The organism is Caulobacter sp. GW821-FHT10C03, assembly GCF_059415485.1.
This window is the reverse complement of sequence record NZ_JBWKNI010000026.1, coordinates 1-57,671: the sequence shown is the minus strand read 5'-3', so window position 1 is coordinate 57,671 and position 57,671 is coordinate 1. Positions and strand designations below refer to the sequence as shown.

General features: G+C 69.0%; 39 protein-coding genes and 1 pseudogene (1 of these 40 running past the window's edge). 27 read left to right on the top strand and 13 right to left on the bottom strand.

The annotated features are described in order from the left end of the window. The 3 genes in view from AC07NG_RS23310 to AC07NG_RS23300 are tightly spaced (at most 31 nt apart) and all read left to right on the top strand, a layout consistent with a single transcriptional unit that may run on beyond the window. Positions 1–961, top strand: the 3' portion of a protein-coding gene (locus tag AC07NG_RS23310; RefSeq protein ID WP_494596660.1) for a flavin monoamine oxidase family protein. The gene continues 620 nt to the left of window position 1, outside the view; 961 of the gene's 1,581 nt are visible here — the last part of the coding sequence; its start codon lies off the left edge, out of view; its stop codon occupies positions 959–961. 31 nt (positions 962–992) lie between these two features. Then, positions 993–1,394 carry a c-type cytochrome gene (locus tag AC07NG_RS23305; protein ID WP_494596659.1) on the top strand — a complete coding sequence of 134 codons (402 nt, stop codon included), beginning with the start codon at positions 993–995 and terminating at the stop codon, positions 1,392–1,394. A gap of 26 nt (positions 1,395–1,420) precedes the next feature. Beyond that, on the top strand, positions 1,421–1,915 hold the full coding sequence (locus tag AC07NG_RS23300; protein ID WP_494596658.1) for a RidA family protein: 495 nt from the start codon (positions 1,421–1,423) through the stop codon (positions 1,913–1,915). A gap of 925 nt (positions 1,916–2,840) precedes the next feature. Here AC07NG_RS23300 and AC07NG_RS23295 read toward each other — a convergent pair. The 3 genes from AC07NG_RS23295 to AC07NG_RS23285 all read right to left on the bottom strand — a co-directional run bounded on the left by AC07NG_RS23295 (position 2,841) and on the right by AC07NG_RS23285 (position 5,641). Further along, positions 2,841–4,292, bottom strand: coding sequence for a serine hydrolase domain-containing protein (locus AC07NG_RS23295; RefSeq protein ID WP_494596656.1), 1,452 nt, complete (start codon positions 4,290–4,292; stop codon positions 2,841–2,843). A 161-nt stretch (positions 4,293–4,453) separates the two neighbouring features. Beyond that, positions 4,454–4,999, bottom strand: a complete 546-nt coding sequence (locus AC07NG_RS23290; RefSeq protein ID WP_494596655.1) for a DUF1697 domain-containing protein — start codon at positions 4,997–4,999, stop codon at positions 4,454–4,456. A 174-nt stretch (positions 5,000–5,173) separates the two neighbouring features. Beyond that, complete coding sequence (locus AC07NG_RS23285; protein ID WP_494596653.1) at positions 5,174–5,641, bottom strand: MarR family winged helix-turn-helix transcriptional regulator; 468 nt, start codon at positions 5,639–5,641, stop codon at positions 5,174–5,176. A 142-nt stretch (positions 5,642–5,783) separates the two neighbouring features. Here AC07NG_RS23285 and AC07NG_RS23280 point away from each other — a divergent pair, with 142 nt between their 5' ends. From AC07NG_RS23280 to AC07NG_RS23260, 5 genes are all read left to right on the top strand, one after another. Continuing rightward, positions 5,784–6,203 carry an organic hydroperoxide resistance protein gene (locus AC07NG_RS23280; protein ID WP_494596652.1) on the top strand — a complete coding sequence of 140 codons (420 nt, stop codon included), beginning with the start codon at positions 5,784–5,786 and terminating at the stop codon, positions 6,201–6,203. A 140-nt stretch (positions 6,204–6,343) separates the two neighbouring features. Further along, on the top strand, positions 6,344–7,375 hold the full coding sequence (locus tag AC07NG_RS23275) for an alpha/beta fold hydrolase (protein WP_494596650.1): 1,032 nt from the start codon (positions 6,344–6,346) through the stop codon (positions 7,373–7,375). A gap of 26 nt (positions 7,376–7,401) precedes the next feature. Beyond that, complete coding sequence (locus tag AC07NG_RS23270; RefSeq protein WP_494596648.1) at positions 7,402–8,478, top strand: hypothetical protein; 1,077 nt, start codon at positions 7,402–7,404, stop codon at positions 8,476–8,478. Between the two features lie 32 nt (positions 8,479–8,510). Beyond that, positions 8,511–9,287, top strand: a complete 777-nt coding sequence (locus AC07NG_RS23265) for an alpha/beta fold hydrolase (protein ID WP_494596647.1) — start codon at positions 8,511–8,513, stop codon at positions 9,285–9,287. Positions 9,288–9,315: 28 nt separating this feature from the next. Beyond that, positions 9,316–10,140, top strand: coding sequence for an oxidoreductase (locus tag AC07NG_RS23260; protein WP_494596645.1), 825 nt, complete (start codon positions 9,316–9,318; stop codon positions 10,138–10,140). 239 nt (positions 10,141–10,379) lie between these two features. Here AC07NG_RS23260 and AC07NG_RS23255 read toward each other — a convergent pair whose 3' ends face one another. From AC07NG_RS23255 to AC07NG_RS23245, 3 genes are all read right to left on the bottom strand, one after another. Beyond that, a complete protein-coding gene (locus AC07NG_RS23255; RefSeq protein ID WP_494596644.1) occupies positions 10,380–12,212 on the bottom strand; it encodes a DUF885 domain-containing protein in 1,833 nt (610 codons plus the stop codon). A 186-nt stretch (positions 12,213–12,398) separates the two neighbouring features. Continuing rightward, entirely contained in the window at positions 12,399–13,370 is a 972-nt protein-coding gene (locus AC07NG_RS23250; RefSeq protein ID WP_494596643.1) for an HAAS signaling domain-containing protein, read from the bottom strand. Between the two features lie 12 nt (positions 13,371–13,382). Continuing rightward, positions 13,383–13,712 carry a PadR family transcriptional regulator gene (locus AC07NG_RS23245; RefSeq protein WP_110118688.1) on the bottom strand — a complete coding sequence of 110 codons (330 nt, stop codon included), beginning with the start codon at positions 13,710–13,712 and terminating at the stop codon, positions 13,383–13,385. Between the two features lie 215 nt (positions 13,713–13,927). On the opposite strand from AC07NG_RS23245, the gene AC07NG_RS23240 reads away from it, so the two are divergent. From AC07NG_RS23240 to AC07NG_RS23230, 3 genes are all read left to right on the top strand, one after another. Then, positions 13,928–15,445, top strand: coding sequence for a hypothetical protein (locus AC07NG_RS23240; RefSeq protein WP_494596641.1), 1,518 nt, complete (start codon positions 13,928–13,930; stop codon positions 15,443–15,445). 47 nt (positions 15,446–15,492) lie between these two features. Continuing rightward, positions 15,493–15,906: a DUF1810 domain-containing protein gene (locus tag AC07NG_RS23235; protein ID WP_494596639.1), complete on the top strand. Its 414-nt coding sequence runs from the start codon at positions 15,493–15,495 to the stop codon at positions 15,904–15,906. 72 nt (positions 15,907–15,978) lie between these two features. Further along, on the top strand, positions 15,979–16,881 hold the full coding sequence (locus AC07NG_RS23230) for a hypothetical protein (protein WP_494596638.1): 903 nt from the start codon (positions 15,979–15,981) through the stop codon (positions 16,879–16,881). Positions 16,882–17,058: 177 nt separating this feature from the next. On the opposite strand, the gene AC07NG_RS23225 is transcribed toward AC07NG_RS23230, so the two are convergent. Continuing rightward, a complete protein-coding gene (locus AC07NG_RS23225) occupies positions 17,059–19,986 on the bottom strand; it encodes a DUF2135 domain-containing protein (protein ID WP_494596636.1) in 2,928 nt (975 codons plus the stop codon). Between the two features lie 154 nt (positions 19,987–20,140). On the opposite strand from AC07NG_RS23225, the gene AC07NG_RS23220 reads away from it, so the two are divergent. Together AC07NG_RS23220 and uvrB are read left to right on the top strand one after the other, a co-directional pair. Continuing rightward, a complete protein-coding gene (locus tag AC07NG_RS23220) occupies positions 20,141–21,664 on the top strand; it encodes a hypothetical protein (RefSeq protein ID WP_494596635.1) in 1,524 nt (507 codons plus the stop codon). A gap of 93 nt (positions 21,665–21,757) precedes the next feature. After that, the gene (uvrB, locus tag AC07NG_RS23215) at positions 21,758–24,037 is read left to right on the top strand and encodes an excinuclease ABC subunit UvrB (RefSeq protein WP_494596633.1); all 2,280 of its coding nucleotides are present in this window, start codon (positions 21,758–21,760) and stop codon (positions 24,035–24,037) included. Between the two features lie 152 nt (positions 24,038–24,189). Here the strand turns inward: uvrB and AC07NG_RS23210 are convergent, their stop codons facing one another. After that, entirely contained in the window at positions 24,190–27,141 is a 2,952-nt protein-coding gene (locus tag AC07NG_RS23210) for a cold shock domain-containing protein (protein WP_494596631.1), read from the bottom strand. 835 nt (positions 27,142–27,976) lie between these two features. Here AC07NG_RS23210 and AC07NG_RS23205 point away from each other — a divergent pair. The 3 genes from AC07NG_RS23205 (at position 27,977) to AC07NG_RS23195 (ending at position 30,100) form a co-directional block, all read left to right on the top strand. Beyond that, complete coding sequence (locus AC07NG_RS23205; protein ID WP_494596629.1) at positions 27,977–28,258, top strand: hypothetical protein; 282 nt, start codon at positions 27,977–27,979, stop codon at positions 28,256–28,258. Between the two features lie 117 nt (positions 28,259–28,375). Then, the gene (locus AC07NG_RS23200) at positions 28,376–29,080 is read left to right on the top strand and encodes an RDD family protein (RefSeq protein ID WP_494596627.1); all 705 of its coding nucleotides are present in this window, start codon (positions 28,376–28,378) and stop codon (positions 29,078–29,080) included. Between the two features lie 123 nt (positions 29,081–29,203). Beyond that, positions 29,204–30,100 carry a pirin family protein gene (locus tag AC07NG_RS23195; protein ID WP_494596626.1) on the top strand — a complete coding sequence of 299 codons (897 nt, stop codon included), beginning with the start codon at positions 29,204–29,206 and terminating at the stop codon, positions 30,098–30,100. A 170-nt stretch (positions 30,101–30,270) separates the two neighbouring features. Here AC07NG_RS23195 and AC07NG_RS23190 read toward each other — a convergent pair whose 3' ends face one another. Then, entirely contained in the window at positions 30,271–31,494 is a 1,224-nt protein-coding gene (locus AC07NG_RS23190; RefSeq protein ID WP_494596624.1) for a serine hydrolase domain-containing protein, read from the bottom strand. Positions 31,495–31,623: 129 nt separating this feature from the next. Here AC07NG_RS23190 and AC07NG_RS23185 point away from each other — a divergent pair, with 129 nt between their 5' ends. The 3 genes from AC07NG_RS23185 (at position 31,624) to AC07NG_RS23175 (ending at position 36,274) form a co-directional block, all read left to right on the top strand. Then, positions 31,624–33,543 carry a hybrid sensor histidine kinase/response regulator gene (locus tag AC07NG_RS23185; RefSeq protein ID WP_494596623.1) on the top strand — a complete coding sequence of 640 codons (1,920 nt, stop codon included), beginning with the start codon at positions 31,624–31,626 and terminating at the stop codon, positions 33,541–33,543. 86 nt (positions 33,544–33,629) lie between these two features. Beyond that, positions 33,630–34,874, top strand: coding sequence for a TetR/AcrR family transcriptional regulator (locus tag AC07NG_RS23180; protein ID WP_494596622.1), 1,245 nt, complete (start codon positions 33,630–33,632; stop codon positions 34,872–34,874). Positions 34,875–34,969: 95 nt separating this feature from the next. After that, positions 34,970–36,274: a metal-dependent hydrolase family protein gene (locus tag AC07NG_RS23175; RefSeq protein ID WP_494596620.1), complete on the top strand. Its 1,305-nt coding sequence runs from the start codon at positions 34,970–34,972 to the stop codon at positions 36,272–36,274. A gap of 184 nt (positions 36,275–36,458) precedes the next feature. Here the strand turns inward: AC07NG_RS23175 and AC07NG_RS23170 are convergent, their stop codons facing one another. Then, entirely contained in the window at positions 36,459–37,487 is a 1,029-nt protein-coding gene (locus AC07NG_RS23170) for an adenosine deaminase (RefSeq protein ID WP_494596619.1), read from the bottom strand. Positions 37,488–37,938: 451 nt separating this feature from the next. On the opposite strand from AC07NG_RS23170, the gene AC07NG_RS23165 reads away from it, so the two are divergent. The 3 genes from AC07NG_RS23165 (at position 37,939) to AC07NG_RS23155 (ending at position 42,846) form a co-directional block, all read left to right on the top strand. Next, entirely contained in the window at positions 37,939–40,017 is a 2,079-nt protein-coding gene (locus AC07NG_RS23165; RefSeq protein ID WP_494596617.1) for a 3-hydroxyacyl-CoA dehydrogenase NAD-binding domain-containing protein, read from the top strand. Between the two features lie 149 nt (positions 40,018–40,166). Further along, positions 40,167–41,723: a class I adenylate-forming enzyme family protein gene (locus AC07NG_RS23160; RefSeq protein WP_494596615.1), complete on the top strand. Its 1,557-nt coding sequence runs from the start codon at positions 40,167–40,169 to the stop codon at positions 41,721–41,723. Between the two features lie 145 nt (positions 41,724–41,868). After that, positions 41,869–42,846, top strand: coding sequence for a DegT/DnrJ/EryC1/StrS family aminotransferase (locus tag AC07NG_RS23155; RefSeq protein ID WP_494596614.1), 978 nt, complete (start codon positions 41,869–41,871; stop codon positions 42,844–42,846). Positions 42,847–43,102: 256 nt separating this feature from the next. Here the strand turns inward: AC07NG_RS23155 and AC07NG_RS23150 are convergent. Then, a pseudogene (locus tag AC07NG_RS23150) lies at positions 43,103–46,441 on the bottom strand (TonB-dependent receptor). Positions 46,442–46,648: 207 nt separating this feature from the next. Between AC07NG_RS23150 and AC07NG_RS23145 the strand changes: the two are divergent. From AC07NG_RS23145 to AC07NG_RS23135, 3 genes are read left to right on the top strand one after another with little or no spacing between them, the layout of a single operon-like run. Further along, positions 46,649–48,208 (top strand): efflux transporter outer membrane subunit, encoded by a 1,560-nt coding sequence (locus tag AC07NG_RS23145; RefSeq protein WP_494596612.1) that lies wholly within the window; start codon positions 46,649–46,651, stop codon positions 48,206–48,208. 11 nt (positions 48,209–48,219) lie between these two features. Then, complete coding sequence (locus AC07NG_RS23140; RefSeq protein WP_494596610.1) at positions 48,220–49,287, top strand: efflux RND transporter periplasmic adaptor subunit; 1,068 nt, start codon at positions 48,220–48,222, stop codon at positions 49,285–49,287. Continuing rightward, a complete protein-coding gene (locus AC07NG_RS23135; protein WP_494596609.1) occupies positions 49,287–52,406 on the top strand; it encodes an efflux RND transporter permease subunit in 3,120 nt (1,039 codons plus the stop codon). The genes AC07NG_RS23140 and AC07NG_RS23135 overlap by 1 nt, the downstream gene beginning before the upstream one ends. A 132-nt stretch (positions 52,407–52,538) precedes the next feature. Here the strand turns inward: AC07NG_RS23135 and AC07NG_RS23130 are convergent, their stop codons facing one another. Then, the gene (locus AC07NG_RS23130; RefSeq protein WP_494596608.1) at positions 52,539–53,468 is read right to left on the bottom strand and encodes a winged helix-turn-helix transcriptional regulator; all 930 of its coding nucleotides are present in this window, start codon (positions 53,466–53,468) and stop codon (positions 52,539–52,541) included. A gap of 119 nt (positions 53,469–53,587) precedes the next feature. Here AC07NG_RS23130 and AC07NG_RS23125 point away from each other — a divergent pair, with 119 nt between their 5' ends. Together AC07NG_RS23125 and AC07NG_RS23120 are read left to right on the top strand one after the other, a co-directional pair. Further along, positions 53,588–54,808, top strand: a complete 1,221-nt coding sequence (locus AC07NG_RS23125) for an acetyl-CoA acetyltransferase (RefSeq protein WP_494596606.1) — start codon at positions 53,588–53,590, stop codon at positions 54,806–54,808. Position 54,809: 1 nt separating this feature from the next. Beyond that, positions 54,810–55,604, top strand: a complete 795-nt coding sequence (locus AC07NG_RS23120; RefSeq protein WP_494596604.1) for a DUF1295 domain-containing protein — start codon at positions 54,810–54,812, stop codon at positions 55,602–55,604. 142 nt (positions 55,605–55,746) lie between these two features. Here the strand turns inward: AC07NG_RS23120 and AC07NG_RS23115 are convergent, their stop codons facing one another. Beyond that, positions 55,747–57,204 (bottom strand): carotenoid oxygenase family protein, encoded by a 1,458-nt coding sequence (locus AC07NG_RS23115; RefSeq protein WP_494596602.1) that lies wholly within the window; start codon positions 57,202–57,204, stop codon positions 55,747–55,749. Positions 57,205–57,671 lie beyond the last annotated feature (467 nt).

The window sequence follows — 57,671 nt, the reverse complement described above, 5'->3', positions numbered from 1 at the left end:
CTACATGGTCAACGAGGGCCGCCTGTCGCCCACCGACTTCGCCTATACCGGTACCGACGGCCGCGGCTTCGACGTCCATCCCGGCGCCGGCGTCTCGCCGGGTCCGGGCAAGCCCTCCACCCCGCGCAGCATGGCCGACGTCCTGCATTCGGGCGCCTGGCGCACCCTGACCTCGGTCGCCGGCTACGAGCAGCAGCGCACCATGCTCCAGCCGATCGGCGGCATGGACCAGGTCGCCAAGGCCTTCGAGCGCAAGGTCGGGGGCCTGATCCGCTATTCCAGCGTCGTCGAGACCATCCGCCAGGACGCCAAGGGCGTGAAGATCGGCTACCGCGACGCCTTCGGCGAGAAGGCCGAGATCAGCGCCGACTACTGCATCTGCACCATCCCGCTCAGCGTGCTGCGCGGCGTCGACCTGCAGGCCTCCAAGCCGTTCAAGGCGGCGATGGAGGGCGTGGCCTACGCCCCGGTCAACAAGATCGGCCTGCAGATGAAGCGCCGCTTCTGGGAAGAGGACCACTTCATCTACGGCGGCCACATCTACAACGACATGCCCGGCATCGGCACGATCAGCCTGCCCTCGACCGGCTGGCAGTCGCAGAAGGGCGTGCTGCTGGGCTACTACGCGTTCGGCGGCGAGGCGGCCAAGATCAGCGCCAAGAGCCCCGCCGACCGCGCCGCCTTCGCCGTGGCCGCCGGCCAGAAGGTGTTCCCCGAATACGCCGACAGTTACGAGAACGCCTTCTCGTTCTGCTGGCACCTGGCCGAGTTCAATCTCGGCGGCTGGGCCGAGTGGAGCGACGAGGGCCGCAAGAGCGCCTATCCGGTGCTGTGCGAACCCGACGGCCGCCTCTACCTGGCCGGCGAACACCTCAGCTATCTTGGCGGCTGGCAGGCCGGGGCCATCGAGTCGGCCTGGCAGCAGATCGGCAAGCTGCACGCCCGCGTCCGCGCCGCCTGACCACCGCTTTTCTGATCCTCGGGGAGACTTGATGCTTCGCAACGCCATCATCGCCGCCCTGGCCGCCGCTCCGCTGGCCCTGGGCGCGTCCGCCGCCCTCGCCGCGCCGCCGACCGGCCAGACCCTCTACGCCGACAACTGCTCGGCCTGCCACCAGGTCACCGGCAAGGGGGTCAAGGGCGCCTTCCCGGCCCTGGCCGGCGCGCCGATCGTCCAGGGCGACGGCAAGCTCATGGCCGCCGTCGTCATCAACGGCCGGGCCGGCATGCCCTCGTTCAAGGACGACCTGTCCGACGCCGAGCTGACCGGCATCCTCAACTACGTGCGCGGCGCCTGGGGCAACAAGGGCAAGCCCGTCAGCTTCGCCGACATCTCCAGCGTCCGCGCCCAGTCGAACGCCAAGGCCAAGGCCCGCGGCCTTCAGGCCCACTGATCCCAGAAACCGATAAGGAGACGCCCATGAAACGCCTCGCCCTCGCCCTGCTCGGCGCCGCCGCCTTCGCCGCGCCCTTGGCCGCGCAAGCCCAGGGGATCGTCCGCGGCGGCGACCCCAAGTCGGCCATCGCCAGCGTCGTCACCGTGCCGGCCGGCTATGACACCATCTATGTCAGCGGCATGACCCCGCCGGTCGTCGACGCCAACGCCACGGGCGTCGCCAAGTTCGGCGACACCAAGACCCAGACCATCGGCGTCATCAAGCGCCTGGAAGACGCGCTGAAGAGCCAGGGCGCGACCCTGTCGGACGTCGTCATGATGCGCGTCCTGCTGGTCGGCGACCCGGCCAAGGACGGCAAGATGGACTTCGCCGGCATGATGGAAGGCTACAAGACCTTCTTCGGCACCGCCGAACAGCCCAACAAGCCCTCCCGCATCACCAGCCAGGTCTCCTCGCTGGTCGCCGACGGCATGCTGGTCGAGATCGAAGTCCAGGCGGCCCGCCCGCCGAAGAAGTAAGTAAAATCCCTCTCTGAGAGAGAGAGGGAGGGGCCCGCCGCGCAGCGGTGGGAGGGTGAGAGGTTTCACCGCCAGCCGGCGAACCCCGATCCCTTCCACCGCCGGCCTCAGGTGCGCACGCCCCCGCCTCCCGTCATTCCCGCCCCTGTGGCGAGGACATCCACCCCTACCGACAACCCGCCAGGAAGCGGACGGTTCTTGTGTCGGCTGAGGGTGGAAAACAGACCTTACGACGGCTAGCGTCACCGCATGAGTGACTGGTTCAGCAAGGGTTGCGAGATTTGCCGACAAGGCATTCTCTCCGGAGATAGCTCTACTCCCGCACGGATTGGGACGAGCGTGCCCATGCACGCACATCTACGCCGATGCCAAATGTGCGGCTCATGGTGGGAAGAGAACGAGCGCGAAGCCCACGTCATTGGTGAGCGGGAGGCGCGCACGACCTTTCAAGAGCTGTTCTAACCGGCCGCAATGGGTGGTGAGCAGAAGCTGACTCTGCGAGATTGCCGAAATGAGCATTCTTAGGACGAAGCTGTTTGAGGTTCCCCGCCCGACGCTGTTGCTACAGCTCGCTCGTGGCATCACCGAGCTGACAATCCGGAGCCGTTACTACTATGACCAGCCAGACGGGAAATCGCGGCTTGTCGAAGGCAATGAGGCAATCCACAGGCTCAACGGCCACCTTCGTGACTTGCTCGATCCAAATGAAGAGCTAACCGAAAGTCGGAAGGATGGGATCGTAGAGCAACTGTGCGTCCTGTCGCCCCCAGCCTTGGATCGCATTTTCAGCCAACAAACTTGAGAAAATTCACTTCGACTCCGCTTCGCAGCTAAGCGCGCTTAATGGCTGCTAAGGGTCGAAAGAGGGCATTGGACTTGCTCGCGGTCTGCTGCGTGCAAGGGCCGCAGGTACCGGGTCGCAACGCTACCGCCGAACGTAGGTCTGGCCGTCGTAGACCAGCTTACCGGGCGCCTCGAAGCGCACGATCTGGCCGGTGAGCGGGATCAGCTCGACCCGGACGCTTTCCGGATCGGCGGCCGCCTCGGCCGGCGAGGCCATCGCGCCGGCCTTCACAACCATGCGGCCGTCTTGCTCGACGACGTCGATGCGCCCCATGGCCGGGTTCTCATAGGCGCCGACATAGGTCGGGGTCGGCGCTCGCAGCGGCCACGGCCGCGCGGCGCGCTCGGCCCGGCTGGCCGCCAGACCCTTCAACCGCTTGTCGCGGCGTGCGACCAGCGCCGCCAGTTCGGCCTCGTAGTGGGCCTCAAGGTCCGGGCGGAGCGCGAAGCGGTCATAGACGTAGTCGGCCACGAGATCGACCAGTTCGCCGGCCACGGCGTCCTCGTTGGCAATCACCGCCACGCCCAGCCCGCGCGCGGGCATGAACGAGACGTGGGCTCGCGATCCGGCGAAATTGCCGAAGTGATGGATCAGCGCCGCATCGCCATAGCGGCCGATCTGCCAGCCCAAGCCGTAGCCGTCGCGGACATAAGGGCCGAACGTGGTCTGCTGGGTGACCAGCGACTGGTGGGTGGCGGCGACGAGGCCGGCTGGGAACACCCGGCGCCCGTCCACGACGCCGTCGTTCAACTGGATTTCCAACCAGCGCGCCATGTCGTGGGCCGTCGAGACCAGGCCGCCGGCCGACTGCATGGTGGCGTTGCTTTTCTGCAGCGGGCTTGGGGCCATGCGCCCATCGGGCCCTGGCGTGTGGCCGACCGCGACCCGCATCTTGCGCCGCGCCTCGTCGATCCGGGCCGTGGTGTGGGTCATCCCGGCCGGGGCCAGGACCTCCTCGTCCACCATCGCGCGCCAGTCCCGGCCGAAGCGGTCCTCGATCAGCGTGGTGGCCAAGTTGTAGCCGGTGTTGGTGTAGCGGAACGTTCCGTATGGCTGGCTCCGGCGCGTGTCCGCCAGCAGAGCGCTCATAAGCCTGGTCGTGTGCACACCTGAATAGGCTGCCCGGAAAGCGATCGGCTCGTTCTCCAGGCCCGAGCGATGGCTCAGCAAATCGTTGAGGCTGGTCGAGGATGCGATGTCGGCCGGTAGCGAGCTCCTTCCGATCCAGGTTTTGAGCGGCGCGTCGAGAGCGAGCTCCCTGCGCTCGGCCATGGCGGCGATCGACAGCGCGGTGAAGGCCTTGGTCGCCGAGGCGATGTAGAAGCCCGTGTCGGCGTCGACGGCCTTGCCCGTGCTTAGGTCCGCCACGCCGTAGCCCGCCGTCATGACAACGTCGGGTCCCTTGACCACCGTTACGGAGAGGCCGGGCACTACCTCGACCCGATCCATCGCCTTGCGAACGAAGGCGTCGATATCCTTGGCCTCCGGACTCGTGGCCAGCAGGGCGATGGTGAAGAGCGCGACGATGGACATGATGGAAGCCTCCCGCAGGTTAGAGGCTTCGGCAGCGGTGTTTGGAGGCGCGCACGTACGAAAATTTACGATGCGGTTTCCCAAACGACCAGAGATAGCCCCGCCGAAGCCGGCGCGGTTGAAGAGGGGCGGGGCGATGGCGACAGGAAAGGCAGTGAGAACTAGATCGGCTCGAGCATGTCGGCGAGCGCCAGCACCGCCGTCCACGTCCGCCCCGTGATCCGCGTGCCGAGGGTCTTCTCGACCAGGCTGGTGGTTAGTTTCGAGCCGCCGACGCCGTCGGGATAGATCGCATAGATCTGGCGGCTTTCGGCCCGCGCCTGCTCGGTCCCGCGGATCGCCGCGCGCAGGGCGCCCATGGCCTTCTTGTCGGGGGTGTCCTTGCAGAACAGAGTCATCAGCCAGCCCGGATCGGCCGCCGCGAAGTCCGGGAACGGGTTGGCCGCGACCAGGGCCCGCCAGGCCTCGGCGGTGCGGACATAGACATCGGTGCGCAGGCCCAGGCGCGCCATCAGCTCGGTTTCGATCTGGGTCTGAAGTTCCGCGCCGGTGCGCTCGCCGCTCTCGAACACCAGGTCGCCGACCTTGGGGCCCATGCGGACTTCGGTGTGGCCGAGATCGGTCAGCAGGCCGGTCAGCTCTTCGGCGGTGATCAGACGACCACCGGCGGCGTTGACGCCGCGCAGCAGGGCGATGTGGAGGGACATGGTCGGGCCTTTCGAACGAGGCGGCTGTTTAAGCCCTGGGCGGGCCGCCGTCGCGGGGGATTTGAGGCCGGCGCTTCGCGCGCCGGGTCCGGCGGACCTTTCGCCATGAAATGACGGATGCAACGCAAGGTCCGTCGCCCTTGGCGAAGACCTTGGCTGTGGATGGGCGCCCCCTCACCCGTCGTTGGCGTGCTTGATCAGGTTGTCGCGCACCCGCGTCACCGTCTTCTGCACCTGCGCGAACTCCTCCGGCGCCAGGCCCGTGGCCTTGACCAGGGTCTTCTGGCCGCCCTTCTCGCGCAAAGCCCGCCCCGCCTCCGTCAGGCTGACGATCACCTGGCGCTCGTCGGCGGGATCGCGGCGGCGGGTCAGATAGCCCAGGCTCTCCAGCTTCTTGAGGATCGGGGTCAGGGTGTTGGACTCCAGGAACAGCTTGTCGCCCAGGCTCTTGACGCTCTGACCGTCCTCCTCCCACAGCGCCACGATGATGATCCACTGGGTGTAGGTCACGCCCAGTTCGTCGAGGATCGGCTTGTAGGCCCGGCCATAGGCCAGATTGGCCGAATAGACCGCGAAGCACAGGAAATCGGCGAGGCGCGGGGTCTTCTTCTCGGCGGCGGGAGGCGTATCGGGCGTCGTCATGGCGGCCTTTGCGAAGCGGGATCGGATCGGACGCCGCGAATATAAATCGGATCCGATTAAATCGGAAGGTTGACACGTGCTCGAACTCCGATTTATGAGATCGGTACCGATTACATCGGATCCGATTGAAAAGGAAAACGCCATGACCACCCCGATCGACGCCGTCCTCTACACCGGCGCCACCCACGTCACCGGCGGCCGCGACGGCGCGGCCCGCAGCACCGACGGCAAGCTCGACGTGCGCCTGTCGCGCCCCGGCGGCGCCGGCCCCGGCACCAATCCCGAGCAGCTGTTCGCCGCCGGCTGGTCGGCCTGCTTCATCGGCGCGCTGGGCCTGGCCGCCCACGCCCAGGGCGTCGCCCTGCCGGCCGACGTGGCGATCGACGCCGAGGTCGACCTGGCCAAGGCCGGCGAGGGCTTCGTGCTGCGCGCCCGCCTCAATGTCAGCCTACCGGGCCTGGCGCCCGAGACGGCCCGCGCCCTGGTCGAGGCCGCTCACCAGACCTGCCCCTACTCCAAGGCCGTGCGCGGCAACATCGACGTCGAGCTGAACCTGATCTGATCCGGCCGGCGGGCCGATCCCCCTCCCCCCGCCCTGTCGGCCCGCCTCGCCGCTTCCAGCCGGTCCAAATCACGATCGCCGCCGCCAATCCCCGTCCGCCCGTCCGCGCCACTCTCGCCGCCCAACCGGAGAGCCAACCCATGACCGCGTCGTCCGCCTCGCCCGCCATCGATCTTCGCCGTCGTCGCCTGTTCCAGGCCGCCGCCGCCCTGGGCGGGGCCGCCGCCCTCACCGCCCTGGCCGCCTCGTCGGCCCGCGCCGCGCCCGCCCAGCCGGGCTGGACCCTGCGCCAGGTCGAGGCCGGCGACCTCGTGGTCGGCTACGCCGAGCAGGGCCCCGCCGACGGCGCCCCGGTGATCCTGCTGCACGGCTGGCCCTACGACATCCACGCCTTCGCCGAAGTGGCCCCGATCCTGGCGGCGGCCGGCAAGCGGGTGATCGTCCCGCATCTGCGCGGCTACGGAACCACCCGCTTCCTCTCGGAGGCGACGCCCCGCAACGGCCAGCAGGCCGCCCTGGCGGCCGACGTCATCGCCCTGATGGACGCGCTGAACATCCCCAAGGCCGTGATCGCCGGCTTCGACTGGGGCGCGCGCACCGCCGACATCGTCGCGGCCCTGTGGCCCGAGCGCTGCCAGGCCCTGGTCAGCGTCAGCGGCTACCTGATCGGCAGCCAGCAGGCCAACGCTGCTCCGCTGCCGCCGCAGGCCGAACTGTCCTGGTGGTACCAGTTCTATTTCGCCACCGAGCGCGGCGCGAAGGGCTACGCCCAGAACACCGACGCCTTCGCCAAGCTGATCTGGAAGACCGCCTCGCCGAAGTGGGCCTTCGACGACACGACCTTCGCCCGCTCGGCCGCCTCGCTGGCCAATCCCGACCACGTGGCCATCACGATCCACAACTACCGCTGGCGGTTGGGCCTGGCCCAGGGCGAGGCGCGCTTCGACGCGATGGAGGCCAAGCTGGCCCAAGCCCCCGTCATCACCGTCCCGACCATCACGATGGAGGGCGACGCCAACGCCGCGCCCCACCCCGCCCCCGCCGCCTACGCCGGCAAGTTCAAGGGCCGCTACGAGCACCGCCTGGTCGGCGGCGGCGTCGGCCACAACCTGCCGCAGGAAGCGCCCCAGGCCTTCGCCAAGGCCGTCCTCGACGTCGCCCGCTGGGCCTGACGCTTACCGGAGAAGGAGCCATCGCCATGGCCGATCCGAACCCGCTGTCGCGCCGCGCCTGGCTGAAGGCCGCGGGCCTTAGCGCCCTGTCGCTGGGCGGCGTGCTGGCCCTGCCGCCGGCCCGCCAGGCCCTGGCCCGGGCGCTGGAGCCCTCGCCGGCGCTGAACGCCCTGCGCCTGTCGGGACCCTGGCTCAACAGCCCGCCGCTCGACGCCGCCGCCCTGCGCGGCAAGGTCGTCGTGGTCTGCTTCTGGACCTATTCCTGCATCAACAGCCTGCGCGCCCTGCCTTACCTGCGCGCCTGGCGGGCGCGCTATGGCGAGCGCCTGACGATCGTCGGCGTCCACACCCCCGAGTTCGTGTTCGAGGGCGAGACCGCCAATGTGCACCAGGCCCTGACCGATCTGGGCGTCGACTTCCCGGTCGTGCTCGACAGCGAGCGGCGGATCTGGAGCGCCTTTGGCAACAACGCCTGGCCGTCGTTCCACTTCATCGGCGCCGACGGCCGCCCGCGCGGCCATGTCGACGGCGAGGGCGGCTACGACGCCTGCGACCGCCGGATCCAGGAGCTGCTGGCTCAGATCCCCGGCCCGGCCGTTCCCACCGGTCCGACATCGGCCATCGGACGCGGTCCCGAGGCGGCCGCCGACTGGAACGACCTCGGCTCGGGCGAGAGCTATGTCGGCTATGGCCAGGCGCAGGCCTGCGTCTCGCCGGGCGGCCTGCGCCCCGACCGCGGCCACCTCTACCGCGCGCCCGATCGCCTGCCGCTGAACGGCTGGGGCCTGACCGGCGAGTGGGTCGCGGGCCGCGAGTTCGCCACCTCCGCCGCGCCGAGCGCCGGCCTCGTCCACCGCTTCCACGCCCGCGACCTGCACATGGTGCTGGCCCCATCGGATCGGCCCGTGCGGTTCCGCGTCACGCTCGACGGCGCCGCGCCCGGCCAGGATCACGGCTGGGACGTCGCCGCCGACGGCTCGGGCGTGGTCGACCGCCCCCGCATGCACCAGCTGGTCCGCCAGGCCGGTCCCATCACCGACCGGACCTTCGCGATCGAGTTCCTCGACCCCGGCGCCCGCGCCTACGTCTTCACCTTCGGCTGACCGCCCTTCCCCACGCCTCCAGGAGACCTCCCATGTCCAAGACCGCCCTCGCCTTCGCCCTGGCTTTCAGCCTCACCGGCGTCGCCGGCGCCCAGGCCGCCCCGCCCGCCGCCAAGCCGACCATCGTGCTGGTGCACGGCGCCTTCGCCGACTCCAGCAGCTGGGACGGCGTCGTCGCCGACCTGACCCGCGACGGCTACCACGTGGTCGCCGCCGCCAACCCGCTGCGCGGCGCGGCCTCCGACGCCGCCGCCGTGCGCACGGTGATCAATTCCATCCCCGGTCCGGTGGTGCTGGTCGGCCATTCCTATGGCGGCACGGTGATCTCGGCGGCCGCCGACGGCGCGGCCAACGTCAAGGGCCTCGTCTATGTCGCCGCCTTCGCGCCCGAGGTCGGCGAAAGCACCTTCGACCTGGCCGGCAAGTTCCCGGGCGGCACCCTGGGCGAGGCGCTCGACAAGCCGGTCGACCTGCCCGGCGGCGCCCACGACCTCTATATCCGGCAGGACAAGTTCCCGGCTCAGTTCGCCGCCGACGTGCCCCTGGCCAAGGCCCGGCTGATGGCGATCGCCCAGCGCCCCCTGACCGACGCCGCCGGCGCCGAGAAGGCCGTGGCGACCGCCTGGAAGACCATCCCGTCCTGGTGGGTCTATGGCGAGGCCGATCGCAACATCCCGCCGGCCGCCATGGCCTGGATGGCGAAGCGCGCCCACGCCCGCCAGGTCGTCACCGTGCCCGGCGCCTCGCACGTCGTCATGATCTCGCACCCCCACGCCGTCTCGGCCCTGATTGAGACCGCGGCCCGCTGAGCCGGGCCTGAAAGGAAGGAGAACCGCCATGTCCCGCAGATGGCTGATAACCGGCGCCTCGCGCGGCCTTGGCCGGGCGCTGGCCCAGGCCGCGCTCGAGGCCGGCCAGCGCGTCGTCGCCACCGCCCGCGATCCGGCCGCCCTGGCCGATCTCGAAGAGCGTTACGGCGACGCCGTGCGCCTGGCCGCCCTCGACGTCACCGATCCCGAAGCGGCCGAGCGCGCGGTCGCCCTGGCGGCGCGCGACTTCGGCGGCCTGGACGTCGTCGTCAACAACGCCGGCTACGGCGACATCGGCTCGGTGGAGGACACGTCGCTCGACGACTTCCGCAAGCAGATCGACGCCAACCTGTTCGGCGTCATCAACGTCACCAAGGCCGCCATACCGCTGCTGCGCGAGCAGGGCTTTGGCCACTTCATCCAGCTGTCGTCAGTAGGCGGACGTCTCGGCGCGCCCGGCCGGGCGGCCTATTCGGCGGCCAAGTGGGCGGTCGAGGGCTTCTCCGAGGTGCTGGCCCAGGAGATGGCCCTGGTCGGGGTCAAGGTCACGATCGTCGAGCCGGGCGGCTTCCGCACCGACTTCGCCGGGTCCTCGACCACCCTGGCCGCCGGCCGGGCCGAATACGACGCCGTCGTCGGCGCCGCCGCGCGGATGCAGGCCCAGTACCACGGCCGTCAGCCGGGCGATCCGGCCAAGGCCGCCCAGGCCATTCTGCAGCTCGCCGCCCTCGACGAGCCGCCCCTGCGCCTGCCCCTCGGCTCCGACGCCCTAAGCGCCATCCGCGCCGCCAGCGCCCGCCGCGCGGCCGAACTGGAGCGCTGGGCGGACTTGAGCGCGTCTACGGATTTCTAGGTCGGCATTCGTCCGCTTGGCCCAATTTTAAAGCCGAGCATCCCCGCGAAGGCGGGGACCCAAGCCGAGTCAGCAGGTCGTCCACGGCCGCGCCACATCCGGAACGTCAGCTTGGGTCCCCGCCTTCGCGGGGATTTTACGGGTGGGGGGTGCGAACCAGGCCCCCAACACCCCAACGAAAAAGGGGAGCGCCCTCGCAGGCGCTCCCCCTCCTCGAACCTTCCGAAGAAGCCCGAGCCTTACTTCCCGGCCTTGGTCGCGGCGATGTAGTCGTCGACCACGCGATCCAGCACGGTCAGCGGGGTCATGCCCGACAGCAGGCCCGCGTCGTGGAACTTCTTGATGTCGAACTTCTTGCCCAGCTCCTTCTTGGCGCGCTCGCGGGCCCGCAGCCAGGTGATCTTGCCCAGCATGTACGAGCAGGCCTGGCCCGGCCACACGACGTAGCGTTCGATCTCGGTGATCGTGCCGCTTTCCTCGTCGCCCATGGTCTCGGACATGTACTTCACGGCCTGTTCGCGGCTCCACTTCTTGTAGTGCATGCCGCTGTCGACCACGAGGCGGACGGCGCGGAACAGGGCGTCGTGCAGCATGCCGATGTGGCCGCGCGGGTCGCCCTTGTAGATGCCCATCTCGACGGCCAGCTGCTCGGAATAGAGCGCCCAGCCCTCGGCGTAGCCCGAGAAGCCGATCACCTTGCGGATCATCGGCAGGCCTTGCGCCTCGTTCGACAGCGACAGCTGCAGGTGGTGGCCCGGGACGCCTTCGTGCACCGTCAGGGTGGTCAGGGTGTACTTGGCCTGCTCCTTGGTGTCGCGCAGGTTGATCCAGTAGATCCCCGGGCGCTTCCCATCCAGCGAGGGCGAGTTGTAGTAGCCGCCCGGCGCGCCAGCCTCGATGGCCTTGGGCACGCGGCGGATCTCGAGTTCAGCCTTGGGCAGGGCGCCGAAATAGGCCGGCAGCTGCTTCTCGATCCACTTGGCCTTGACGTTCAGGTCGGCGATCAGCTGTTCCTTGGCCGCGTCGGTGTTCTCGTAGATGTCCTTGCCCAGCTCAGCCATCCGCTCGCCGACCGTGCCCTTGGACATGCCGATCGACTTGAACAGCTTGTCGGCTTCCACCGAGATCGACTTCACCAGGTCCAGGCCCAACTGGTGGATGTCGTCGGGGCTCATGGTCGCGGTCGTGTAGTTCTTCAGCGACACGGCGTAGTAGTCGCCGCCGTCCTTCAGGCGCCACACGCCGGCGTCGTGGGTGGCCTTCGGGCGCACGCTCTCCAGCAGGGCGATCTGGCGCTTCAGGGCCGGCAGCACCGAGTTCTCGTAGACCTTCGAAGCCTCGCCGGCCCAGTCGCCGTCGATCTTCTTTTCCTTGGTGCGGCGGGCCACCGACTTGACCAGCGGCGCGTCGGCCGTCGGGGTGTCGGCGAAGGCCTTCATCTGCACCAGGGCCTTGTCGATGACGAAGTCCGGCGGGATCACGCCGTCGGCGTAGTCCTTCTTGGCGATCAGGGTCTCCTGATCCATCAGTCGGGCGAAGCCTTCCATGCGCTGCAGGTAGGCGTCGGCGTCGGCCTTGGTCTCGATGCTGTGCTGGGTGTCGAGGAAGTCGGGCATCGACTGGTAGGCGCCGGTCAGCTGGCTGAGGATGTAGGGCGCGCCCGAACCGCCGCCGGCGTAGCTGAACTTGCGATTGCCCTCGTCCTGCACCGCCAGGGTGAACTCGACGGTGTCGTAGTTGACGGCGTCCATGCCGCTCAGGGCCTTGCGGTCGATCGAGCGCAGCTGGGCCAGTTGCGCCGTCGTCTGGGCCGAGCCCGCGGCGATCGCCTCGAACGAGCGGTCGCTCAGCAGGCCCTTGGTCCAGGCCAGGTCGCCGCTGTCGAGGCCAAGGCCCGTCGCCAGTTCCGGCGCCTGGCGCAGCAGCTTGGCCATGGCGTCGTCGAAGAAGGCGTTCAGCTTGGCGGCTTCACCGGCGGTGGACGCCGGCTGGGCGAAGCCCAGCGAGGGCGCGGCGGCGGCGGCGAGGCCGGCGGCCACGGTCGACAGCAGAAGTTCGCGGCGGTTTTGCAAGAGAGAGTCCCCTTCCCTGGAGCCCCTCCCCCAAGGGCGGGCTCGATCCTTACGTCCGGGCGCGATCATGCCGCGCCCGAAACAGCTGGGGCGAAGGCGTAAATGTCCGCGTCAGGCGGGGCAACCGGGGACGGATTAATTCCGTGTCATCAAGACCCTGGAAGATCCGTCCCCGCGCCGTCCGGCTTAGCGAGCGCCCTTGTACAGGCGCCACAGGGCCGCGCCGATCTGGCAGGCGAAGATGATCCCGGCCACGAACATCCCGATGTGGAAGCCGGTGTCGACCATGTGCTGCAGCTGGCCCACGTCCTTGGCCGTCGCGGTCACCGGCGTCAGGGTGAACAGCGGCAGAGACTTCCACAGCAGGGTGGTCAGGACCATGCCGCCGATGGCCGTCAGCAGGTCGAACACCGCCCGCGCCCGCACCAGGCCCGGCCTGACCAGGGCGATCAGCGAGGCGACCAGGCTCAAGCCCGCCCAGACCAGGATCGGCCAGTAGAGGGTGGCCCACACCGGCGACGGCGTCAGGGCGATCGCGCCTTTCAGGGTCACGGCCCCGGTCAGGTCCACCCGCCACAGCCCCGTCCACCACAGGATGAACAGCGCCGTGGCGACCACCTCGAACAGGGCCTCGAAGCGCGCCTCGAACATCCCCTTCTTGCGGGTCAGCTGCGGCAGGTCGCGCACGTTCCAGTCGGTCAGGCCGGTCAGCGGCACCCAGCCGCGTTCGATGCCGGCCGCGACCAGGGTCACCAGCCCGGCCAGCATCAGGGCCGAGCGCGGGAAGTCGTGGGTCAGGGCGTCCAGCGTCACGTCCAGCGCCTCGCCCCGGCCCAGCAGGGCGACCACCACCGCCGGCACGACGGTGACGATCGCCGCCAGGGCCACCGCCAGCTTCAGGGCGAAGACGTAGAACGGATAGAGCGTCGGGCCGATCAGGCTCTGCTGCGGGCCATAGCGGCCGGCCACGGCCAGCGGATGGCCGAAGTCCTTGAGCACCGCCTCGCGCTCCTTGTCGGTCAGGGGAGCGCCCTTGGCCTCCTCCTTTTCCTCGATGCGGTTGAGCAGCACGTCGCGCAGTTCGGCGACGATGTCCTCGCGTTGCGCCTTGGGCAGCAGGGCGCCCACGGCGCCGAGATAGCGGTCGAGCAGGTCCATGACCTAGTCCCCTCAGATCAGGTTTTGCAGGGTGTCGTTGATGGCGCGCCACTCGGCGGCCAGGCGGGTCAGTACGGCTTCGCCCTCGGGCGACAGGCGGTAGAAGCGCTTCTTGCGCTTCTCCTCCTCGCGCCATTCGGAGGTCAGCAGGCCCTGGCCCTCGAGCCGGCGCAGCATCGGGTAGAGCGCGCCTTCGTCGATCTCCAGGCCCACTTCCGAAAGGGCCTGGCGCAGGCTGTAGCCGTAGCGCTCGACCTTCAGCTGGGCCAGCACGGCCAGGATCAGCGTCCCGCGACGCAGCTCCTGGCGCAGGGATTCGAAGATGTCGGTATCGGTCGGCATAGGCCTTCCTGTCTTGGTGTGCGCCGCATGGTGTGCAACACATAGTGTGCGATACACACTGTGTGTCACACAGTAACTTTGTGCGCAACCGCCGCTCGCTGAATCTTTCGTAATGTGTGAGGAGAGGAGCGATCACGGCCCCGACCGCCGGCGCCCGGCGTTGCGGCGCGAAGGGCGTCGTGATCTTAAGGTCCCGCTTGAGTTGGGGGCTTTCGATGAGACGCGTTTCGATCCTGGGGGCGGCCTTGGCCGCGGGACTGTCTGTGGGATCCGCCGCCCGGGCCGACGAAGCGGCCCTGCGGGCGCGCAGCGAGCCGCTCCTCGCCGGACTGCAAGGCGCCCGGCTCCGCGCCTGCGAGGGCGACCTCGCCCAACGCCTGCAAACCGTGACCGACGATCCCGACTTCGATCGCCTCGCGGCCGACCGTCGCGAGACCCTGCTGTTCGCCGAGCTCGGCTGCCAGCAAAAGGCCAAGGATCCCCCCGCCATCGTCGCGACGGCGCGACGGCTGCTCGGGGTGGCGGTGCGCCCGGAGGTCCGCGCTCAGGCGGCCCTGGCCCTGGTGATCGACGCCAGCCGCCGCGGCGCGCCCGCCGACATGGCGGCCAATGTGCAGATCGTGCTCGAGACCGGCCCGGAGCTGCTCACCGGGGCGCCGGTGCAACTGTTCGACTGGTCTCTGACCGGGCTGACCGACGATCCGGCCGCCGCCGGCGCCTTCGTCTCGGTCCTGCGCCGCGCGCCCTGGACCACCGAGGACGCCCACCAGGCCGTCGACAACCGCTGGGCCCTGCGCGAGGCGACCTTCGCCGCCGACGCGGGCGACATGACCCGCGCCGCCGCCGTCCTGTCCCGGGCGACCGAACTGTCGACCCTGATGGCCGTCTACCAGGACCGCCGCTTCGAGCCCCTGTGGCCGGACATGGCCGCCGCCGGCCGCTTCGACTGGCGCGCCCTGGAGACCACCCGCCTGGCCGGGATCGACGAACGCATCCGCCGCGAACCGCGCCGTCTGGAGCTGGTCGTCCAGCGCATCCAGGCCCTGCACAATCTCCAGCGCTATGACGAGGCCCGCGCTGTCGGGGCCGACTACGTCGCCCGCATGCAGCGCAAGGACGCCTTCGACGATCAGGCCGAACAGAAGGCCTGGGTGCTCTACGCCTACGCCAACATCCTCAGCGACCTGGGCGAGCGCTCGCCCGCCGACCAGGCCCTGGCCGAAGGCGCCCAGGGGCAGGACAAGATCAGCCAGAACGTCAACCGCGCCGCCCTGCAGCTGACCCTCGGACATCCGGCCCAGGCCCTGGAGGCGATCGAGCAGGTTCCTCCGGACTACGGCACGGCCTACGGCCGCATGGTCGTCGCCAGCAACAAGCTGTGCGCCCTGGCCCTGCTCGACCGGCGGCCGGAAGCCGAGGCCGAACTGCCCAGGCTGCGATCGAACTGGCGCGACGCTCCCGGTGCGACGGTCGAAGGCCTGGCCTGCCTCGAACGCGACGACGAGGCGGCCGCCGTTCTCGTCCGCTGGCTGCAGGACCCGGCCTTGCGGGGCGACGCGCTCGCCTGGTTCCGCCACGGCCAGAAGTCGCCCGCCGCCAAGGCCGCCGAGCCGACCCGGCCGGCCTACCTGCGCCGTCAGAGCGCCCTGAAGACCCGCCCCGAGGTCAAGACGGCCCTCGACAAGGTCGGCCGCGCGCTCTCCGTCGACCTGGCCGGCGAATACGGCGGCTGACCGGCTCCGCGCGAGACAAACGCCCCTCCCCGGCCCAAACTCTCGCCATGGCCCACGACCTCCAGCGCTTCGTCGACGCCCAGGCGAGCACCTACGCCGCCGCCCTGGCCGAGCTGCGCGCCGGCGCCAAGCGCACCCACTGGATGTGGTTCGTCTTCCCGCAGGTCGAGGGCCTGGGCCGCAGTTCGACGGCCCGGTTCTATGCGATCGCGGGGCTCGACGAGGCCCGCGCCTATCTCGCCCATCCGGTGCTGGGCGCGCGGCTGGCCGAGGTCGTCGACGCCATCCTCGCCCTGCCCGGAAACGACGCCCACGCCGTGTTCGGCTCGCCCGACGACCTCAAGCTGCGTTCCAGCCTGACCCTGTTCGCCGCCGTCGCGCCTGGCGAAACCCGCTTCCGCGCCGCCCTCGACAAGTACTTCGGCGGCCAGGACGATTTGGCCACCCTGGCGCGCCTGTGACATTCGCCACACCCGCATAGGGCGAATCCGTGCATTTGTGACTCCTGATTGTTCAACCAGGGGGCCTTGGCCATGCACAGACTCACACCCGCGCGTCTCGTCGTCGCCGGATTCGCCGTGGCGACGCTCGCCCTCGCGCCACAGGCCCTGGCCTTCGGCACGATCCGCAGCCTCGGCCAGAACGCCGAGCACGAGCGCATCACCCGCACGGGCCTGGGCGGCGCCGGCTTCGGCTCCGCCACCCTCGACCTGCTGGCCGGCAAGAACGGCACCTTCGGCGCCGTTGGCGCCCCCGACCGTCCCGGCCGCGGCCTGATCAGCGTCTCCCAGGCCCACTGCGACGACGGCGACTGGTTCGACAGGCCCGGCTACGCCCAGAACCTGTCCCAGGCCAACGCCGCCCTGCGCGCCTGTCGCAGCCTGATGTACAGCAACCTCGACCAGGCCCTGATCCGCGCGGGCGACCTGGTTCGTCCCGACCTCTCCTACGGCGACACCACCACCGGCTCGGACTGCCCGTTCGACGGCGAGAAGGGCTCGCCGAAGTGCCGGACCCTGGAATATCTCGGCCTGGCCCTGCACGCCTCGCAGGACTTCTACTCGCACAGCAACTGGGTCGACGCCCCGCGTCCCAAGCCCACCGTCGAGAACCCGCCGGGCCTCAACAACAACGGGCCCGCCGACTGGCTCGGCCCCAGCCTGCCCGCCCAGGTTCCGGCCGGCCTGATCACCGGCTGCTACGGCTTTCCCGAGTGGGCCAGCTGCCGCGGCCGGGTCAAGCACGACTACCTGAACAAGGACACCGCCGGCACGAGCCGTGGCGGCTACGACAAGGCCATGCGCGTCGCCGCCCAGGACACCCGCGCCAAGTGGGACCAGTTCTCCGGCAAGGTCCGCGCCCGCTACGGCGACACCCGGGGCAACAAGATCCTCTGCGTCATCCGCTCGGACCGCCCGCGCGAGAGCTGCGGCTGAGGCTTCGGCAAGCTTCCTGAGTAATTTTTCACCGAGCATCCCCGCGAAGGCGGGGATCCAAGCCGAGCCGGCGGGTCTTTCGACGACTGCGCCTCATCCTGAAAGTCAGCTTGGATCCCCGCCTTCGCGGGGAACTCGGATCTAAGGGCGGGCGTCGGGCGACCTCCCTCTCGCCCCCTACTTCTTCTTCCTTCCCGCAACCGGCCCCACCTGGAAGCTGCCCAGCCGCGCCTCGCCGTTCTGGCCGGACTTCAGCTCGATCTCGAACCGCTCCTCGGCCTGGTCGGGCCGGCCCCAGTGGCGGAACAGTCGCACCCGCACCACGGTCGGTCCGTTGGGGTCCAGCCTGTCGGGCGCGAAGACATTGGCCCGCACCACGTACTGGCCCGCCGGCGCCCGGCGCAGCAGGTATTCCTCGGGGCCATAGCCGGCGGTCATGTCGTTCGACAGCCGCCCGCCGATGCCGGTCGCCGGATTGTCGTAGATCGCCCGTTCACCGGTCGGCTCGTCCACCCACAGGTCCATGTCGCTGTGGTCGGTGTTCCACTCCAGCACCACGCGGATGTCGACGTCGAGCAGGGCCGTCAGGCGCGGATCCAGCACCTCCTGCTTCATGCCCTGGGCCGCCATGCGGGCGACCAGGACGTTGGCCTCCATCAGCGCCGCCATCTCGATCCCGTCATAGGCGCCGTTCCACGGCTTGACGATCACCGCGTTCAGCAGGTCCAGCGCCCGCCGCCAGTCGGCCTCGCGCGCCGCGCCCTTTCGGGCCTCGCCCCGCGCGATCAGGGCCAGGGCTAGGTCGCGCCGCGGCTGCGGCCGGTCGGGCTCCAGGAACAGGATCCGCTCCTGCAGCCAGATCGCCCGGTCGAGATCGCCGTAGCGCGCCAGCCGGTCGGCCAGTATGGCCAGGGTCTTCACGCCCGACGACGGCAGGTCCACGGCGTTGACCGCCACGGCGATCGCCTGCTCGCGGCGGCCGGCGCGGAACGCCTGCTCGGCGACGTCGAAATAGAAGGCCGGCGCGTCGCCGTCGGTCTTCTCCAGCGCCGCGAAGCGCTCGGCCCAGGCCTCCGGCGTCTTGGCCGCCGCCAGCGCCTTCAAGTACGGCCGGTCGGGATTCCATTCGGCCGCCTCGATGGCGATGGTCGGCCCCGACGCCCGCGTCCCGGCGACCACGATGCTTTCGGCGACCGAGTCCGCATCGGCGTTCGCGGCCGGCGCCCGGGCCTCCATGACCGCGGGGATCGGCAGCGGCGGCGGCGGCGTCACGTCCGGCGGCGGCGCCATGGCCGGCCGAGCCTGGACGCCCGGACCTCGGCCGAGCGGCCGCTTCGGCTTGCCGCTCGGCTTGCTCGCCCACCAGGTCTTCTGCGCGGCCCAGGCCTTGACCATCTGGTCCAGGCGGTTGGCGGCGGCCAGGGTGTCGCCCTGCTTCTTGTCGGCCATGCCCTGGCGCCAGGCCGCGATGATCGCCTCGCCGGCCGAGGCGGGCGGCGCGACCCCGGCGTCGACATAGTCCTGGGCGTTCTCCAGCACCACGAAGCTGGCCTCGCCGCTGGCCACGTTGTAGCGCCGCGCCAGGGCCAGGGCCTCGTCGCGGTCGGGCCGGTCGGCAGCCAGCAGGTCGGCGATCGCCTCGCGCCCCCACAGCGCCCCCGCGCCGTCGAAAGTCCGCACCGGCAGGCCGGCCAGCGGCAAGGTCCGCCGCGTCCCGTCGGCGCCGGTGAAGACCAGGTCCCCGGCCGGCGTCTTGCCGACGATCTGCCAGCGGCCGGCCGGACCGGCGATCAGCCGGCTCTCCACCGCCTGGCCGTCGGCCGTGGCCAGGGTGAAGGCCGGCGTCCCGGCGCTTGTCAGCCGCGCCAAGGCGGCCTCGGCGTTCACCGCCGTCAGGTCCACATGCTGGCCGCCGCCGCGCGTCGCCAGCACGCCCAGGAAATTGCGGTCGGCGTCCCTTGCGCTCGACAGGGAAAAGGTCCGGCAGGGCGGCGGCATGGCCGTCCACGCGCCCAGGGTCATGCGGCCGTCCGACACGAAGACGCAGGTGTCGGCCGACTCCCGCCCCGCCGCGAACACCCCCTCCAGCGTGGTCGCCCCGCCATAGCTGACGCCGCGCAGCGCCGCGGCCAGGGCCTCGCCCGTCGGCGCCGAAAGCCGCGTCGCCCTGGCACCGTCGCTCGCGAAGGTCACCAGTTCGACGCTGGCCGGCCGCGCGGCGTCGACATAGCGGGCCAGCACGGCGATCTCGCCGGCCAGGTCGTCGTCGCGGCGCGAGCGCGAGCGGTCCCAGTAGATCCGCAGGCTCCGCACCGTCGCCGCCCTGGCGTCATAGGGCAGCCGCAGCTCGAAGAAGCGCTCGCCGCTCGCATGGCGGCTCAGCTCCAGCGGCGAGGCCACGCGCCACGCCCCCACGGCCAGGGCGCCGTCCAGGCTCACGCCCTTGGCCTCGCCCACGGCGGTCGCGCCCTCGGGGCCGTCGCTCCAGGCCAGGGCCAGGCCCGCCGGCGCGGTCACGGCCGGGCGCTCGGTCGCCCCGGCGATCGTCACCTTCACCGCCGCCTCGCCCACCGGCTGGTCCGAGGCCAGCGGCAGGCTGAACGAGCCGTCGGCGGCCAGCGGCGCCACATAGGACAGGCGGATCGTCCGCCCCGAGCCGGGCAGCACCGGGAACACCCGCGTGCGGAACGCCCCGTCGTCGGTCACCTCGGCCAGACCCGGGTCGATCCCGGCCCGCACGCGGTTCTCGTAGACCTCCCTGGCCTGGCGCTTGCCGGTCAGCACCCCGTCGACCATCCGCCCGCCGACGTCGAGGGCGTAGCCGTCGACCACGGCCCCGGCCGGCAGGGCCAGGGTGAAGTCGCCTTCCAGCGCCTGCTTGGTCGGATTGTCGAACCGCGCCTCGACCGTGGTCCTGGCCAGGCCGCCGACCAGCACCACCTCCACCTTCAGCCGCGACAGCTTCAGGGCCCTGGCCGGCGCGTCCGGATCGCCGCCGTTGTAGATCTTCGCGGTCAGCACGGGATTGGCGGCTTGGGCGGCGCCTCCGCAAACCGCTCCACTGACCAGGGCGACGGCGAAAACGGCGATCCAGACGCGGCGCATGACCGGCTCCCAAGCTTAATACTACATTTGTAATCAGATATCGCGACGCTCGCCAAGGGCGAAAAGCCAAGCTCGCACGCCGGAATGTTGTCCCCAGCGTTGCGGCGTGAACGGCGCCGTGATTTCTGAGCCGTCAGTAACGCGGGGGCTTCGCATGATCCGGAAACTCGACCTGGCCGCCCTGGCCGCGGGCGTCGCCATGGCGCTGGCGGCGGCTTCGCCCGCCTCGGCCGCCAAGACCCCGTCGGCCGGCCTGGTCGCCGACGCCGACGCGCTCCTGGCCCGGATCACCGCCCTGCCGGACGACGCCGGCTGCCCCGCCGCCCTGGCCGACCAGATCGACGCCCTGGTCGCCCGCAAGGACTTCGCCAAGCTCGACGCCCCGCGCCGCGACGCGCTGCTGTTCGACGTCCTGGTCTGCCGCGAGTACGACGCCCGGGCTGTCGCCGCCGCCCGCCTCCTCGACCGCGACGACGCCGCCCCGCCGTTCGTCGTCCAGGCCAACATCGTGCTGATGGTCGACGCCGCCGATCACGAGGACGGCCCCGGCCAGCTGCGCGCCATGGAGCGGATCGCCGCCCTCGACCCGACGCGCCTCGCCGCCTTCCCGCCCGACAACTTCAATCAAACCCTGTCCGACCTGAAGACCGACCCCGCCGGCCAGGCCCGCGCGCTCGACCTGCTGCGCGGTCTGGAATGGCCCACCGAAGACGGCCACCACCTTGTCGACAACGCCTGGGCCCTGAAGCGCGCCGAACTGGCCGCCGACGCCGGCGACATGACCCGCGCCGCCGCCGTGCTCGACCGCGCCTCCGACGTCGCCGTCCTGGCCGCCGTCGCCCAGGACCTGCGCTTCGCCCCGCTCTGGCCCGACATGCAGGCCGCCGGCCGCTTCGACTGGATCAAGCTGGTCGAGGCCCAGCTGGCTCGCAGCGAGGAGCAGTCCCGCCGCGAACCCGGCCGCCTCGACCGCGTCTCCGACCGCATCGACGCGCTGCGCACCCTCGGCCGCTGGGAGGAGGCGCGCGTCCTCGGCGCCGACTACGCCGCCCGCCTGGCCCGCGGCGAGCCCTTCGACGATCTCGACGACCAGCGCCCCTGGCTGCTGAGCAGCTACGCCGAGGTCCTCGCCGACCTGGGCCAGGCCGACGCGGCCGACGCCCAGATGGCCGCCGCGATTGGCGAGGACCGGATCAGCCAGCACCTGGCGCGGGCCGGCATGCTGCTCGACGCCGGCCGCGACGCCCAGGCGCTGAAGGTGCTGGCCGACGCCGACCTCGTCGACGCCCGCGTCATCGGCCTGCAGTGGCACCGCGCGCTGCGCGCCTGCGCCCTCGCCCACCTGGGCGACAAGGCGGCCGCCGAGCGCGAGCTGCCCGCCCTGCGCAAGGACCGCCGCCACGGCGCCCAGGCCCTGTCCATCGCCCTCGTGTGCCTGGACCGCCAGGACGAGGCCGCCGCCCTGATGATCGAACGCCTGGACGATCCGGGCATGCGCCGCGAGGCCCTCAACGCCTTCCGCAACGGCCGCCTGCCGCCGGTGGTCACCCCCGCGCAGCAGGACCTGACCGCCCGCCGCGCCGCCCTGCTGGCCCGTCCCGACGTGCAGGCCGCCCTGCGCAAGTACGGCCGGACCCTGGTCCTGCCCCTGGCCGGCCCCTACGAGGGCGGGCTGTAGAGCGCGCCCTCCCGCCACCTACCGCCAGCCTGCTGACAGGGCCTGTCAGCAGGACCCCTGGCCTTGAGGCCTCCGCGCCCCTAGATTTGGGCCATGCCCAGCAGCCAGAACCCCGGCGTCTCCGACGCCTCGACGCCCTTCGTGCTCGACGCCTCCCCAGAGTCCATGGGGGAAGCCATGGGGGCGGAAGGCATGCCGATGCTGTGGACGCCCCACCGCCCGGCCCGGCCGGAGAAGTCGGAAGGCGGCAAGACCTTCAAGCTGGTGTCGTCCTACGAGCCGGCCGGCGACCAGCCGACCGCCATCAGGGAGCTGGTCGAAGGCATCGAGAACAACGACCAGGACCAGGTGCTGCTCGGCGTCACCGGCTCGGGCAAGACCTTCACCATGGCCAAGGTCATCGAGGCCACCCAGCGTCCGGCGCTGATCCTTGCCCCCAACAAGACCCTGGCGGCCCAGCTCTACAGCGAGATGAAGGCCTTCTTCCCGGAGAACGCGGTCGAGTACTTCGTCAGCTACTACGACTACTACCAGCCCGAAGCCTACGTCCCGCGCACCGACACCTATATCGAGAAGGACAGCTCCATCAACGAGCAGATCGACCGCATGCGCCACTCGGCCACGCGGGCGATCCTCGAGCGCGACGACGTCATCGTCGTGGCCTCGGTGTCGTGCATCTACGGCATCGGCTCGGTCGAGACCTACACCGCCATGACCTTCACCCTGACGGTGGGCGACCGGGTCGACGAGAAGCAGCTGATGGCCGACCTCGTGGCCCAGCAGTACAAGCGCAACGACGCCGCCTTCGAGCGCGGGACCTTCCGCCGCCGCGGCGACACCATCGAGATCTTCCCCGCCCACTACGAGGACCGCGCCTGGCGCGTCACCCTGTTCGGCGACGAGGTCGAGGCCCTGTCGGAATTCGACACCCTGACCGGCAGGAAGACCGCCGAGCTGGAGACCATCAAGGTCTACGCCAACAGCCACCACGTCACCCCGCGCCCCACCCTGCGCCAGGCGATCATCGAGATCCGCAAGGAGCTGAAGGAGCGCCTGGAGTGGCTGACCGCCAACGGCAAGCTGCTGGAGGCCCAGCGCCTGGAGCAGCGCACCACCTTCGACCTGGAGATGATCGAGACCACCGGCTCCTGCGCCGGCATCGAGAACTACAGCCGCTACCTGTCGGGCCGCCAGCCCGGCGAGCCGCCGCCGACCTTCTTCGAATACATCCCCGACAACGCCCTGCTGTTCACCGACGAGAGCCACCAGACGGTTCCGCAGATCGGCGCCATGTACAAGGGCGACCGCAACCGCAAATGGACGCTGGCCGAGTTCGGCTTCCGCCTGCCCTCGGCCCTCGATAACCGCCCCCTCAAGTTCGAGGAATGGGACGCCATGCGCCCCCAATCGGTGCACGTCTCGGCCACCCCCGCCAACTGGGAGCTGGAGCGGGCCGGCGGCGTCTTCGCCGAGCAGGTCATCCGCCCCACCGGCCTGATCGACCCGCCGGTCGAGGTGCGCCCGGTCTCCAAGGACGGCGCCTCCCAGGTCGACGACGTCGTCGACGAGATCCGCCAGACCATCAGCAAGGGCTACCGCACCCTGGTCACCGTCCTGACCAAGAAGATGGCCGAGGACCTGACCGAATATCTCAACGAGCAGGGAATCCGCGTCCGCTACATGCACAGCGACGTCGACACCCTCGAGCGCATCGAGATCATCCGCGACCTGCGCCTGGGCAATTTCGACGTGCTGGTCGGCATCAACCTGCTGCGCGAGGGCCTCGACATCCCCGAATGCGGCCTGGTCGCCATCCTCGACGCCGACAAGGAAGGCTTCCTGCGCTCGGAGACCTCCCTGGTGCAGACCATCGGCCGCGCGGCCCGCAACGTCGACGGCAAGGTCATCCTCTACGCCGACCGGATCACCGGCAGCATGGAGCGGGCCATGGCCGAGACCTCCCGCCGCCGCGACAAGCAGAACGCCTACAACATCGAGCACGGCATCACGCCCGAGAGCGTCAAGCGCGACATCAAGGACATCCTCGCCAGCCCCTACGAGCGCGGCGACCGCGTCCTGGTGCCCATGGGCGTCAGCGACGCCTCCGGCGCCGAAAAGCCCTTCAGCGGCGACAACTTCAAGTCCGCCCTCCGCGACCTAGAAGCCAAGATGCGCGAAGCCGCCGCCAACCTCGAATTCGAAACCGCCGCCCGCCTGCGCGACGAGATCAAGCGCATGAAGCTCCTGGACCTGGAATTCGCCAACGAGGTCCTGACGGGGGCTGGGGAGACGGTGGACAAGTCAGCGCCCAAGCGGGTGCGGGCGGAACATAGGGCGGAGCAGGCGGAGGCGTTCAGGAAGGGGCGGCGGTAGGTGACCTATGTGCCAATTTAGACATTCGCGCCCGGCTCATAACCGGACACCCAGGGATGCCAGCGTGAAATCCTATTGTACGTCGGTTATGAGTGGATAACGAACGTGGAAGATTGTGGTTTCGGCGGTAGCTGCCGAAATGCGCGGCGCGATCACCCCGGAAAAATACTCGTCGCGTTTCTTGTGAGGTGCAACTCCTTAGCTGCTCTCCCCCGACCTGGAATGTTCTCGCCCACTAGTACGCGAACCCGCTCGCCTTCCATCAAGCCGCTCGCGCCCGCTCGAAGGACCAAGCCGGCTGAGATGTAAATGTCCTCCGCGTACCCATCGACTCGAACGAAGCCGAAGCCTTTCTGGGGATTGTAGAACAGCACCGTCCCGGCTCTTAGATCGGCATCCTCAGGCGTCGTTCTTGAGCTCGGATCCCAAGAATGAACATGGATGGCTTGGGGTTTACCGTTTTTACCCGCGGCAACGTCGCAGATAACGAAGTCGCCTTCGCCGACACCTGTTACGCCAGCTCGGTTAAGCGTGCTGATGTGAAGAAATACGTCCTCCCCGACACCCGCGTCGAGAAAGCCAAACCCCTTAACGGGATCAAACCACTTCAAAGTAGCAGTGACGTGGCTTCTCTCCACTCGCTCTTTGACCTTTGACACGACGCCATCTTCGTCGAGCTCACCAGCCCCGGTTCCCACCCATCTGGCCTGAAAGTCCTTTCGAAGTTGACGCTGCCCACCAAACATTGGGTCCCGGGGCAATCGGATGAAGGCGCGATCCTGAGCAAAACAGTAGAGCGCAAAGATGCGACGAACTTCATCCCACTCAGGATTGGCCATCTTCATCTTCTTAAGAGCACGAAGGCGCTCAACCACAGACGCGGAACGCAACGGCGTAGAAAATGCCATCTGGGACACGTAGATAGGGTCGCTTAAGGCCATCTCGAAGTGCATGCGGCCAGAGTGTGTCACCGCAAGCCTCTGATCCGGGGAGAGCATCTGTGAAGATGCGTCGAACGGCTCGATAAGGCGATAGTCGAGCAGTGCGGTAACGGCATTGTGGAGTGGCTCCTCCGCGATGCCCATCGATCCGAAATAAAGACTAATTTGTGAGAGCGGCGCGTAGGCACCGAGCGCATCCCCCTCACCGGCTTTGTCTATAAGCAATTTTAAGATGCTCAGCCTCAAAAGTGGCGACGTAGGGAATTCCGATGTGCTACTAAACACATCAATCACAAACGGACTATCACCCTGCTGAAAATTATTGTAATCACCAAGCACCAAAGCTTGCATAAATTTTCTATAACTTACATCAAATGTATTTCCAGATGTACGCTTGAGATATGATGAAATAAGCTCATCAATATTCATAAATGGCGATGTTATAACAGCTTTCGACAAAACTAGACCACGGCGAATGTCGTGATTGGATAACCAACCAATGCGGCGAGATATAAAATCTTCCTTAATAAATATTTCTTCTGTACACGCTGCAAATGCGTTAATATTCTCCACGCTCAACCTTATACCTTTATCCGTAAAGTATTTCTTGGCGCTTTGAGCCCTCCCAGCGTGATCCTGCAGATACTCAATGCGCTTTTCCAATACCTCGCGAGTTGATGGCACCGGAAGGTAGAATAGTTTGCTTTCGTGGGTCTGAAATGGGCCATGCTTGGACATCTTCCATATTGTCCGATCAGTGATCGGCAGTATCACAAGCGAAAATGGCACCTCAAGCCTAATCGACTGAGACCACTGGAACACTGCCTCCTGGAACGCCTCGGGATGATGGTCTGTATTATCGAAAATGAAGCACGGCAATAACTTGCGATTTCTAACAACATCAGTCAGCAATCGGAGCACATACTGATGAGAATCGGCATTAATTTGCTGATCCAGAAATTCACCAAACTTTACTTTAAATGCCAGCTTATCGCTTTCATAAAGATGCTTAAATTGACCATCTCGCCACTTTTGGTATTCGAAATAGTACAGCCCCTGCAATTCGTCATAAGTTGGAACGCCTCCAACAAATAACTGCCGCTCTATTTCTCGCTTTACCTTTTCCGTGGTCCAACTTGGAACGGTAGAAGCATCCCCGGTCGATGGTAGGAAGTCGACCTTTATTATAAGGCACTTCTCTCGGAACTCCTGCGCTAAAACCAGCTTGAAGAAGCGCTCCACGAAGGTGGACTTACCCGCCCCCTTGTTGCCAACTATAAGAACATTCTCTCCACGCTGAGTTTCAATGATCGCCTCGATTTGATCGACCAACTGAGCGCCGGTGTCGGTGGAAAGCGTATCTACGCGCCCCGCGATGTTGCCAACGAGCTTTTGCAGGGACGCATCAGCATTTCTGCTTTCCCTCGTTTCCACAAAGCAGTGAAGGAGCATATCCTTGTCATGATCTCCAGACATGACGCCAAAGAACTCGCGAAACACCGGATCAAGATCCTGCGCGAGCGGTGTTTTCGGAAGCATGCGCAGATCTACGGCCTTATTGACCGAAGTCATTGGCTCGAAGTTGTTAGGCGCCAAACCTTCGACACGTGCGAAATGGACCTTGTACTCCTTTCGCGACACCCCCTCCCTGGAGAGGAGATCGTAGAATGCTGCGAAGCTTTCCTTCACGGCAGTTAAGCCAGGAAAAACTATAGCCTTAGTATCTCGGTAGGATTTTCCATTCCCAGGAAATGTTATAAATACAACCCAGCAAAGACCCGTCGTCAGAACGGCAAGATCAACGCCGTGATCCATACAGTAGCTGACGGCCTGCCGAACTCCATCTGTCGCGGAATTCAATGCGGGACCACCAACCTTGTAGTTAGAAAGCCGGTCGTTGGTGGTGTCTACAAGAATGTTTCCGACCCGCTTGGCCTCAACGACTAGGCATGGGGCGTCGTCGGCCTTGACCAGATAATCCGCGTATCCGCTGGGTGAATGCGGCTCGGTCGAAATTTCGGAGTGATACCAACCGAGCACCTCGGTCAGAAAGCGGTTGATGAGCTGAAAGCGCGCATCCTGCTCCGTCTGAATGGCAGCTATGCGCGGCTGCACCTCTTCGATTAGCTTGACCGCACGCTCGTAAGCTTCGTCGATTCCCATATGAGCCCCCTCCGAAGCCGGCAGATTAACGGCCAAAATCGGGTGGTGCCTAGTGGTCCTTCACAGCACCCGGATCGCTGCTACATCTGCTGATCGCAGGAGCGATAGCGCGCCCTCCAAACTGGCCCCCATCCCCGTCCCCCACCGCACAAACCCCAACCCAATCAACGCCCTAGAAAATTCCCAGCGTTTTCCATCCGCCCCTTCCAAACCGGCCGCATAATGGACCTCGTCCCGTCGCGGGGAGAGGGCGCTAGGATCCGGCCCGATGCGTGCGAGGGGATGCGATCGAGCGGGGCCTCCTGGAGCGGCGAGAGCCGGGCCGGCGGGGCTTGAACGGAGGGCGGGGGACGTAAACCCGCCTATCGGGGGCTTGCCTGCAATAGGCTCCCGCCCGCCCGAGGGTCCGCTCCGGCGCCTTCTGTCTGCACGCGATGGCTAGCGAAGCTTACAGCCCGGTTCCGGGGAAGGCACACGCCGAAGGGGGTGAAGGGCGGAAGAGGCCCGCGCGCCCCGGCCTGAGGTCAAACGATCGCGCGGGGCGTCTAGGCTTCGTCGAAACGGTACATCCAACACAGCTCCGGACGCGGTCCGGACGCCCCGCGCCCTCTCCATCCCCTCAGCGGCTCGCCGCGTGAGATCGCCAACCCGTTCCCTCTCCCCTTGCGGGAGAGGGTGGCCCCCGCGAAGGCGGGGGTCGGGTGAGGGGTCTCTCAGACCTCAAAGCCGCGTGCAGCGGTCAGGCGGGGCGCAGCGTCCGATTTCCGAGAAACCCCTCATCCGACGTCCTTCGGACGCCACCTTCTCCCGCAAGGGGAGAAGGAAGGAGCACCCCATGAACCGCCGCAACCCCTCCCCCGTCCGCCCGCACCGCACGCGCGGCCCGGTTCCGCCGCCGCCGCCCCCGACGCCGGCGGAATTGCGCGCCTCCAGGCGCGCCGCCGAACGCGCCGAGGCCGAGGTCCGCGCCGCCGCCCGCGCCGAGGCCCGGCGCCTGGCGGCCGTCGAGGCCGAGAAGAAGGCCGAGTTCAGGCGCCGCCGCGGCTGCCCGCCCAGCGTCGTCGACGAATATGTCGAGATCCTCCGCCGTCAGGGCGCCTGGTGGAACGACCGCTAGCGGCGCCCTCTTCCAAGCCCCCCACCAGCCCCCAAGGTTGAGCCCGCTCGCGCGAGGGTCCATGGTGACGCTTCCCGAGGGGGCTCGGGGATTCTTCGCGTATCGGGGGCTTTGCACATGACCGACATCACCGCGGGCGCCGCGCCCGAACTCGAACCCACGCCTGGAGCCGCGCCCGCGCCCGAGGCCACGCCGGAAACGGCCGCGCCCGAGGCGGCGCCCGAGACGGCCCCCTCTGGCCGCAAGCCGCATCCGTGGGCCGACGCCTCGCCCCATCCCTGGCGGCGCTATTTCGCCCGGTCGGTCGACACCTTCGTGTTTGGCATGATCGGCATCGTGCTGGTCGGCGGGATCGGCGCCCTCGTCGCCCCGACCGCCACCGACCAGTTCCTGGCCCTGTTCGACATGGACTTCGTCGGCCAGCTGATCGCCATGCCGACGTTGGTGATCCTGGCCAGCCCGTTCGTGGCCGCGTCGATGGCGCTCAGCGGCGGCAGCTTCGGCAAGTGGCTGTTCGGGGTGCGCGTGGTCCGCGCCGACGGCAAGCGCCTGAGCCTGATCCAGTCGATCAAGCGCGAGGCCCGGGTGGCGGTGTTCGGCATGGGCCTCGGCGCGCCGCTGATCTGCCTCTACACCATGTGGCAGGGCAAGGAGACCCTGGAGGACAAGCACGTCGCCCCATGGGACGCCGACGACGGCTACCGCGTCACCTATCGGCCGATGGGGGTCTGGCAGGGAACGCTGATGGTGGTCGGCGGCCTGATCTGGGGCGGCGAGCGGCTGCTGGGCGTCATCGACCGCTTCTCGTCGATGGCGGGCTAGGCTTCCCGCCGGGACGAGGACCACGCACCGAGGCGAAGAGTCAGAAACTGCAAGACGCCGCGCGCGGGCCGTGGGACTTTCCGGCCCGCGCAACAGCTTCCCCGGACCGACACGGAGCCCCCCATGATCGACCTCGTCATCGACGCCCGCCGCCGCGACATCGGCGGTTTCGAGGTCGGGCGGGTGCTGCCGTTCGCCAGGCGGCGGATGATCGGGCCGTTCGTGTTCCTCGACCACATGGGGCCGGCCCATTTCCAGCCGGGCTTTCCCCGGAGCGTCGACGTGCGGCCGCATCCGCACATCGGCCTGTCCACCCTGACCTACCTGTTCGACGGGGCCATCACCCACAAGGACAGCGTCGGCTCCGACATCGAGATTCTGCCGGGCGAGGTCAACTGGATGACCGCCGGCTCGGGCATCACCCACTCCGAGCGCTTCGAGACCCTGCGCCACGACGGCGGGCTGATGGACGGCATGCAGGCCTGGATCGCCCTGCCCACCGAGCTGGAGGAGATCGACCCCGGCTTCACCCACCACGCCGGCGACCTGGACCTGCCCTTCTACGAAAGCGCCGGCCTGAAGGCCCGGCTGATCGCCGGCGAGGCCTTTGGCGCCAAGTCCAAGGTGCCGGTGCACTCGCCGCTGTTCTACGTCCACTGGCAGCTGGCCGCCGGCGCCAAGGCCGCCCTGCCCGCCGAATATCCCGAACGCGCCGCCTACGTCTCCAGCGGCCGGGTCGAGGTCGCCGGCCGCGTGCTGGAAGCCGCCCAGATGGCCGTGTTCGAGCCCGGCGAGACCGTGGTCTTCGAGGCCCTGGAGCCCTCGGTCGTCATGCTGCTGGGCGGCGAGCCGATCGGCCCCCGCTTCATCGAGTGGAACTTCGTCTCGACCAGCAAGGACCGCATCGAACAGGCCAAGGCCGACTGGCGCGCCGGGCGGATGAAGCTGCCCGACCTCGACAACGGGGAGTTCATCCCGCTGCCGGAGGATCCCACGCCTCCCGCGCCGCCGATGTCCTAAGATCCTTCTCCCCTTGCGGGAGAAGGTGTCAGCGAAGCTGACGGATGAGGGGTCGAAAGTCCGCTCAGCCGCGACAGGCGCAACGACCGGATGCGGCGGCTGAAGGGTCTGAGAGACCCCTCATCCGTCGCCTATCGGCGCCACCTTCTCCCGCAAGGGGAGAAGGATTCCTAAGCCGCCTCCTCGAACGCCGCATAGACCAGCGTCCTAAGCTCCCGCCGGATCGGATAGACGCTCGACGGCATCAGCTGGGTCATGAACACCACCGCCAGGTCCTCGATGGGATCCACCCAGAAGGCGGTCGAGGCCATGCCGCCCCAATAGGCCTCGCCGGGGCTGCCGATATTGCGGGTGCGGGCCAGATCGACGGTGACGGCGAAGCCGAGGCCAAAGCCCAGGCCCTCGAAGACGCTCTCGCTGAACAGCGACTTCGACATCTGGGTCAGCTCTTTGCCGCCCGGCAGGTGATTGAGCATCATCGCCTTCAGGGTCTTGGGGCTGACGATGCGGGCGCCGTCCAGCTGGCCGCCGTTCAGGATCATGCGGCAGAAGCGCATATAGTCCGAGGCCGTCGAGACCAGCCCGCCGCCGCCCGACTTGAACAGCGGGTCCTTCAGGAACGGGCTGGTCGCCGGATCGTCCTGCAGCACCACCCGGCCCTTGGGATCCAGGCTGTAGCAGGCCGCCAGCCGCCCGTGATCTGCCTCGGGCGCGAAGAAGCCGGTGTCGACCATCTTCAGCGGCTCGAAGATCCGTTCCTTGAAGAACACGTCCAGCGGCTGGCCGGAGATCTGCTGGACGAGGTAGCCCAGCACGTCGGTGCAGACCGAATAGTTCCAGGCCTCGCCCGGGCTGAACTCCAGGGGGAGTTTCGCCAACTCGGCGATGAAGCCGTCGAGGTCGCGCGGTCCCGGCAGGTCGTCCAGGTGCAGCTTGCGATAGGCCGCGTCGATATTGCCCCGCTGCTGGAAGCCGTAGGTGAAGCCGGCCGTGTGGCGCAGCAGGTCGATCATCCGCATCGGCTCGGCCAGCGGCCTGGTCTGGAACGCGCCCAGCGCGCCGGCGGCGAAGACGCCCAGATCCTTGAAGGCCGGGATGAAGCGGTGGACCGGATCCTCCAGCGCCACCCTGCCCTCCTCGACCAGCATCATGAAGGCGATCGAGGTGATCGGCTTGGTCATCGAATAGATGCGATAGAGGCTGTCGGCCTTCAGCGGCGCGCCGCGCTCACGGTCGGCCAGGCCCAGCACGGCCTCGTGGGCCAGCTGTCCGCGCCGCCAGACCTGCACCTGCGCCCCGGGCAGAAGGCCGGGTCCGACGTACTTTTCCTGCAGAAAGGCGTCGATGCGTTTCAGTCGGCTGGACGACAGACCGACGGCTTCGGGCGTGCTCACTTGCGTTCTTCCCCACACTGGCGCGACCTTGCGTCACGGTCGCCTTCTTTTCGCGGATCGAATAGGCGGTACGGATAACGCAACCTTCACCTCATCCTGCGTTGATCGATTGAAGACGAGGGGAGCTTGATGGGCAAGGGGCCGGACGAAGAGACGCCCGCCACCAGCACCGACCGCGCCGCGGCCGACTGGTTTTTCCAGAACAGCCTCGACATGTTCGTGGTGGTGCAGGGCCGCGCCATCGTCCGCGTCAATCCGGCCTGGAGCCAGATCGCCGGCTGGAGCGCCGAGGAGACCCTGGGCCGCCACATCCGCGACTTCCTGCATCTGCACGACACCGAGGTGCTGGAAAGCGCCGGCCGCATCCTGCGGGCCGAGGGCCAGGTGCAGTCCGAGCACCGCCTGGCCCGCAAGGGCGGCGGCTGGCTGTGGGTGCGCTCGCGCTCGAAGATCCTGCCGGACGGGGCGCTGCTGATCGTCTTCCAGGACTTCTCCGAGGAGCGCGTGCGCCGCCTCCAGCGCCAGCAGGCCGACCGCGCCAACGAGATGCTGCGCAACGCCGCCGGCGTCTATGTCTGGCGGTTCGAGACCCGCAAGGGGATCTATTTCTTCGAGCAGGAGATCACCACCCTGGCCGCCCCGATGGGCGACGCCCGGCAGATGACCGTGCCGGAGATGATGGCCGCCATCCACCCCGACGACCGGACGATGATGAGCCAGGCCTTCGTCCGCACCCAGGAGACCGGCGAGCACGCTCAGCTCGTCTATCGCCACGCCGACCCGACCAGCCGCAACTGGATCTGGATGCGCACCGACTGGCGCGGCGTGCGGGCCGGGGCAGGCGAGCTCTTCGACGTCATCGGCATCAGCCAGGACGTCACCGAACTGCTGGTCGCCCGCAACGCCGCCCTCGACGCCGCCGAGGCCAAGTCGCGCTTCCTGGCCAATATGAGCCACGAGATCCGCACGCCGATGAACGGGGTGCTGGGCGTGCTGCACCTGCTGGAGCACGAACGCCTGTCCGACGACGGCCGCAACCTGCTGGCCGAGGCCCTGGGCTGCGGCGCCATGCTGGCCGAACTGCTCAACGACATCATCGACTTCTCCAAGATCGAGGCCGGCAAGCTGGAGCTTTCCCCCGAGCCGCTCGATCCGTCGGCCCTGCTGCGCAGCGTCGCCCACCTGCTGGAGCCCCAGGCCGACCAGAAGGGCCTGCGTTTGACGGTCGAGGCCCCGCCCGTCGGCGCCGGCTGGGTCCTGGCCGACCCGGTCCGTCTGCGCCAGGCGCTGTTCAACCTGATCGGCAACGCCGTGAAGTTCACCCTGGAAGGCGGCGTCACCGCGCGCCTTTCCGTCTCGCCCGACCCTGAGGGCCTGCGCCTGCGCTTCGAGGTCGAGGACACCGGCGTCGGCATCTCGCCCGAGGCGGCCGAAAACCTGTTCGAGCGCTTCAGCCAGGCCGACGGCTCGACCACCCGCCGGTTCGGCGGCGCGGGCCTGGGCCTGTCGATCACCCGCCGGCTGGCAGGGATGATGGGCGGCGACATCGGCTTTTCCAGCACGCCCGGCCAGGGCTCGACCTTCTGGCTGGAGATCCTGGCCGCCCCGGCCGAGGCCCCGGTTCGCAATCCCGCTCCCGCCGAGCCCGACGCGCCGCTGCTGGCGGGCCTGGACGTGCTTCTGGTCGAGGACAACGCCGTCAACCGGCTGATCGCCACCCGCATGCTCGAGGCCCTCGGCGCTCGCGTGGCCACGGCCGAGGACGGCGCGGCCGGCATCGCCGCCGCCCGCCTTGGCTACGACCTGATCTTCATGGACATCCAGATGCCGGTGATGGACGGCGTCGAGGCCACCCGCGCCATCCGCAAGCTGCCCGGCCGGGCCGGCGCCGCGCCTATCCTGGCCATGACCGCCAACGCCATGGCCCACCAGCAGGCCGCCTATGTCGAGGCCGGCATGAACGGCGCGGTGGCCAAGCCGCTGTCGCCGGCCGCCCTGATCCGCGCGGTCGCCAACGCCCTGCCTGCCCGCACGCTGGAGACCTCCTGAACGAAGGCCTTTCTGCCGCCTCGTTCCAGGCCTAGATTGGACCAGAGAGTCCAACGCCTGCACGAGGCGTTGCAGGGGGCCTGACCATGGACGACGGCCACACCGTCACCGCCGCGACGGCGCGCTACGCACAAAAGAAGGAAGCCATCTTGGCGGCCGCGACGGCGGTGCTGAACCGCCAGGGCGTCAAGGGCATGACCCTGGCCGACGTCGCCGCCAAGGTCGGGCTGATCACCACCAGCGTCACCTACTACTACCGCAAGAAGGACGACCTGGCGGCCGCCTGCTTCATCCGCGGGCTCGAGCGCCTGGACGCCATGATCGACGAGGCCGCGGCGCAGCCCGACGCCGCCGCCCGCATCCGCAAGTTCCTGACCCTCTATCTCGATCTTTCCCGCCAGGTCCGCGCCGGCGAGGCCCCGCCCCTGGCCAGCTTCACCGAGATCCGCGCCCTGAAGGAGCCGATGCGGGCCTCGGTCCAGGCCGCCTTCGCCGACATCTTCCGCCGGGTGCGCGGCTTCTTCGACGGCGAGGCCTTCGCCCACCTCGACAAGGCCGAGCGCAACGCCCGCGCCCACCTGCTGCTGGAGCAGGTCTTCTGGACCGGCGCCTGGCTGCGCCGCTTCGACCTGGACGACTACGAGCGGGTGCGCGAGCGGATGTACGACATTCTCGTGGGCGGCATCGCCGCCGCCGGCCGCGACTGGGCGCCGCCCGCCCTGCCCGACCCGACCCCGGCCTCCGACGAGGGGCAGGAATGGCGCGAGACCTTCCTCGTGGCCGCCACCCGCCTGATCAACCAGCGCGGCTATCGCGGAGCCTCGGTCGAGGACATCTCGGCGGCGCTGAACGTCACCAAGGGCTCGTTCTACCACCACCACGAGGACAAGGACGCCCTGGTGGTCGAGTGCTTCAAGCGCACCTTCGCGGTCACCCGCCGCGCCCAGCTCACCGCCCTCGGCCTGCCCCAGTCAGATCTTCAGGGCGACGGCTGGACGGCTGTGTCGGCGGCGACGGCGGCCCTGGTCGAGTACCAGCTGTCGGACCACGGCCCGCTGCTGCGCGCCTCGTCCATGGGCGCCCTGCCGATCGAGATCCGCCACGAGATGAGCGACGGCTACGCCCGCGGCTCCAACCGCTTCGCCGGCATGATCGCCGACGGGATCGCCGACGGCTCGGTCCGCGCGGTCGACCCGCTGGTCGCCGCCCACATGATCAACTCGATGCTCAACGCCGCGGCCTCGCTGCAGGCCTGGGCGCCGGGGGTGACGCGCGAAGACGCCGCGCGGCTGTTCGCCCGGCCCCTGCTGATGGGGCTGATGGCGCGGTAGGCGGCCGAGCCGTTTTCGCCGCTTCCTGGCGATTTGCCCTGTACGCGGCGATCGCCGCGCGCCAAGCCGGAAGCGTTCATTTCGGGGAAGCGTCCATGCCCAAGTCCACGATCCGCGCCCTCCTGCTGGCGAGCGCGGCCCTGCTCTCCGCGCCCGGCCTGGCCAGCGCCGCCGACAAGGCCGTCCAGGCCGGCAAGCTGTTCGATGGCGCCAAGCTGCGCGGCCCCAGCACCATCGTGATCCGCGACGACCGCGTGATCGCCGTCGAGGACGGCTGGACCGCCCCGGCGGGCGCGCAGATCGTCGACCTGAAGACCCAGACCGTCCTGCCCGGCCTGATCGACGCCCACGTCCATATCGGCGCGGCCCTGCCCAGCAAGACCAACGCCGTCGAGTACGGCGTCACCCACTCCGACATCGACCGCGCCTTCGACGGTGCGCTCTATGCCCGCCAGATGCTGCTGCAGGGCTTCACCGCCGCCCGCGACCTCGGCGGCGGCCCGGAGACGGCGGCCGTCCGCGACGCCATCGACGGCGGCAAGATCGCCGGCCCGCGCCTGTGGATCGCCCTGGAGCCGCTCGGCCCCACCGCCGGCCATGGCGACAGCCGCAGCGGGATCGACCCGGCCCTGTCCAACCCCGGCTGGGAAAACGGGATCGTCAACTCGCCGCTGGAGGCCCGGCTGAAGGTGCGCGAGCACAAGCGCCGCGGGGCCACGGTGATCAAGCTGATGCCGTCCGGCGGCATCGCCTCGATCGGCGACGACCCGCGCCACCAGACCATGGCCCAGGACGAGATCGAGGAAGCCGTCCGCACCGCCCACGGCCTGGGCCTGAAGGTCGCCGCCCACATCTATCCCGCCTCCGCCATCGAGACCGCGGTCAAGGCCGGGATCGACTCCGTCGAGCACGGCTCGTTCGCCACGCCCGAGGCGCTGAAGCTGATGAAGGAGCGCGGCGTCTATCTGGTGCCCACGCTCAGCGTCTACGACGTCTTCTACGAGACGGCGTCCAAGCATCCCGAACTGCTGCCGCCCGGCACGGCCGAAAAGGAGCTGGCCAACGACCTGATCCCCAAGCGGAACTTCCCCAACGCCGTGAAGGCCGGGGTCAAGATCGCCTACGGCACCGACCTGGGCGAAGGCGACCACACGCTGGAGTTCGACCTGCTGGTCCAGGGCGGTCTCACCCCCACCCAGGCCCTGACCGCCGCCACCGGCGCCGCCGGCGACCTGATCGGCGATCCGGCCGTGGGCCGGGTTGCGCCAGGTAGCTGGGCCGACCTCGTAGCCGTGAGCGGTGATCCGACCGCCGACATCAGCCTGATGCGCAAGGTGGCGTTCGTGATGAAGGGCGGGGTCGTCTACAAGGCCGGCGGGGTGGAAGTGCTGCCGCGGTAGCTCCTGTCCCCTCTCTCTTTGAGAGAGGGAGGGGCCCGCCGCGCAGCGGTGGGAGGGTGAGAGGTTTCACCGCCCACAAGCAAACCCACGTGGGTGGAACCGCAACTCCAACCACCGCGCCTCATCCGGAGAGAGTGTAACCTCTCACCCTCCCACGCCCTCGGCGTGGGCCCCTCCCTCTCTCTCAGAGAGAGGGATTTTGCGCCACGTACGCGTCCACCTGCGCCAGCCGCCGCGCCTTCTCGGCTTCGTCGAGGAACGAGCCGGTGAAGCTGTTCTTCGCCAGCACCACCAGATCGTCGCGCGTCAGGTCCACGGCCTTGGCCGTCTGCAGATAGTTGTCCAGCAGGTAGCCGCCGAAATAGGCCGGGTCGTCGGAGTTCACCGTCGCCTTCAGCCCCAGGTCCAGCATCTTCCGCATCGGGTGGGCCGCCAGATCCGGCACCACGCAGAGCTTCAGGTTCGACAGCGGGCAGACCGTCAGGGTCGTCCCGTCCGCGACCAGACGCGCCGTCAACGCCTCGTCCTCAAGCGCGCGGTTGCCATGGTCGATGCGGTCGACGCCCACCAGGTCGATGGCCTCCCAGACATATTCCGGCGGCCCCTCCTCGCCCGCGTGGGCGACGATCTTGAGGCCGAGGTCGCGCGCGGCCTTGAACACCCGGGCGAACTTGGCCGGCGGATGGCCGACCTCCGAGGAGTCCAGGCCCACGCCGGCGATCTTCGAAAGATGCGGCTTGGCCAGTTCCAGCGTCTCGAAGGCGCTGTCTTCCGACAGGTGCCGCAGGAAGCAGAGGATCAGCTTCGAGGTCACGCCCCAGCGGCTTTCGGCTTCCGCCATGCCGTCCAGCAGGCCGTCGATCACCGTCTCGAAGGCGATCCCGCGCTCGGTGTGGGTCTGCGGATCGAAGAAGATCTCGGCGTGCACCCCGCCGTCGGCCGCCAGGCGCTCGAAATAGGCCAGGGCCAGGTCCTTGAAGTCGGCCCGCGTGATCAGCACGCCCGCGCCCTGGTAATAGATGTCCAGGAAGTCCTGCAGGTTGGAGAAGGCGTAGGCGGCGCGGATCTCCTCGACCGACTTGTACGGCAGGGCGATCCCGTTGCGTTCGGCCAGGGCGAACATCAGTTCCGGTTCGAGGCTGCCCTCGATGTGCATGTGCAGTTCGGCCTTGGGCAGGCCGCGGGCGAAGGCTTCGAGCGTGGTGTCGGTCATGGGATTTCCATCGGCTCGCGACGTGGCGGGGTCAAGTCCGCACAAGGCGGCGCGGGAACCTTCAAGTCCCCGCGCCGAGGTGCGCTTCACCTCTTAGTTTCGACGCGTCGTATGCACCGCGTCGCGCTCGCGCCTGAAACGGTCTTGGAATGTCCCGCACGCCTGCAAGCGGCGGCGGCCGGCCGGTCCTGGTGCGAACTCCCTCCCCAGTTTGGCCGATTGTTCTTGGGAGACCGTAGGCTTACGCGCCGACGTGGGCGTCACGTCGGCCCGCACCGGCAGGTGCTCTCTCGGCCGAAACTGAACCCTTCGAATGTCCAGTACGACGCCCACGGCGTCAACCTGCGGCGCCCGAAAAAGCGGCGCCGTCCGCGCCCCTCTGGACTCTCGCGCGGCGTCGTGCAGGCTAGGATCAAACAAGCGTTCAAACGAACCAAAAGGGTGGAACCGCATGGCCGCGATCAACGCCGTCACCGATCTGACCGTCGAAGGCGACATCGGCGTCGTCACGCTGAACTCGCCTCCCGTCAACGCCCTGTCGGCCCAGGTCCGCGAAGGGCTGAAGAACGCCTTCGAGGCGGCGATCGGCGATCCGGCCGTCCAGGCCATCGTGCTGATCTGCGAGGGCAAGACCTTCATCGCCGGCGCCGACATCAGCGAGTTCGGCAAGGCCATGACCGGCCCCTCGCTGCAGGACGTGCAGAACACGATCGAAAACTCGCCCAAGCCGGTGATCGCCGCCATCCACGGCACGGTCCTGGGCGGCGGGCTGGAGGTGGCGCTGGTCGCCCACTACCGCGTCGCCGTGCCGTCCGCGAAGGCGGGCCTGCCGGAAGTGAACATCGGCCTGCTGCCCGGCGCCGGCGGCACCCAGCGCCTGCCGCGCATCGTCGGCGTCGAGAAGGCGCTGGAGATGGTCACCACCGGCCAGCACGTGCCGGCCAAGGCGGCTCTCGCCATGGGCCTGTTCGACAGCCTGGTCGAGGAAGGCGCCCTGCGCGACGGGGCCATCGCCTTCGCCAAGGTGGTGCTGGCCGAGGACAAGCCGCTGGCCAAGGTCCGCGACCTTTCCGCCAAGGTCGAGGCCGCCCGTGGCAAGCCCGAGATCTTCGCCGAATTCCGCAAGGCCAACGCCAAGAAGTTCCGCGGCTTCCTCGCCCCCGAAAACAACATCAAATGCATCGAGGCGGCGGTGAACCTGCCCTTCGACGAGGGGCTGAAGGAAGAGCGCCGGCTGTTCATGGAGCTGATGACCGGCAGCCAGTCGGCCGCCCAGCGCTACGTGTTCTTCGCCGAGCGCCAGGCCGCCAAGATCCCCGACGTGCCGGACGACACCCCCACGATCCCGGTGAAAAAGGTCGGCGTCATCGGGGCCGGCACCATGGGCGGCGGCATCTCGATGAACTTCCTCAACGCCGGCGTCCCGGTGACGATCATCGAGGCCAAGTCGGAGAACCTCGACCGCGGCGTCGCCACCATCCGCAAGAACTACGAGAACACCGCCAAGAAGGGCCGCCTCACCCAGGACGACGTCGAAAAGCGCATGGGGCTGCTGACCCCCTCCATGCACCTGGAAGACCTGGCCGACTGCGACCTGATCATCGAGGCCGTGTTCGAGCTGATGGAGATCAAGAAGGAGGTCTTCACCAAGCTCGACAAGATCGCCAAGCCCGGCGCGATCCTGGCCACCAACACCTCCTATCTCGACGTCGACGCCATCGCCGCCGTCACCAGCCGGCCGGAAAGCGTCATCGGCCTGCACTTCTTCTCGCCGGCCAACGTCATGCGCCTCCTCGAGATCGTGCGCGGCGAAAAGACCGACAAGTCGGTGATCGCCACCGCCATGCAGACCGGCAAGAAGATCGGCAAGGTCGCGGTGCTGGTCGGCAACTGCTTCGGCTTCGTCGGCAACCGCATGCTGGCCCAGCGCCAGCGCGAGGCCCAGAAGCTGATCCTCGAAGGCGCCATGCCCTGGGACGTCGACCGCGTGCTCTACGACTTCGGCCTGCCGATGGGTCCGTTCGCCATGAGCGACCTGGCCGGCCTCGACATCGGCTGGGACCCGGCCAAGACCAGCTCCTCGACCGTCCGCGAAGTGCTGTGCGAGATGGACCGTCGCGGCCAGAAGAACGGCAAGGGCTTCTACGACTACGATGAGAACCGCGTGGCCAAACCGTCGGCCGAAGTGGAGAAGGTGATCCTCGACTTCGCCGAGAAGCGCCAGATCCAGCGGCGCGAGATCAGCGACGAAGAGATCCTCGAGCGCTGCCTCTACCCGATGGTCAACGAGGGCGCGAAGATCCTCGAAGAGGGCAAGGCCATCCGCGCCTCGGACATCGATATCGTCTGGATCAACGGCTACGGCTGGCCGGTCTATCGCGGCGGCCCGATGTTCTGGGGAGAACTGGTCGGGCTCGACAAGGTCCTGGCCAAGATGAAGGAATTCCAGGAGAGGCACGGCGACGACTTCAAGCCGTCGGCGCTGCTGGAACGGCTGGTCGCCGAGGGCAAGGGCTTCAAGGACGCGTAGCCGCCGCTGCGCGGCGCCCCCTCAGTCGCTCCGCGACAGCTCCCCCAAAGGGGGAGCATCTACACCGCAAGATCCTCCCCCTCTGGGGGAGGTGGCCCGGAGGGCCGGAGGGGGCCAGCGCAGGCGCCCGCAAAGTGCAAGGAGTCCCCATGAGCATCCCCTCCATGATCAACGCCGACTACGGCGTGATGGGCGACATCCTCCGCGAGCGCGCCCTTGAGGCCCCAGGCCGCCCCGCCGTGATCATGGAGACCGGCGAGGCCGTCACTTACCGCCAGTTCGACGCCCTGGCCGACCGCGTCGCCGCCGCCCTGCAGCGCGACGGCGTCCAGCCGGGCGAGGCCGTCGCCGTCTGCGCCCTGTCGTCGATCCCCTATGCGGCCGTGTTCCTCGGCGGCCTGCGGGCCGGGGTGGCGGTCGCGCCGCTGGCGCCGTCCTCCACGCCCCAGGCCATCGCCGGCATGGTCGCCGACTGCGGGGCCAGGCTGTTCTTCGTCGACGCCGGCGTGGCCGAGGCCCAGACGCCTGCCCCGGTCGCCACCCGCACCATCGCCCTGGACGGCTCGGCCGCCGGCGAAGCCTTCGAGGCCTGGCTGGCGCCTGAAGGCGCCGCGCCGACGCCGGTCGAGATCGGCCCCGAGCATCCGTTCAACATCATCTATTCCAGCGGCACCACCGGCGCGCCCAAGGGCATCGTCCAGTCGCACGGCATGCGCTGGAAGCACGTCTTCCGCGGCGACGCCGTCGGCTATGGGGCGGACGCGGTCACCCTGCTGTCAACGCCGCTCTATTCCAACACCACCCTGGTCTGCTTCTTCCCCACCCTGGCCGGCGGCGGGACCGTGGTGCTGATGAAGAAGTTCGACGCCGGCCGCTTCCTGGAACTGGCCCAGCAGCATCGCATGACCCACGCCATGCTGGTGCCGGTGCAGTACCGCCGCCTGCTGGCCCATCCGGACTTCGACGCCTTCGACCTGTCCTCGACGCATCTGAAGTTCTGCACCAGCGCCCCGTTCGCCCCCGAACTGAAGGCCGAGGTCCTGAAGCGCTGGCCCGGCGGCCTGGTCGAATATTTCGGCATGACCGAGGGCGGGGGCACCTGCATCCTCATGGCCCACGAGCACCCGGACAAGCTGCACACGGTGGGTCGTCCCGCCCCCGGCCACGACATCCGCCTGATCGACGAGGACGGCGTGCAGGTCGGTCCCGGCGTGGTCGGCGAGATCGTCGGCCGCTCGGCCGGCATGATGAACGGCTATCACGGCCAGCCCGGCAAGACGGCCGAGGCGACCTGGACCAGCCCCGAAGGCCTCTCCTTCATCCGCACCGGCGACGTCGGCCGCTTCGACGACGAGGGCTTCCTCACCCTGATGGATCGCAAGAAGGACATGATCATCAGCGGCGGCTTCAACATCTATCCCAGCGACCTGGAGGCGGTGATCGCCGCCCACCCCGACGTGCTGGAGGCCGCCGTGGTCGGCGTGCCGTCCGAGGCCTGGGGCGAGACCCCCATCGCCTTCGTCGCCCTGCGGCCCGGCGCCGCGGCCGACACACAGACCGTCCGCGCCTTCGCCAACGAGCGCCTGGGCAAGACCCAGCGCCTGGCCGACCTCGTCCTCGTCGACGCCCTGCCCCGCAGCCACATCGGCAAGGTGCTCAAGCGCGAACTGCGCGACGGGTGGAACGCCAAGACCCCTCTCTCATAGAGAGAGGGATCAAAGTGCAAAACCCGCAAAAGCCGCAATCTGCACCGCGACGGCGCGCCGCATCGGGCGGCCCCGAGTCACTCGATACCTTCAGTTAACCATGATGGCGTCGTCGGGGCGCCTTTGTTGCGGAAGCGTCGATCGCATGTCCTCTCTCACAGCCGCCGTTCTGGCGTCGCAGCCGAAAGTTCAGGGTCCAGCCTCCGACGCGCCGATCGATTTCGACGCCGTCTCCCGCGCCCTGGTCCCGGCCGACGACCTGAACGGGCGACTGGCCCAGCGCTTCTCCCGTCCCACCGCCGTGCGCGCCGCCGCCGACCGCGCCGCCGCCACCGCCGACCTGCTGGCCGCCCAGGGCGCCCGCCCCGGCGGGGTCTGCATCGTCTCGGCCCTGGCCGGCCGCGAGACCCTCGAAGGCGTCGCCGCCGCCGGCCTGACGCCGTGGCTGGTCGACGTCGATCCGTTCACCTGGATGGTCGACACCGCCCACCTGCGCGAGCGCCTGACCGAGGCCCCCTGCCCGCTCGAGGCCATCGTCACCACCTGCGCCTTCGGCCGAGCCCCCGACCTCGCCGCCCTGGCCGCCTTCCAGGCCGAGACCGGCCTGCCGATCGTGGTCGACGCCACCTTCGGCTACGACGTGATCATGGACGCCCCGGTCCCGGTGGTCGTCGGCCTGCCGGGCGGCCAGGGCGTGTTCGTCGCCGCCGAGGACGCCGACCTGATCGCCCGCCTGTCGGCCCCCGCCTTCGAAGGCGAGGCCGGTCTCGACGGCTGGACCCTCAAGCGCCAGCAGCTGGCCACCAACGCCCAGCGCCTGCGCATGCTGCTGCTCGGCTCGCCGATCCAGTTCCAGCCCGGCTGGGGCCTGTCGTGGGTGTCCAGCGCCTGCGTCGTCAGTGTCGCCGAGGGCTGCGCCCCGGCCGTCGCCGCCCTGCTGGCCGTCGAGGGCCGCTTCGTCACCTGCGTGGGCGTGCGCGATCCCGAAGCCCCCGCCGACGCCGTTCCCGTCGTCGACCACCTGGCCGGCAAGATGCTCGGCCTGCCCTTCGCCGCCGACCTCGACATCGCCGACCTCGACGACCTGGCCGAGGCTGTGCGGCGCGCGGTGGCTCAGGCCTAAGGGTCCTTCTCCCCTTGCGGGAGAAGGTGTCGACGAAGTCGACGGATGAGGGGTCTCTCAAACCCGAAACACCTCACCCAGTCGTTCCGCCATCGCGGCTGACAGGCCATTCAACCCCTCATCCGACCTGCTTCGCAGGCCACCTTCTCCCGCAAGGGGAGAAGGATCCTAAGCAACAGAAAGGCCGGAGACTTTCGTCCCCGGCCCAGGGAGATCGACGGAGGAAGTCGATCGCCAGTTCCCCGAGGCGGGGATCTCAAAATTTCTTGCGCAGGCTCAGCTTGTAGGTCCGCCCCAGCGGATCGCCGGTGAACGGGTCGTAGCCGAGGTCGAGTCGGGCGTAGGACGGGTCCTTGTCGAACAGGTTGGTGATCGCGATGCTCGCCGTCGCATCCCGCGGCAGGAGCACGCGATAGGCCAGGTCGGTCAGCACCTGGGCGTCGATGGTCTTGCCATTGTCCACCGTCACGGCCGCCCCGGTCGTGTCCTTGTAGGCCCCGGTCGCGAACGGCGCGGTGCGCTGGTCGGTGTATTCGCCGATGTAGTGCACCGTCAGGCGCAGGTTGTGCGGCCCCCGGCTCCATTCGGCGAAGACGTCGCCCTTCCACTGCGGGATCGGCACGACGGTAGTCTGGTAGTTCAGCAGGCCCACCGCGTCGAAGGCCTTCTCGACCACCACGCCCTCGACGCTGGTCGCCCCCACCTCGTACTTCTGGATCCAGGTCGCGCTGCCGCCGACGGCCAGCTCCCCGCCCAGCACGCCCTGGAAGGCGTAGTCGGCCGAGAAGTCGAAGCCCGAATTCTCGATCGGCGCGCCGTTGATGTAGAAGGTCTTCAGCCGCGCGATGCTGGTGGTCGGGGTCCCGCACGCGCCGTTGAAGGTGAAGCGCGCCTGCAGGGCCGCATAGGCGCTGTTCCCACAATTGTTGGTCCCCGCCGCGCCGTTCGGATAGAGCGCGCTGGTGATGCCGGCCACCGGCTCGGCCACGATCGGGTTTTTGAAGTCGAACCGGAAGTAGTCGACGCTGGCCTTGAAGGCGCCGGCCTTGAACAGCAGGCCGAAATTGTAGGTGTTGGCCTTTTCCGGCTCCAGATCCGGATTGCCGAAGATGTCGACCGCCCGGAAGACGCCCAGGATCCCCTGCAGCGAGGTCACCGAGGTCGTGGTGGTCAGCGGATCGGGCGGCCCGCGGAAGGTCGAGCCGGCCGAGGCCCGCACCGCCATCCACGGCGTCGCCTGCCAGCGCACCGAGGCCTTGGGGTTGAAGGTCGAACCGACCCCGCCGCCGTAGTCCTCATAACGCGCCGCCAACTGGGCCTGCACCGTTTCGGTGATCGGCAGGCTGAGCTCGCCGAAGGTCGCCACCACGTCGCTCTGATTGTCGGCGGGCGTGTTGATGCCCAGGAACATGAACGGCCCGTTCCGCGCCGAGCCCGTGCAGGTGGTCACCCCGTAGTCCGGCGTGTTGACGCACGGATTGATCAGGGCGTTGGAGATGTCGTTGAAGGTCGAGGTGAAATAGGTCCGGCGGTACTGCACCCCGGCCGCCCAGGCGATGTCGCCGCCCGGCAGGGTGATGGCCGTCTTGCCGTTCAGCACGGCCTCGGCCACGAACAATCGCGAGGTCTGCTTGGTCGACAGCTTCTTGAAGAACCAGTCGGTCAGGTCCTTGCTGTTGGCCAGGCTGGAGACATAGCCGGGATTGGCGACGCCGGTGATGGCGTTGCCCGGGATCGCGCTGGCGAAGGGGTTGTAATACAGGCACCCGCCGACGCCGGGCGTGCCCTGGATCCCCGCCGTGTTCGGGTCGGTGTCGCAGTTGGGTCCGCCCAGGCCGCGCAGCGCCAGGGCGAAGCGGTTGACCAGTGTGTCGTAGCCCGTGCGGATGCCGACCTCCTGGGAATAGGTCAGCGCCGCCTCCCAGCCGACGCCGTTTGAGAACTCGCCCTTCAGGTCGGCCGAGACGCGGTAGGCGTCAAACGAGCGCGAGCCGATCGACGGGCCGTAGCCGAACTTGGGATTGCCGCCGATGCCGTAGGGCCGGTTGGCCGCGTTGATGGCCCCGAAGGCGAACACCGTCGCCGTCGGCACGGTGATCTGGGCGCCGGTGCCCAGGCCCGTCAGGGTCACGGTCGGGTTGGCGGCGATGAAGGCGGCCAGGCCCGGATTGGTCGCCGGCACGTAGTAGCGGCCGATCAGGCCGGTCGAGGCCGCCACCTCGGCGGTCGGCACGGCCAGGGCGGCGTAGGACGGCGAGGTGTTCCAGTCGGGCACGTCGGTATGCGACCACAGGGCCTCGACGTGCAGCTTGGTGGTGTCGGAAAGCCTGGCGTTGACCTCGCCATAGACCTGCACGGCGTTGGACTTTTCCACCAGGTTGTCGAACGGCGTGTAGTGCCAGTAGCAGACCGGCGTCAGGCCGCTGAAGCCGGGAAAGCCGCCCAGACTGGCGCAGGCCGGATCGCGCATGCCGTTGGTCGGGCTGGCCGCCGGGATGAAGGTCGAGGGATTGCCCGCCGCCGACCAGCCGGCTTCCGGATTGTCGAGATAGCCGCGATTGGCCCAGTCGCGCTCGGCGACGCTGAGCTTGGAGCGGTGCTGCCAGCCGGCGCTCAACAGCATGTCGCCGTTCTCCCACCGCTTGCCGTAGGTCAGGCTGAGGCCGTAGTCGCCGTCCGAGCCGTCGATGGCCCGGTAGTCGGCGGCCATCTCCAGCCCGTCGACGTTCTTCTTGGTGATGAAGTTGACCACCCCGGCGATGGCGTCGGAGCCATAGGTCGCCGCCGCCCCATCCTTCAGCACCTCCACCCGGCCGATGGCGGCGGCGGGAATGATGTTGGTGTCGACGATGCCCGCCCCGGCCGCGGCCAGCGGATTGATCGCCAGGCGCCGGCCGTTCAGCAAGACGAGCGTGCGCTGCGAGCCCAGCCCCCGCAGGTTCACCGAGCCCGAGCCTTCCGAGCCCTGGGCGCGGCTGTCGAACTGGTTGGTGTCGCCCAGCACCCCGTTCGACACCGACAGGGCCTTGATCATCTCGACGGTCGAGGGCGAGCCGCGCTTCTGCAGTTCCTCGGCCCCGATCACGTCCACCGGCAGGGCCGCGTCCTCGGGCGTGCCGCGGATGAACGAGCCGGTGACCACCACCTCCTCGACCTGCGTCGCCTCCTGCCCCCACGCCGCGCCCGCCGTCGCGGCGAGCGCCATCGCCAGCGCGCCGGCCGAGCCCGCGCGCAGATAGGTCTTCCTGGTCATCTTCCCTCTCCCGGTCTGTCTCTTCTTTTTCGGAGCGCTTGGGCGAGGACGGATCTCTCTCTAGGGGTCGACGGTATCCTCCACGCGCCAACGCCTCGGACGGCCGCCCGCCGTCGCGAAATCGCGCGTTTCGAAAATGGAAGATGCGAACTTAGACGCCGACACCTTGGGATCCCCCTCTCGCCGGATACTTTGTACGCAAAGCTTTCTTGGCCGCTCGACCGCAGGACGAGCGGGCTCGACATCGAGAGTCGAACGACTGTTTCGATGATTGAGTATGTTTTCCCAAGCGTCAACCGCCGTAATTTTCCGGCAAGCTGAGCCGCCTTGAATTCCGGGTATCGAGATGCGGCGACCACCCCGGGCGTCCGCCGCGCAGGCGCCAAGCCGGGACGAGGTCATCTACGTAGTGACCGCAATCGCGGACAATTCCCGTCGCACAGCGGCGAGACGGGCTTTTTTCCTGTGAGTTGTCGCCCTAATTGAGCGAACGACGGTCCTGTCTATCCGTTATGGGTCGGTCGTCCGACAGTGTGGGGTGAAATCTCGATGAGTTCCGACGCGATCGCGGATCGCCGGCCGACGGCTGCGCGCCTCTCCGCCCTGGCGGGCGCGAGCCTGGCCGCCCTGCTGCTGGCCGGCTGCAACACCGCCGCCCCGCGCACGCCCGACACCCGCCTGCCGACGGCCTTCGAGGCCCCGGCCGGCGCGCCCCTGCCCGCCGCCGCCCTCGACCAGTGGTGGACCCAGTTCGGCGATCCCCAGCTCGACGCCCTGATCGCCACCGCCCTTGAGCGCAGCCCCGACGCCCGCAGCGCCGCTGCCGTGCTGGAAGAGGCCCGCGCCGTCCGCAAGAGCAACATCCGCCAGCTCTACATCCCGTCGGGCCAGGTGAAGGGCGCGGCCAGCCGCAAGCACACCGAGATCCTCGACCAGAGCGGCGGGACCAGCTTCACCCTCGGCGGCGACACCGACAGCTACAGCGCCAATTTCGACGTCTCGTGGGAGCTCGACTATCTGGGCCGTCGCAAGGCCGGCCTCCAGGTGGTGAACAACGACCTGGCCGCCGCCCGCTTCGCCTATGAGGGCGCCCGCGCGGCCCTGGCCGCAAACGTCGCCCAGTCCTATTTCGAGGCCAAGGGCCTGGCCGTGCAGCTGGCCGACGCCCGCGAGAGCGCCCGCATCAGCCAGTCGCTGGGCGAGCTGGCGACCAGGAAGGCCAGGCTTGGCCTGTCGGCCGGTTCGGAAGCCGACAGCGCCGCCGCCACCCTGGCTCAATCCGAGGCCCAGGCGGCCGACTACGAAGCCCAGCTCCAGGCCGCCCGCCGCAGCCTGCTGATCCTGGTCGGACGCGGGATCGACCCGCTGGCCAGCCTGAACGTCGAGGCCGCCCTCGACGCCCCGCCGCCGGTTCCGGCCACCGTGCCGGGCGCCCTGCCGGGCGCCCTGCTGGAGCGCCGTCCCGACGTGCGCGAGGCCCAGGCCCGCCTGGCCTCGGCCGCCGGCAATCTCAAGGTCAACCAGCTGGCCCTGTTCCCGACCTTCAACCTGACCCCGGGTCTGGGCTGGGCCAAGAGCGTCTCGCCGGCCTTCGACTTCACCGGCAGCGGCGCCAGCGGCGGCACGACCTCGACCACCACCGGCTCCTGGACCCTCGGCGGCGGCCTCACCATCCCGCTGCTCAACATCCCCCAGCTGCTGGCCGACATCGACGCCCAGGACGCCCGCACCGAGCAGGCCGCCGTCGCCTACGAGAAGGCCGTGCAGACGGCCTATGGCGAGGCCGAGAACGCCATCACCCAGCTGGCCGCCGACAACCGCCGCGTCGCCCTCTTGAAGGCCGGCGAGGCCCGCGCCGCCAGCGCCTACGCCGCCAGCCGCAAGGGCTACGGCCTGGGGCTCGTCGACCAGACGACCAACCTGCAGAACGAGCAGACCTGGCGCAGCGCCCGCAGCGCCCTGACCGGCGCCCAGACCCAGGCCCTGCAACGCGCCGTCCAGACCTACAAGGCGCTCGGCGGCGGCTGGTCGCCGAACGCCCCCGCCCCGCTTCCGCCCCGGGCGTCCGCCCAGGCAGCCGACACCGCCTCCGAACGCGCTCCGCGATGAGAACCCCGCCCATGACGATGAAAACCGCCCGCGCGCTCGCCCTGCTGACCGCGTCCGCCCTGGTCCTGACGGCTTGCGGCGGCAAGGACGAGAAGAAGGCCGCGCCCGCCAGCCAGGCCCGCGCCGTCAGCGTCGGCGAGGTCCAGACCCGCCCCCTGGGCGGCGGGATCGAGGCCTCGGGCGTGCTGATCGCCCGCGACGAGGCCGCCGTCGGCTCCGAGCTCTCCGGCTACCGCGTCGCCCGCATCTACGCCGACGAAGGCGACTGGGTGCGCGCCGGCCAGCCGCTGGTGCAGCTCGACGCCACCCTGCTGAGCGCCCAGATCAGCCAGCAGGCCGCCGTCGCCGCCCAGGCCCAGGCCGAAGCCGCCCGCGTCTCGGGCCTCGACGGCCAGGGCGTGCTCAGCCAGGAGCAGATCGAAAGCCGCCGCTATAACGCCAAGGCCCAGGCCGCGGCGCTGGCCGAACTCCAGACCCGCCAGGGCCGCCTGACCATCGTCGCCCCCGTCGGCGGCCGGGTCATCGAACGCGGCGTCAAGCCGGGCGAGATCGCCGGCAGCGGCACGACGGCCTGGTTCCGCATCGTCCGCGACGGACTCGTCGAACTGGAAGCCGACGTCAACGAAAGCGACCTGGCGGGCCTGTCGGTCGGCCAGCCTGCCACCGTCACCCTGCCGGGCGGTACACAGGTCTCGGGCGCGATCCGCCTGATCAGCCCGCGCGTCAATTCCGACACGCGCCTGGGCAAGGTCCGCATCCGCCTGCCCGTGCGCGAGGACCTGCGGGCCGGCGGCTTCGGCAAGGCGATCTTCGGCGCCTCGGGCGCGGCGGTCGTCGCCGTGCCGGAAGCGGCCATCCGCTACGACGCCTCGGGCCTGTCGGTGGTCGTCATCGACGCCCAGAACCGCGCCAAGCAGGTTCCGGTCCGCACCGGCCGCCGCGGCGGCGGCTGGGTCGAGCTGGTCCAGGGCCCCGCCCCCGGCGCGCGCGTCGTGATCGGCTCGGGCGCCTTCATCGGCGACGGCGATGTCGTCAAGCCGATCCCGGTGGCCGCCAACGGGCAGAAGGCCGCCAACTGATGGCCGACCTCCGCATCTCAGCCTGGTCGATCAGGAACCCGATCCCGGTCGCGGTCGTCTTCATCGCCCTGATCATCGCCGGCGTCGGGGCCTACCTGTCGCTGCCGGTCAAGCAGTTCCCGAACGTCACCTTCCCGGCCGTGACCGTCTCGGTCACCCAGAGCGGCGCGGCCCCGGGCGAACTGGAGACCCAGGTCACCCGCGTCGTCGAGGACGCGGTCTCGGGCATCTCCAACGTCAAGACGATCCGCTCCTCGGTGACGCAGGGCGCCTCGACCACCACCATCGAGTTCGAGCTCGGCGAGGACCTGCAGAAGGTCACCGACGAGGTCCGCTCCAAGGTCGACCAGGCCCGCGCCAGCCTGCCCAAGGAGGTCGACGAGCCGATCGTCCAGCGCCTCGAGATCGACAGCGCCCCGATCATCACCTACGCGGTCTCGGCCCCGTCGATGAGCACGGCCGACCTGTCGTGGTTCGTTGACGACACCATCACCCGCGCCCTCCAGGGCGAAAAGGGCGTGGCCCAGGTGGCCCGCGTCGGCGGCGCCGAGCGCGAGATCAACGTCGTCCTCGATCCGGCCCGCATGGCCGCCTTCGGCGTGACCGCGCCCCAGCTCAACCAGGCCCTGGCCAATTTCAGCCTCGACGCCCCCGGCGGCCGGGCCAGCGTCGGCGGTCGCGAGCAGACCCTGCGGGTGCTCGGCGCGGCCAACACCCTGGAGCAGCTGCAGCAGATCACCATCCCGGTCGGCTCGCGCTACGTGAAGCTGACCGACGTCGCCGACGTCGGCCAGGGCGCCGGCGAGGAACGCGGCTTCGCCCGCCTCGACGGCAAGCCCGTCGTCGCCTTCCAGGTGATGAAGACCCGCGAGTCCAGCGACGTCGAGGTCGAGGACCGCGTCAAACAGGCCGTCGAGACCCTGGGCCAGAAGAACCAGGGCGTCGCCTTCACCAAGATCTACTCCACCGTCGACGAGACCCGCGCCAGCTTCGAGGCCACCAAGCACACCCTGCTGGAAGGCATGCTGCTGGCCTCGCTGGTGGTGTTCCTGTTCCTGCGCGAGTGGCGCGCCACCCTGATCACCGCCATCGCCATGCCGGTGTCGCTGATCCCGACCTTCGCCTTCATGGGCATGGTCGGCTTCTCGCTGAACGTCGTCACCCTGCTGGCCCTGACCCTGGTCATCGGCATCCTCGTCGACGACGCCATCGTCGAGATCGAGAACATCGAAAAACGCGTCGCCAAGGGCCAGCGGCCCTATCACGCGGCGATGGAGGGGGCCGACGCCATCGGCCTGGCGGTCGTCGCCACCACCTTCACCATCGTCGCGGTGTTCGTGCCGGTGTCCTACATGCCCGGCATCCCCGGCCAGTTCTTCAAGGAATTCGGCCTGACGGTCGCCGTCGCGGTGCTGTTCTCGCTGGTCGTGGCCCGCCTGCTGACGCCGCTGCTGGCCGCCTACTTCCTCAAGCCCGTCCTGCGCCCGCACGAGCGCAAGCCGTTCGAGGGCCTCTATCGCAAGAGCCTCGACTGGGCGCTCGACCACCGGATCATCGCCTTCATCCTCGGCGGCGTGCTGACCCTGGGCTCGATCGCCGGCGCCGGCTTCCTGGCCTCGATCGGCGTGCTGGCCGTCGGCTTCCAGCCGGCCGGCAACGCCAACTACTACTACATCAAGCTGCAAGGCCCGCCCGGCGCGACCATCGCCGACATGGACCGCACCGCCCAGGCGGCGACCAAGATGTTCGCGGCCCGGCCCGAGACGGCCCACGTCTTCGTCCAGGTCGGCTCCAACATCGCCAGCGGCTTCAGCGGCCAGAGCGGCGCCGACGTCCGCGACGGCACCGTCACCGTGGTGCTCAAGGGCGACCGCAAGCTGACCGTGACGGAGATCAAGCAGGAGATCCGCGCCGGCCTGCGCGACATCCCCGACGCCCGCGTCAACCTGCAGGGCGACTGGGGCTCGTCCGACATCCAGAACATCATCACCTCGGACGACGGCGCGGCCCTCGACAAGGCCGCTCTCCAGATCGAGCGCGAGATGCGCGGCCTGAAGACCGTCGCCGACCCGCGTCCGTCCTCGCCGCCCAGCGGTCCGGAGATCGTCATCCGGCCCCGCGCCGACGAGGCCGCCCGCCTGGGCGTCTCGGTCACCGACATCGCCTCCATCGCCCGCGTGGCCACGGTGGGCGACATCGACGCCAACGTCGCCAAGATGACCCAGGGCGAGCGCCGGATCCCGATCCGCATCCGCCTGCCGGAAGGCGCGCGGTCGGACCTGGCGGCCATCGGCGCCTTGCAGGTGCCCACCGCCGCCGGCGGGATCACCCGCCTCGACAGCGTCGCCGACATCAGCTTCCAGGCCGGTCCCGCCAAGATCGACCGCTTCGGCCGCAAGCGGCAGCTGACCATCGAGGCCGACCTCAACGGCGGCGCCCAGCTGGGCCAGGCCCTGGCCGAGATCAACGCCCTGCCGACCATGAAGAACATGCCCGCCGGCGTGGCCCCGGCCTCGGCCGGCGACCAGGAGGCCTTCACCGAGCTCTTCACGGGCTTCGCGGTGGCCCTGCTGTCGGCCGTGGGCCTGGTGTTCGGCGTGCTGGTCCTGCTGTTCCGCAGCTTCTTCAAGCCGATCACCATCCTCTCGGCCCTGCCGCTGGCGATCAGCGGCGCCCTGGTGGCGCTGGTCGTCTGCGGCCAGCCGCTGTCGATGCCGTCGCTGATCGGCTTCCTGATGCTGATGGGCCTGGCGGCCAAGAACTCGATCCTGCTGGTCGAGTACGCCATCGAGCAGGAGCGGGCCGGCATGAGCCAGCGCGAGGCCCTGATCGACGCCTGCCACGAACGGGCCCGCCCGATCGTCATGACCACCCTGGCCATGATGGCCGGCATGCTGCCCACCGCGCTCGGCCTCGGCCAAGGCTCGGAGTTCCGCCAGCCCATGGCCGTGGCCGTGATCGGCGGCCTGATCACCTCGACCATCCTGTCGCTGGTGCTGGTGCCGGTGGTCTACGAGGTCATCGACGACTTCGAACGCTGGATCACCCCCAAGATGGCCCGCTGGACCACGCCGCGGGAAGCCTCGGGCGAGGCCGCGACGCCGGTGGACAGGCTCTGATCAAAAGGGGCCGGAGAAGACCCCCTCCGGCCCTCCGGGCCACCTCCCCCAGAGGGGGAGGATCTCGTTCGACGCTGCGCCAGGAAGATGCTCCCCCTCTGGGGGAGCTGTCGCGGAGCGACTGAGGGGGTCTCACCCCGCCTCCGCGACCGCCGTCGTCTCAGGCCCCACCTTCCCGCCGCAGGCCGCGCAGATCACCACCGCCTCCAGCCGCTGGCCGCACGGAACGTGGGTCAGCACCTCGGGCGGACCTTCCGGCCCCGCCAGCCAGCGGTCGCCCCAGGCCATCAGCGCCACGATCAGCGGAAAGAGCTCGCGCCCCACCCCGGTCAGCCGATACTCCCAGCGCTCGGGCCGTTCCTGGTAGCGGACCTTCTCCAGCACCCCCAACGAAACGAGCCGACCCAGGCGGTCGGACAGGATGTTGCTGGCCACGTTCAGCTCGGCCTGGAAGTCGCCGAACCGCCTCAGGCCGTAGAAGGCCGCCGCCGCCAGGTACGAGGTCCAGCGGTCGCCGAGCACGGCCACGGCCCGCTCCACCGCCGGGTCGCCCCGGCCCTCCCCTTCGGCGATCGAGCGGCGCTGGGCGCGCGGCGGCGGCGCGGGATCGAAACCCGCGCCCGGTCCCGGCGCCACCGTCACCTCGCGCGCGCTCACCACCCCGCCGCAGGCCTTGCAGGCCATCTCGGTCTTCAGCACGCAGCCGCAAGGCTTGTGGATCACCCGCTGGGCCGGCTCGCCACTGCGCCTTTCCTCCCAGCGCAGGATCATCAGGGCCGCGTCGAACAGCCCCCGGCCCTTCTCGGTCAGATGGTAGCCATGCCGCGCCGGCCGTTCCTGGTAGAGCCGCTTCTCCAGCACCCCGGCCGCCTCCAGCCGCGCCAGGCGGTCGGTCAGCAGCGAGCGGGCCATGCCGGTCTGCGCCACGAAGCCGTCGAACCGGTTCACGCCCCGGAACGCCGCGTACAGCACCAGCAGCGTCCAGCGGTCACCGATCAGATTCAGAGCCCGCGCCGCCGAACTCGCGCGCACCGTGCGAAAACTGTGGTTTTCAGGCGACATCGTTCTGTCGTGATGGCGTTCGCCCATCCCTGTCAATTGCCTCGCCGCACCCTCGCTTTTATAACGAGACTAACAAGAGCGGGGGACGGGAAACTCGCCTGCCGGTGCGGAGAAGTGCGATGGCCTACATCCTGGGGGGATGGCAGAGCGACTTTTCCGCCAACTGGTCGCGCCAGGGTTGGGGCCTGGCCGACGCTTTCAGCGAGGCGGTGGCGCAGGGACTTGCCGCCACCGACCTCGCGCCTTCCGACATCGACACCGGCCACGTCGGCAACTTCGCCGGCGAGCTGTTCGCGGGCCAGGGCCTGCTGGGCGGCTTCTTCGGCCTCGTGCATCCCGACCTCGACGGCCTGCCGACCATGCGCCACGAGGCCGCCTGCGCCTCGGGCAGCGTCGCCATCCTGTCGGCCGCCGCCGAGCTCGAGGCCGGCCGCTACGACCTGGCCTGCGTCGTCGGCATCGAGCAGATGCGCAACGTCCCCGGCCAGACCGCCGCCGAACACCTGGGCGCGGCCGCCTGGGCCGGCCACGAGCACCAGGACGCCCGCTTCCTGTGGCCCGCCGCCTTCTCCGACCTGGCCGAGACCTACGACCAGCGCTTCGGCCTGCGTTACGAACACCTGATGGCGATCTCGGAAAACAACTTCGCCAACGCCCGCCGCAATCCCAACGCCCAGACCCGCGACTGGCGCTTTCCGCCCGAGGCCTTCACCGCCGACGACATCGCCAATCCGGTCGTCGAGGGCCGCACCCGCAAGCAGGACTGCGGCCAGGTGACCGACGGCACGGCGGTGATCTTCCTGGCCTCGCCCGAACGCGCCCGGTCCTATGCCGAGGCCCGGGGCATTCCGCTCGACAGCCTGCCCCGCATCAAGGGCTGGGGCCATCGCTCCGCGCCCATCCCGCTCGACCGCAAGCTGGCCAAGAGCCGTGACGGCGGTCATGTCTTCCCGCAGGTGCGCCGCGCCATCGACGACGCCCGCGCCCGGGCTGGCGTCTCCCACCTGTCGGAGATCCACGCCGTCGAGACCCACGACTGCTTCGCCATCACCGAATACATGGCCATCGACCATCTGGGCCTCACCGCGCCGGGCGAAGCCTGGAAGGCGATCGAGGCCGGCGACATCGCCATGGGTGGACGCCTGCCGGTCAATCCGTCCGGCGGACTGATCGGCGCCGGCCATCCGGTCGGGGCCACGGGGGTGCGCATGGCGCTGGACGCCTTCAAGCAGACCACGGGAACGGCCGGCGACGGCCAGGTCGAGGGCGCCCGCACCGTCCAGACCCTCAATATCGGCGGCTCGACCACCACCACGGTCAGCCTGGTGATCGGAACCTGAGATGCTGCAGATCCTGCTCGTCGACGCCGCCGTCTCGGCGCTGGCCTTCCTGGTCCTGTGGGGCGTCTCGCTGAAGATCCGCGACGTCAGCTTCATCGACGCCTGGTGGGGCGTCGGCATGGCCCTGATCGCCTGGACCGCCTTCCTGCAAGGCCCGCCCACGCCGCGCGGCCTGCTGCTGACCGCGCTCTGCACTGTCTGGGCCGCGCGCCTGGGCGGCTATCTCTTCTGGCGCTGGCGCAAGCACGGGGCCGACCGCCGCTACGTCGCCATGCTGGGCCACGCCGAGAAGGCGCGCGGCTGGAGCTTCGCCAAGGCCTCGCTGCTGTTGGTCTTTTCCCTGCAATACGTCATGCAGTACGTCGTCGCCCTGCCCGTCCAACTGGGACAGGCGGCCGGACCGCTCGGCCCGCTGGCCGCGATCGGCGCGGCCCTGGCGGTGATCGGCATCGCCTTCGAGACCGTCGGCGACGCCCAGCTCGTGCGCTTCAAGGCCGACCCGGCCAACGCCGGCAAGGTGATGGACCAGGGCCTGTGGCGCTACACCCGCCACCCCAACTATTTCGGCGACGCCTGCGTCTGGTGGGGCCTCTTCCTGATCGCCGCCGAAGCCCTGCCCTGGGGCGCCGCCTCGATCGTCGGCCCGATCCTGCTGACCATCACCCTGACCCGCTGGAGCGGCGTGCCGACGACGGAAGGGCGACTGAAGAAGACCCGGCCGGAATATGCGGATTACGTGGCGCGGACCTCGGGGTTCGTGCCGTGGTTTCCCAAGAAGTCAGCCCTTCTCCCATAGGGAGAAGGAGGGGCCCGCGCCGCAGGCGTGGGAGGATGAGGGGTTAGGGACGGTTGACGGCGTGCCGGCACGATCTAGGGCACTGAGGTGAGGATGAAACCCCTCACCCTCCCATCGCTTCGCGACGGGCCCCTCCCTCTCCCTATGGGAGAGGTTTCAGCTCCGACCGCCCCGCCCAGACGCTATGCGTCCCGCTGCTGATCTTGTGCGGCAACGCCACCCGGCACACCGGCTCCATGCTCCGCGCATCCACGATCAAACACTCCGACGTCCCCTGCACCTCGTCGATGACGAAGCTCACCAGCCAGCCGTCGTCTTCCTCCACCGCCCCCGGCCGCGCCGCGAACGGGGCCTCGCTGGCGTAGCGGCCTTCCGGCAGCTTCAGTTCGAGGCTCTCGCCCGAAACCAGGTCGTGCTTGACGAAGCCGTCGAACAGGAACCAGCCCGGCCTGGCCGTCGTCGAATAGGCGTAGCGATAGGGCTTGCCCGCCCAGGCCTGGTTGAACATGCCGAACTCCAGCACCCGGTCGTCCAGCCGCTGCTCGACCGTCTCGCCCGTCGCCAGGTTGAACCGCCAGCGATGGAGCTTGGGCCGGAAGCTGTGCTCGTCCAGATAGGCCATCAGGTGGGCGTACTGCTCCGGCGCGCCGGCCAGGGGTCTGGGCGTCGGGTTCTCCTGGAAATAGCCGTCGACCACCACCTCGTCGCCCTCCTCATAGGCGTTGAGGAAGTGCAGCACATAGGTCGGCGCGGCCTCGAACCAGCGCGGCTCGCCGCCCTGGCGCGGCACCAAAGCAAAGCGCGACGGCACGCCCTTGTGCAGCCGCACGGCGTGAATGCCCCGCTCCAGCAGCCCCGCGTCCCAGAACACCGGCAGGTCGTTGAAGATCGCCCAGTTCGCGCTGAACGCCATGTCGTGCGGCAGGCGCGGCCCCGGCAGCGGCACGGGCTGGTACAGCGTCCGCCGCCCCGTCCGATCGACCACCCCGTAATGCATGTAGGGCGCGTGCTTGGAGTAGTTGAAGAACAACAACTCCCCGGTAACCGGATCGACCTTGGTGTGGGCCGAGACCCCGTCGATCGGCGCCCAGGGCGCGGGGCCGAGGGTCTCCAGCGTCAGGGGGTCCAGCCGATAGGCCTCGCCGCATTGGTAGAAGGTGGCGATCGCCTCGCCGGCGTGGACGACGATGTCGGTGCTGGCGCTGTCCTTCAGGCCTCCATGGGCGCCGAAGCCCGGCCGCAGAGACGTGCCCGGACCATCGGCCAGGCCGCCCCACAGGCTCTGGCCGGCCTCCTGCTCGGCCTCGAAGCCGCGCGTGCGCACGAACCGGTTGCGATACCGCGCCTTGCCGCCCTGGAAGTCGATCTGGTGCACCATGCCGTCGCCGTCGAACGGGTGGTAGCGGCCCAGCGGGTCGTGCACCGGGTTCTCGGTGTTGCGCAGATAGACCCCGTCCAGCTCGGCCGGGATCGCGCCCTCCAGCACCACCAGGTCCTCGGCGTCGAGTTCCTCGTGCTGCGGCGTCCAGGCGCCGGTCATGTACGGATGGTCGGTAGGCCGCAGCGATGTGCGGACCGATGGTTGGCGCGCGACTTTCATGCCGTCCTCCCCAGGCTGGCCCGGGAAGCTTAGACCGTAAGTCTCGTTATGCAAGCTTCATCATTCGACGGCCGACTTGCTGCATCGCAAACAAAAGAAAGGCCCGCGTGCCGGAGCGCGCGGGCCATTTCCTCGGACGCCCCGAAAGAGGCGCTTACGCAGCCGAAATCAGAGGACGGCGCGGTTCTTGTAGGCCGAAACGGCCAGAGCGATCAGGCTCAGCATGGAATATCCAGTCATCTTCGTCGCCAGGGCCGAATTGCCCCGACGCCCGCCATATATGCTGACAACGTTGTCATTTCAAGGTCGAATGCTGCGACGCAACAACGCATCCTCCCGCGTGAAGGGGGGGAGGAGACTGGGCTCGGCGCCCCCTCCCGTAAAATCCCCCGAAAGCGGAACAACTGATCCCTCTCCCCTTGCGGGAGAGGGTGGCCTGCGAAGCAGGTCGGGTGAGGGGTCTCTCA

Coding starts and splice junctions, on each gene's coding strand:
- AC07NG_RS23305 (WP_494596659.1), top strand. CDS start 993: ATGCTTCGCAACGCCATCATCGCCGCCCTGGCCGCCGCTCCGCTGGCC.
- AC07NG_RS23300 (WP_494596658.1), top strand. CDS start 1,421: ATGAAACGCCTCGCCCTCGCCCTGCTCGGCGCCGCCGCCTTCGCCGCG.
- AC07NG_RS23295 (WP_494596656.1), bottom strand. CDS start 4,292: ATGTCCATCGTCGCGCTCTTCACCATCGCCCTGCTGGCCACGAGTCCG.
- AC07NG_RS23290 (WP_494596655.1), bottom strand. CDS start 4,999: ATGTCCCTCCACATCGCCCTGCTGCGCGGCGTCAACGCCGCCGGTGGT.
- AC07NG_RS23285 (WP_494596653.1), bottom strand. CDS start 5,641: ATGACGACGCCCGATACGCCTCCCGCCGCCGAGAAGAAGACCCCGCGC.
- AC07NG_RS23280 (WP_494596652.1), top strand. CDS start 5,784: ATGACCACCCCGATCGACGCCGTCCTCTACACCGGCGCCACCCACGTC.
- AC07NG_RS23275 (WP_494596650.1), top strand. CDS start 6,344: ATGACCGCGTCGTCCGCCTCGCCCGCCATCGATCTTCGCCGTCGTCGC.
- AC07NG_RS23270 (WP_494596648.1), top strand. CDS start 7,402: ATGGCCGATCCGAACCCGCTGTCGCGCCGCGCCTGGCTGAAGGCCGCG.
- AC07NG_RS23265 (WP_494596647.1), top strand. CDS start 8,511: ATGTCCAAGACCGCCCTCGCCTTCGCCCTGGCTTTCAGCCTCACCGGC.
- AC07NG_RS23260 (WP_494596645.1), top strand. CDS start 9,316: ATGTCCCGCAGATGGCTGATAACCGGCGCCTCGCGCGGCCTTGGCCGG.
- AC07NG_RS23250 (WP_494596643.1), bottom strand. CDS start 13,370: ATGGACCTGCTCGACCGCTATCTCGGCGCCGTGGGCGCCCTGCTGCCC.
- AC07NG_RS23245 (WP_110118688.1), bottom strand. CDS start 13,712: ATGCCGACCGATACCGACATCTTCGAATCCCTGCGCCAGGAGCTGCGT.
- AC07NG_RS23240 (WP_494596641.1), top strand. CDS start 13,928: ATGAGACGCGTTTCGATCCTGGGGGCGGCCTTGGCCGCGGGACTGTCT.
- AC07NG_RS23235 (WP_494596639.1), top strand. CDS start 15,493: ATGGCCCACGACCTCCAGCGCTTCGTCGACGCCCAGGCGAGCACCTAC.
- AC07NG_RS23230 (WP_494596638.1), top strand. CDS start 15,979: ATGCACAGACTCACACCCGCGCGTCTCGTCGTCGCCGGATTCGCCGTG.
- AC07NG_RS23225 (WP_494596636.1), bottom strand. CDS start 19,986: ATGCGCCGCGTCTGGATCGCCGTTTTCGCCGTCGCCCTGGTCAGTGGA.
- AC07NG_RS23220 (WP_494596635.1), top strand. CDS start 20,141: ATGATCCGGAAACTCGACCTGGCCGCCCTGGCCGCGGGCGTCGCCATG.
- uvrB (WP_494596633.1), top strand. CDS start 21,758: ATGCCCAGCAGCCAGAACCCCGGCGTCTCCGACGCCTCGACGCCCTTC.
- AC07NG_RS23210 (WP_494596631.1), bottom strand. CDS start 27,141: ATGGGAATCGACGAAGCTTACGAGCGTGCGGTCAAGCTAATCGAAGAG.
- AC07NG_RS23205 (WP_494596629.1), top strand. CDS start 27,977: ATGAACCGCCGCAACCCCTCCCCCGTCCGCCCGCACCGCACGCGCGGC.
- AC07NG_RS23200 (WP_494596627.1), top strand. CDS start 28,376: ATGACCGACATCACCGCGGGCGCCGCGCCCGAACTCGAACCCACGCCT.
- AC07NG_RS23195 (WP_494596626.1), top strand. CDS start 29,204: ATGATCGACCTCGTCATCGACGCCCGCCGCCGCGACATCGGCGGTTTC.
- AC07NG_RS23185 (WP_494596623.1), top strand. CDS start 31,624: ATGGGCAAGGGGCCGGACGAAGAGACGCCCGCCACCAGCACCGACCGC.
- AC07NG_RS23180 (WP_494596622.1), top strand. CDS start 33,630: ATGGACGACGGCCACACCGTCACCGCCGCGACGGCGCGCTACGCACAA.
- AC07NG_RS23175 (WP_494596620.1), top strand. CDS start 34,970: ATGCCCAAGTCCACGATCCGCGCCCTCCTGCTGGCGAGCGCGGCCCTG.
- AC07NG_RS23170 (WP_494596619.1), bottom strand. CDS start 37,487: ATGACCGACACCACGCTCGAAGCCTTCGCCCGCGGCCTGCCCAAGGCC.
- AC07NG_RS23165 (WP_494596617.1), top strand. CDS start 37,939: ATGGCCGCGATCAACGCCGTCACCGATCTGACCGTCGAAGGCGACATC.
- AC07NG_RS23160 (WP_494596615.1), top strand. CDS start 40,167: ATGAGCATCCCCTCCATGATCAACGCCGACTACGGCGTGATGGGCGAC.
- AC07NG_RS23155 (WP_494596614.1), top strand. CDS start 41,869: ATGTCCTCTCTCACAGCCGCCGTTCTGGCGTCGCAGCCGAAAGTTCAG.
- AC07NG_RS23145 (WP_494596612.1), top strand. CDS start 46,649: ATGAGTTCCGACGCGATCGCGGATCGCCGGCCGACGGCTGCGCGCCTC.
- AC07NG_RS23140 (WP_494596610.1), top strand. CDS start 48,220: ATGACGATGAAAACCGCCCGCGCGCTCGCCCTGCTGACCGCGTCCGCC.
- AC07NG_RS23135 (WP_494596609.1), top strand. CDS start 49,287: ATGGCCGACCTCCGCATCTCAGCCTGGTCGATCAGGAACCCGATCCCG.
- AC07NG_RS23130 (WP_494596608.1), bottom strand. CDS start 53,468: ATGTCGCCTGAAAACCACAGTTTTCGCACGGTGCGCGCGAGTTCGGCG.
- AC07NG_RS23125 (WP_494596606.1), top strand. CDS start 53,588: ATGGCCTACATCCTGGGGGGATGGCAGAGCGACTTTTCCGCCAACTGG.
- AC07NG_RS23120 (WP_494596604.1), top strand. CDS start 54,810: ATGCTGCAGATCCTGCTCGTCGACGCCGCCGTCTCGGCGCTGGCCTTC.
- AC07NG_RS23115 (WP_494596602.1), bottom strand. CDS start 57,204: ATGAAAGTCGCGCGCCAACCATCGGTCCGCACATCGCTGCGGCCTACC.